Here is a 55,803-nt window from a genome sequence, read left to right as displayed (position 1 = left end):
CGACGGTGTTTTGCCCGGCGGCTCGGGCAGAACCTTTACCTTTTGCGGATTGAATTCGATCTGGGTGTCGCTTTTTTTGACGTTACTACGCTGGGCAACCGCCGCGACCGCTTTTGCCAAAGACAATGGCTTCGCATCTTCCCAGTAGTTTGACTGATCGGCGCGTGGATGGTTCTTCCACTGGTTCGTATAAGAAATCCAGATCCGCATGCCCTCCTTCATCTTCACCAACGACTCGAGCCAGACGTTCGATGAAGTGTCGAGCGCGCGCTTCGTCGTCGTGACCGGCAGTTTGTCCGCGCGCTTGGAGCGGAACTCGATGATGCCGGTGATGATGGCGAACTGCGGGTGGTACAGCGGAATGCCGTCGCCCCAGCCGGTGAGGCGGCTCTTGTCGCCGACGATTACCGCGCGATCGTTGCAGAGGACCGTCCAGCCGGCGGTCGCGGACGAGCGATCACGCTCAAAACCCGAGTCGTCCTCATCGTCATTGCCGAGACTACGCCCGCTGTTCAAACCGACCGTGATTGAGACCAGAACGTCGTCAATGGTTTTCTGAAAAACGAACGGCGCCGGCCCGTCGTCACGCTCCGAAACGAGCACTTCGACGAAAACCGGCTGCACTGGTTTGCCATTAAGATCGACTTTGAGGCCCCACTGGAGGAACATCGTAAAATGTTCGGCGATGGCCGTGCGGACTTCGTTCTCGAATGCCTCGTTAGCGAAGTGCCTGGAGACACCCTCGTATAATTCGTCCACGCGGATCACGGTGCCGGGCTCGGCGAGCTTCTCTCCCGCTTCCGTCGGCTCGTTGATCGGCAATGGGTCCCATCCTTTCGCCTCGAGCCAAGCAGAGGTGATTGGCACCTCGAACGTGTCATCGCCGTAGCGGGTGCGCACCAGCGCTTCGCGGCCCATCTTGAAGATCGCGCGCTTCATACCGACGCCATACATGCCAATAGTTTCGGAGTCGGAGTCGCGGTCGTCGTCCGGCTCGCGACCCATCTTGAAGGCATAGTTCTTCGCGACATCGCGCGGGATGCCGCCGCAATTGTCTTCGATTGAGAAGTGATCGGCGGCGAGTTCGATCTTCACGAAATGCTGCGCGTAATCGACGTTGCCGCCGTCCGCGAGCCGAAGCGCGCCATCAAGGCAATTGTCGAGAAGGTCAAGGATCGCGTCGGCGAGGTTGATGTCGCGCGTCAGCATCGACACGAAGAACCGTTTGGTTGGGCTGGCCTCTGCCTGGTCGCTCGTGGGTTTCGTCATCGGCGTGGCCTCAGTATGTTATAGGTTCAGAGTGAGAGGCGCTGGCAGAAGTCTCATCTGCTCTGGCATCTTCGAAAAGCAATCCAGCGTCTAAAGATGCTCCACGTCTGCCCCTCCCGGATTTTGGGCGTTCTTTACCAGCAGCGGAAACTGGCGCCGTCGCTTCATAGAGTTGGCGATTCAGCTCAATGAGCTTGGCAAGCACGAGATCGCGCGTTTGCTCATCCAGGCCATGATGGCTGGAGCTTGCATCTCCATCAGCAGTATCGTCTTGAAAGCCATGAGCGAGGTCGAGATCGCTCCAGCCGTAGGCATCCGCTACTCCGGCGTCGATGCGTTCGAGAAGACCGCGCATCGCGAGGATTTCGGCGTCGCGCGAAGCGGATGAATGGACGGCGTTCATCGCGTCCGTCATTCCAGCCGAGTTTCGACGACTCCATGAAACGAGAGTGTCCTGAAAATCCCTGGCTGCGGCGATGGCATCCTCAGGCACATGCCCTGTTGGGAATGGGAACGTCGCAAGCGCTTCACTGACGGAGAGTGTCAGCGTGTTGTTGTCCCCTCCGAGGCTGCGAACAGAATAATTACGCAGCCAAATTTGAAACATAGAACTCAAGCATATTGGGTGGACGTTTTCGTTGGCCTCTTCCACGAGCACGATTTTATTCGTGTATATCCACTCCGTTGGTGCCTGAACGCAGATTGGATATTTTGCGGCCTTCGCAAACGCGATGAATTGATGGCGGGCGCGAAGCTGACGCATTTGCGCAGCGCGATGGTTCCAGAACTGCCACCACCGATCGACGAGGCCCTTGTAACTCTTGAGGTCTTTCGCGGTTCGTGTGGGCAATACGATTTCGATGAGAAACCGATAGGCGATCGGCCACTCGCTCTCGATCGTTTCCAGCGGCAGATCGGCGATGTCGAGAGCCCAGCGCTCAACGCGAGTGAGTGAAGTGCTCGTGATGTCGTTGCCGGTAATGTAGGGCCGTAACAGAGAGCCGCTTTCAGAGCGAAGGCGCTCGAACCATGGATGTTCCTCGGTCAGGACGAGCGCCAACCCTTTGCCGTTATGGACCCCCTCGAACGCGAACAGGGTATCGGGAAGCGCCTTCGGCTCCCATCCCCCTCCGATTTCGGGCTGGAGGCGGGGGCTGATTTTGCCACATGCAATGCCGTCGCAGTTCCGAAGCCCGGCCCATCCTGCCTTCCGAAAACACACGATGGCGATCACGGTGGAGGCCGCCCCCGGCCACGGCATACCCTTACGGGAGAAGTAGAAGTCTCCTTCGGCGGCTATCCGTTCCAACCCAACGGAAACAGCGCTGCCCTCGGCGATGTTGTTCGCCGCCAATAATCCATAGGTTCCGCCATGTCGCAGAAGCGTGGCCGCCCGACGATGGAAGACGACCGAGAGGTCGATCTTTCCGGGCGCCACCTCCAAGATCATCTGCACGACACGCTGGTAGGCAGCTCCGTAGGTTCCCTTCCACAATCTATTGCCAAGGAACGGCGGATTCCCGACGAAGGCGTCGAAACCACCATCGGCGCGGAGGAAAACCTCGGGAAATTCCAGCGGCCAGTGAAAAGGACGTCCACGCTGTTCGGCAACAAAGTCACTCATGAGGTCGGACTGAGCCTGCGCCGCAAGAGTCCGGCAGGCGTCGGCCCCACCATCTGAAGCTCGGTCGGCCGCCGTGGAGAGGGCAGCGAGACGCTTTTCCAAGTCCCCGCCATTTCCCGTCGCGGTCACGAGGCCGATGAAGGCGTCCGCGATCAGCTCCGACGTCGCAAGCGTTGCACTCGATTGAGCGTCGAGCGCTGCCATCGCCTCGACATCGCCGATGTCGCGGATGGGGATCGAGCGAAGCTGGCTGCGGAGCGCGAGCGCCTTGTCGACGGCCGATCGGATCGTCCGGCCGAAAAGGCGAAGCTGCGCCTTGCCCTTCGGCTTCATATCCAGCTCGATGAGCTGGCCGAGATCATGGATGCCGAGCAGGCTGTCGCCGCTCCGCAGGTTGTGATCGAGGAAACCGAAGGGGCGTCCCTTGGCGAGGGTGGTCAGCCACAACGACAGCTTGGCGAGTTCGACCGCGAGCGGGTTCTTGTCGACGCCGTAGAGACAGCGCTCGGCGATCAGCCGACGCGCCAGGACCGCCCGCTCTTCGGTGTCGCGCGACAGAGGCTCGAACCCGGCCGTGTCATCGGCGGCGCGGATGTGGCCTTCTTCGTCGATCCGGCCGCCCGCAGCTTCCATGTCGGACCAGGCTTCGATCAGCCGGTCGGCGAGCCAGCGGCAAGCCTGCACGAGGAAGGCGCCCGATCCCATCGCGGGATCGCAGACCTTGAGGTCGAGGAGTTCGTCGGCGCTCTTGAGCTTCCAATCCTCGCGTGCCGCGCCTTCGGCCGGGCCGCGATAGACGATCGGGATCAGCGTCTCCTCGACGATCTTCTCGGTCAGGCTCTTGGGCGTGTAGTGCGTCCCGCTCTCGCGCCGGTCGGCGCCGAGGACGACGACGAAAGCGCCGGCGTGATGGACCAGAGGGTATCCCCACGGGTCCGTCCGTAGGAGTTCGGCATAGGGCAGGATGCGGTCACGCAAGGCCACGTCACCGCGGCAGACGGTGAGCAGCCGCGCCGCCACGCGCTCGTCCGCCTCCCGACCGAGCGCGTGGCGAATGGCTGGCTCGGAACGCTCGCTGCGCTCCTTCAGGAGATCGACGATCCTGGCGGCGCCGTCGAGGCGCGCCGATTCGATCTCGCCGAGCGCCACGCGCGCACTCTTGGCCTTGGCCGATCCTTCGAGTTCGAGCGTCACGTCATCGACGCGCTGGACCGTGCGTTCGAGGAGGCCTTCATAGACGTGACCGATCTGTTCCACGTCGAGCGCGCGATAGGACAGCGTGCGCCCCTCAAAGGTCTGGATCGCCTCCAGCAGGAGCAGGACCGTCCGGTCGTCGATCGGCAGGGGCTCGGCGAGATCGCTCCGCCAGTTCGTGCCCTTCTTGCGTCCTTCGAGGAAAGGGTAACGATCCGGGTCGAAGAGCGAGCCGCCCATCGCCGGCAATCGCAGTAGCGGATGATCAATGCCGCCATAGACGCCACGGAACAGCGCTAGCAGCCGCGACCATGCCGAGCGGCGGCGTTCGAGTATCTCCTCGGTGTCGGCGCGCAACTGCGTACGCAGGCTGGAGAGCGCATAGAAGGCGTCGTATCGGGGATCGCCGAGAAGGAGCAGACCGCGTTCTTCCGCCGCCAGCAGGAAGACGAGCCGCATCATGACCGTGAGCCCGGCCTCGTAGAGTTCCTTCGGATCGACGTCGTGCAACAGATCCCGGTTGCGGTCCTGGTCGGCGCGGTCGAGGGATTGGACCAGCACTTCCACCGCGCGACGAACCTGTTCGCCGAGCGCGTCGGTCACGTCGTCCTGATGCTTCAGCGACCGCTCGAACAGCGCCGGTAGCCTTTCGGTTTCCGGGCCGAAGAAGCGACGGACTCCGAGCAGGCTGACGAAGGCGCGGAGCGTTTCGGGCTCCTGGCCCCAGAGGCGGGCATACCAACTGGCGAAGCTCGCGACAGAGCCGGCCGGCGCATGAACGAGCATCCAGCGTTCGCCATTGGTCACGAGACCGACCGGGCACCCGACGGCGCGAAGCAGCGCCACCATACGGTCGCCCACTGTCGTAGCCAGCCCGTCGTAGTTCCGGGTGGCGTCGAGATTGGTGTCGGGATCAAAGAGCTGGACGAGCAAGAGCGGGGCGTCGCCCTGGGTCGGATTGACGATCGCCAGGTCCGGAGCGATCGTGACGCCATGCTCGGGCATCGACGCCTTCAGCCGCTCCGGCAAAATCGCCGCCCGGCGCAAAACCTGCTCGTCCACCTCCAAGGCGCTCTGGAGAACCTCGGCGATCCATGCCGAATGGATCGCCGACAGATCGGCATCGTCCGCATCGACGGCATCACGCCATTCGTCATAGGCTGCGCGCAGCCGCTGCGGGCGGCCGGAGGTCAGGGCTTCCAATCCCTGGGGAAGCACCTCCCGCAACACGGGAACCGCGAGGAACGGTCCCGACACCTCAATGAGGTTGAGCCAATCGTGGTTGGTGCTCATCTAGGCTGCCCCTTCGTCAATGACTCGGGCACGAGCAGGATGACCGCGACGGGAAAGGTGTGACCCCGAACATTGGAGTATCTGTTCTCGATGGCGCGCACCTCCTGCTCCCGTTCCAGCGGAATACGGGCGAGACGCGCTTCGAGAGCCGCGTGATCGCGTCGTAGCTGGGCACGCTCGTCCTCGGAGAAGAGCGAGAGCTGCTGAGGCTCACGGTCAGCGACGAGTTCGGCCCGCAGGGCCTTGTCGAGATCGTCGAGCACCTGTCGAATGTCGTCGCTCTCACGTTCCTTACGGGCGTCGATCGAATTGGACAGGAAGCGCAGGCGGTCCTTGGAGCGCGCGTCGACCGATCCCAATATGGAGTCTCGCTGCTTCTCGAAACGGGTCCGTAGCGCTGCGAAGGTCGTATCTGGCAACACGGCGGGGGCGGAATCCTGGAGCCATCTACGCACTTCCGTCACGCGGTCTTCGCGGCGGAAGCCAGCGTCACGCAGATAACCGCCGGCCTCTGTGAGTTCCTCGTGCAGGCGGTGGTGGCTGCCGCCCGTGATCACCAATCGAGAAACCACGATGACGGCGGGGCCTTCGAGCTGGCTGTCGGGCAAAGAACGGGCGGAGACGCGGTGGATTTTCTTCACGTCGTCTCGAGCCCAGATTTCGGCCCGTAGCAGGCGCAGGCTCATCTGGACGAGGGGGTGGTTGAGATGCACCAGGACGACGTCATCGCGCCCCTTCGCCACGTCATGGTCGAAAGTGATGGGGCGGACCTTCTTCGTGTACGGGTGCTCCAGACCCTCCAGGCATCGCGTCCATGAACCGGACAGCGCAGGCATGATGAAAACGGTGCCGTCTGGAGCGCCGGGCAGAGAAGTGGCCCCGAGGTCTGGTTTGTCCGAAAGGCGCAGCGCCGCCCTCACTGCCCTCTCGATGTGATCGGGGGTGAGATTTTGCTCGCGCTTAGTCTCGGCGAGGCGTTCGTGCAGCTTCGCGACTCTTTCTCGAAGATCCCGCTCTGCTCTGACGAAGCGGCGCGATTTCTCCATACGGGCTTCGGCCAGCCGAGTATCCAGATCGCGCCGACGCCCCTCGATTAAGTCCGGGAGCTGAGGGGCGATGACTGGGTTGACGCTCCCCATGTCGGCCCGCATGGCGTCGAGCTTCCGAAGCGCACGCAGGATATCCTGTCCGTGATCGCCTTCGTCATCGACGGGATGCCAGATGACCACCTCGCTGGAGCGCTGGCCGTGGCGATCGACGCGCCCGTTTCGCTGCTCCATTACGTTGGGATTGTACGGAATCTCTAGGTGGATCATCAGGTGGCAGTGGTTCTGGAGGTCGATACCTTCGGATGCCGCGTCGGTCGCCAGTAAGATTCTGACCGGCGATTCCGAAGGGCTGGCCTGGAACGCCGCCTTCACAACCTCGCGTTCGTCGTGATCCATGCCGCCATAGATCAACGCCAGCCGGTCGCCGCCGAAACCGTGCGCCACGAGTGTCTCTTGCATCCACTGCTGCGTCGTCCGGTATTCGGTGAACAGGATGACCCGTTCATTCGTCCATTCGCCACCATCCTGGAGGTGCTTGGTGAGCCACTCCAATATCGCGCGAGCCTTGGAATCCGCCCTGCGTGACGCTTGCTGAGCCCAAGAGCGCAGGCGCTCCAGCATCCGCCATTCTTGCTCGGTGGGCGGCCGGATGTGTTTGCCGGCTTCGCTGAGCGCGTCGTATTCCGCCGCCTCGCGCAATGCGTCGTCGGCATAGTCTTCTTCGGCCCTCGAAATGGCGCGGCGAAGGATGCGATCATCCAGCTTGCGCCGGGTCTGATCGGCTGACGAACGGCCTTCGATCGTCGCTATGTGCTTTTCCAGCGTCGCCGCGAATGCCGCGGGCGACGACGCGAGGCGCTTGCGCAGCAATTGATGGACAAAGCGGTCGACGGCTCGTGCGCCGCCCTCGCCATTCTCTCGTGACGATATGTAATCGCCGAGATGATGCCGGATCTGCCTCTCGTCATCTTCATACTTGATGTGGAGACCTTCGAGACGCCGCGCCGGATAGAGCCGCTTACCGTTCGCATCCACCAGATCGCTTTTCAGCCGCCGCACCATGACCCGAGCGCGCTGTGGCTCACTCGGCAGGACGTTTCTGGCGAAGCGTTGGTCATCGAGCAGTTCGAGCAGAGCGGTGAACGACTCGGTGTAGCCGTCATGGGGCGTGGCGGTGAGAAACAGCTTGTGCTGGAAGTGCGGCGCAAGCAGTCGCACCAGCCTGGTCCGGAGGCTCTCGACAGCGTAGTGTCCGACCGCGGGCGCGATGTTGTGCGCTTCGTCGATGACGAGGAGATCGAATCTTCGAGGATGGGTGACGGTGGGCGGCAGCGCGTCCCGAAACAGGCGCAGCCCTTCGCCCTGTTTCGCCCAATCCATTGAGGTGATGAGGAGGGGAAACGAGGTCCATGGATTGGCGTGCAAGCCACGTTCACGGCGCAGGCGCTTGACGAACTCGGTATCGACGATGCGGAAGTCGAGACCGAATTTCTCCTGCATCTCCCTACGCCACTTCTCCTGAAGGGACGCTGGACACAGCACCAACGCAGTGCGCGCACGATGACGCAGGAGCATTTCCTGGATCACCAGGCCGGCTTCGATCGTTTTTCCGAGGCCGACGTCATCCGCGATGAGCAGGCTGGTGCGGGCCATGTCGATGGCTCGAACCAATGGATCGAGCTGAAAATCTTCGATGCTGACGCCACTGCGGAAAGGGGCCTGGAGATAGGCCCTATCGGCGTTTGTGGCGGCACCCCATCGGACGGCATCGAGGAACGCCTGTAGGGAGGCCGGATCATCCAGGCCGGTGATGCGCGGCAGACCAGCCCGCTCAATGACGTGAGCGCCGGGCTCCAACTCCCAAAGGACTTCGATTTCCTCTCCGAGGGCGTCTTCGTCGATCGACGTCAATCGGATGAGGTGGCGCTTGGAAAGGCCGGGCGCCGTCGATCCACCATCGACCTCCGACACGATCCATTGCCGTCGGCGCGCTTCGACCAACTGACCGGGCTCTGGAATCGTGTGATGGGCAATCTGAGCCGCCGCGCTGCTCGCTTCTCTGACGATCATTGAAGCCCGCTCCCGCTCCGAACGACATTTTCGATGCGTTCGGCTGCTTCGTCGGCGCGCTCATGCGCCCATACGCGGATGACACGCCAACCCGAGGCACTGAGGCGTCGGTCGGTATCCGCGTCTCGGGCGCGATTTGCTTCGATTTTCTCACGCCAAAATTGCGCGTTGCTTTTCGGCCAGGAGGCGTGCTCCGGGCAACCATGCCAGAAGCAACCATCGACGAAGACGGCGACTCTGGTGCGGGGAAACACGATGTCCGCGACGCGCCGTGGCTTGCTTAGCAGGGGAACGTGCAGACGATAGCGTAGCCCTCTGGCATGCAACTCCTTGCGCAGCGAGAGTTCAGCGTCGGTGCCCTTCTGCCGCACTCGAGCCATGCGAAGGCTCGCCTCATGCGACGAGGGACTTACGCGCGACATCCGCGGTGCCTCCCTTCTTCGCCTGATCCTTCTTCGCCTGATCCGTCTGCGCTCCGACGCTAAGATGCGTTACGATGCTTTGGCCGATTGCCTCGCCGAGAGCGACGGGGACCGCGTTGCCGATCATCCGGCCCAACACTTTAAAATGGGTCGGGCCATCATCCGCCACGAAGGCGTATTTCTTCGGGAAGCCTTGGAGGATCGCCCCCTCGCGCAGGGAGATCGCTCGGTCCTGCTCGGGATGGCCGAAGCGGCCGTTGCCGAAACCATAGAATTGCGTGGTGATCGTCGGAGAGGGATCTTCCCAGCTCATGCGTCCATAAACGCCCGGATAGGTGCGGCCGGTTTCTCGCCGGTGGCATTCAGCAACCAGGCGCTCGGGCCAATCACGCCAAGTCCCGCCGGGGCGGGAAGCGCGAATACGCTCCAGGTTCAAATCCGAAAGTTTAGACGACACATGGAAGGCATCGTCGTCGTGGACGCTTCCCGCCCCTATGGCGGGAAGCTTTCCGATCGCGTCCTTTACCGTGCGCGGCTTCTTATGGGTCGGCGAGATCAGCTCAATTGGGCCGATCAGGCTCGCCAGGATGACCATACGCCGTCTGGTCTGAGGCAGCCCATATTGGGTGCAATCCACGACGTTCTTCCAGACTTTATAGCCCAGCCGCTGGAGGGCGGCGACGAAGTCGTCGAAGACGGCATGTTTCTCGACCAGGGGCACGTTCTCCATGGTCACGATGTCCGGGCGGACGGATTTGACGAGGCGCGCGAACTGATACAGCAGGGGCCAGCGCGGACTGGTGAGGGTGTCGTAGCGCTGGGAATAGGTCGAGAACGGTTGGCATGGAGCGCAGCCCGCCAGAATCCGTATCTTCGCATCGCCATACAGCTTGTTCAGATCCGACGGCTTTACGTTCTTAATGTCCTTTGTGAGGAAGCGCGCGCCATTGTTGGCCTCGAATGGGTAGCGGCACGCCGTATCGACATCAATGCCCGCGACGACCGGGACACCCGCTCGAATCAGGCCGTGGGTCAAGCCGCCTGCGCCACAAAACAGGTCAATACACGCTACCTCGCTCATTTCTTCCCCCTCGCAGCGCGCTTTCCCGGTCCCCGCACGTCATTCACACCATGTTCACTGCCCTCATCGGAGGCTTTTCCAGCTCTCACCCATGAATCAACTTCGTCCGACTTAAATTTCCAAAGTCTTCCAACTTTGTGTGCAGGCATTTCTCTTTTTGTTATCCAGCCATAGATCGTGTCTTTACTCACTCCCAGATAGCTGGCGATTTCCTCAACTGACATCCAGCGATCAGACATGAACCGCACTTTCCCTGGCTGCAGTGGTTAGTCGAACTATTCCACCCAAGCGTAGCTTAGTAAAGCGGGTTTAACCTGATCTAGTCCGATTTGGGCCGATGTTTTCCAATTTCGCGGGGAAACGATGCATTCTGGGCGCATGCGGCTAGAGAGCCATGCCAAGCTGCACCCGAATCCTGAGGTAGCTTGGCAATGGCATTCACACGCTGGCCGCTATCGAGCGTCAGTGGGGACCCGGCGGCGGCGTTCTGCCCAAACGTCTAAATCAGCCACCGCATAGCGAACGTAACGGCCGAATTTGAAGAAGGTCGGCTCTGTGTCGAGGGACCGATAGCATTCGAGTGAATGTGCATCGACGGCGAGGTGGCGATCCTTCGTGTCCGCTCGGTCGCTGGTCCCTTGTGGATCGGGGCCGAAGACCCTCTCGGCCTAGGGCTGGCGGTTCCCCGCGATCTTTGTGGGAGCGGGCGGCGGCTTGGTCGATTCTGCGCACCATGTTTCATTGAATTGTTGGGCAGGACGACGGAGGATTGTCATGCTGCAGCCTTCAGCGGCTTCTTGGCCAACATGGTGCGGACAAACTTATCCCACTTCGCCATTCCAGCGCGCTTTTCGACCATGTAGTGCCAGCGGTCGTAGTGCTTAGAGCTGACGTCCTGCAAGGCGTGGTTCTGCAAGCGGTCACGAATCTCCTTCGGGACACCGGCCTTGCCTGCCAGCGTTTTGAAGGTCCGACGAAGATCGCGGTTGGTGGCATAGGGTATGACGCCGCGATCCCGCTGACGCCAAACGAAGCTGTAGAGCGTGCCGTGACTGACCGGCTTTGACGGGTCTTTTGCCGACGGGAAGAACCAGCCGTACTCGTTAGGCTTTATCGACTCGATCAATTCGGCCGCCAACAAGGGCACAGGGACGGCATGGGGCTGGCTGTTCTTCGTCTTTGACCAGTCGATGATCCGCTCCTTGGCGTCCCACTGATCGACATGGAGGCGCGCAATCTCTTCGACGCGCTGGCCGGTCAGCATGATGATCTGCACTGCGCGCGGATAGGACGGATGGACTGGTGTGTCTGGGCATTCGAGCCAGCGGTAGAGCCGCACGAACTCATCTTCATCCAGCCAGCGCGTCCCTTTGACCTTCGGTTCTGTCGGGATGCCAGTTGCGGGGTTGAAAGGAATTCGGAACCGGCGAGGGGACTGCTGCCGATAGTCGTTGTCGGATTTCATGCCCCAGCTAAACGCAGCGTGAAGATAGGACCGGACGTGATCGGCCATTGACTTGGCGCCGCGCTCATAGATCGGGCGGATTAATTCGATGATTTCCTCGGCCTCGATTTCGCGGGCGAGGCGAGTGCGCCCGAGCGTATCGGCGATCTTGTTCAGCCCTTTCTCGGTTTCCTTCCAGGAGGGCTTGCCGGCCTCCTTGAGGGCAGCAACATAACCCTCGAACAGGTCGGCGACAGTGCCGGGGCGTGTGTCGGTGGCGATCTTGATGCTGCGCCCCTTTTGGATCACGTCAGCGAAATCGCGCTTGAAGATCTCACGCGCGGCGGCGAGCGACATCGAGGGATAGGCGCCGAGCTTCTTCTTGGTGCGCTTCCCGTCGCGCCACTGTTGCGCCATCCAATCGGCGGTCACGCGCTTGGGCATCGGCTTGAGCACAAGGACCAGACGACCCGTGCCGCGCCCTTCACCATCAGCAAGGTTTTCTTGCTTTTGACTCACCTCGACACGCTTCAGCGCATGTCGGATCGCGGTGTCGGTCAGGCTTGGCATCGCATTTCTCCTGTTCCGCAACTGGGATCGGTCGAGGAGAAACGGGGATCGTTTGCTGGGAGCGGAAGGCCGTTTTCTACCCCTTTAACCGCCCCCAATTTGCCATAACCGCCCCCACTACGCAACCTTCAAAAAAGGTGAAAACGCTGATATTTCAGCGTGATCGATCGTGATCCTGCGTGATCGATTGAGGTAAGTGGGATGGTTGTGGACGAGGATCAGGGCGGATGCGGAGAGCTCAAGCGCCCTCCGGATCACCTCCCGCGGATAGACGGGCGCATGGTCGACGGTCCCATCGGTCACCAGCTCGTCGCGGAGCAGGATGTTGCGGCGATCAAGATAAAGCGCCCGGAACTGCTCGCGCGGCAGATGGGCGAGCGTGGTCCGCGAATAGGCCAGCAAGGCCGTCCAGGACGACAGGACCGGCCGGGCGCTGGCGGCGCTGCGCGCCAGCCGGACGGCGATCTCGCGCAGGAGCTTCAGGTCCAGCAGTCCGCTGGCCCCCAGACCGTCCATCCGACCCAACTCGGAAACATCGGCGGCGAGGATGTCGCCCAGCCCGCCGAACCGTTCGAGCAGGTCGGCGGCGAGCCGGTCGCCGTCCGCGCCGCGCCCGCAGCGGCCGAGCAGGAGGGCAAGCAGGGATCGGTCGTCCAGATCGCCCAGGCCGGCCGGTTCCGGACAGGCTGCCGCCCCCGCCGTCATCGGGGGAGAGGGTGATCGCGCGGGGTTGGGGAGGGGTCGCATGTCGACCTCCATCGTCTGCACTCCCAATCGGAGCGCCCTTCCCCGCCCTCGCCTTTTCCCCTCCGCCGCATCGCGGCTTGGCGTGGCGGCGCTCGGGCCGCACTCTCCCGCAATGAAATGGATTCTCCTCGCGGCCGCCCTCCTGCTCACGCCTTCGATCGCCCGCGCCGATCCGTGCGAGGGCCGGTTGCCGAGCCGCGCCGGCGAGACCTTCTCCGGCCTGGTCCGCTATATCGGCGACGGCGACAGCCTGTGTCTCGGTCCGACGGGAGATCCCTCGACCTGGATCGAGGTGCGGCTGTCGGATTTCGACGCGCCCGAGCTGAACAGCCCGACCGGCCGGGCCGCCCGGGCCCGACTGACCGACCTCGTGCGCGGCCGCGTGCTCGCCTGCGCGGCGGTGCGCGGCCGCAACGGCCGCGTCATCGTCTACGACCGGGTCATCGCCGCCTGCCGGCTGAACGGCCGCCGCGTCGGCGATCTGCTGAGAGCAGCCGGCGGGCGCGAAGGGGGACGGTGAAAGGCGCGTCCGGCGTCGAAGCCAGCAGACCAGGAGTCTGCCTGAGGAATAGGCAAAAACCAGCGGCGATCCGGCATCGTCCGCCGCGCCGGGGCTTCTACCCTGCGATCGCACCCGATGGAGCCTCCTCATGCGATCGACACCAGCCCCCCGGAACCCGGCCGGCCTCTCCTTCCCGGTCCGCGATCTCTCGCGTCGGACGATGCTGGCGTTCGGCGCCGCCGGCGTCACGGCCGGGCTGGTCGCCGGCTGTTCCGCCGGCGCCGGGCGGGGCGCGTCGGGACCGGACGAGACGACGATCCCCGACTGGACCACGGCCGACATCCCGGCCCAGAGGGGCCGCCGCGTGCTGATCACCGGCGGCAACGGCTATCCGCAGGACGATCGCAGCGGCCTCGGCTATCAGGACGCCCTCGCCCTGGCCCGGGCGGGCGCGGCCGTGACCATCGCCTCACGCAACGCGAGCCGCGGGGAGGAAGCGGTGCGCCGCATCCGCGCCGAGGCGCCGGGCGCGACCGTGCGCTTCGAAAGGCTCGATCTCGCCGACCTCGCGTCCGTGCGGGCCTTCTCGGCCCGCATGGCGGCGGCGGACGACGGTCTGGATCTTCTGATCAACAACGCCGGGGTAATGGGACGGCGCGACCGGGAGGCCAGCGTCGACGGCTTCGAGCGGGTCCTGGCCACCAACACCATCGGTCATTTTGCGCTCACGGCCCAACTCATCCCCGCGCTGCGTCGCGGTCGCGATCCCAAGATCGTCTGGGTCGGCAGCATGCGCACGGCCGACGCGCTTCCCTTCGACGACCTGCAGCTCGAGCGGGACTACGACTATGCCGCCGCCTATGACAATTCCAAGCTCGCCAACCTGCTGCTGGCCTTCGAGATCGATCGACGCAGCCGGGCCGGCGGCTGGGGCGTCGCCTGCCTCGCCGCCCATCCGGGCGTGGCCCGCACGAACCTGATCCCGGACGGGCCGGGCCTCGACAGTCCGGAAGGGTTCCGGTTCCGGATGATGCCCCTGATGTTCCAGCCGGCCGCCCAGGGAGCCTTGCCGACCCTTTACGCGGCGACCTCGCCCCAAGCCGCAGCCGGACGCTATTACGGCCCCCGGGACTTCCGGGGGCTTCGAGGCCTCCCGGGGTTCGCCCAGCCGCCCGAGGCGGCCGGCGACCGGCGCGCCGCGGCGACGCTCTGGACCGCGCTCGAAGGCCTGACCCGGGTCGGCTTCGCTCCGGCCTGAGGGCCAAGGCCCGGCTCCGACTTCCGCGCCCCCGCACATCCCTTCACATCAGACAAGGCCTGCACCATGAGTGAGAGCAAGGACGCCGTCCTGCGTTTCTACGAGGCGGCCGCCTCAGGGGACCCCGACGCCCTGGCCGCGACGGTCCATGAGGACTTTCGCGCCGAGGCGCCGCCGATGCTGCCCTGGGGCGGCGTCACCGAAGGCCGCGACGCCGTGATCGCCAGGATCCTGCCCCAGCTGGCCGCGAACCTGAACCTCGAGACCCTGAAGATCGCCTCCATCTATGGCGAGGGAGAAAAGGTCTTCGTGACCCTCACCGCCGAGACCCTGCGAGGCGAGCCCGTGATGCTGGGCGAGGACTGGACCCTGAGAGACGGCAAGCCCGCTGCGGTCCGGGTCTACTGGTTCGATCCCCGGCCGATCACCGACGCGCTCGCCGACTAGGGCCGCCGGTCTCACCGCCGGCGCGATCCGCAGCCCGCCGACGCCGCCGTCGGGTCAGAGGCCGGGCTCGTCGCCGAGCGCCGCGGCCGTCGGCTTCGCCGTAGTCGTCACCCGACCGTCGGCGACCGTGACCACGTCCTGCGCGATCAGGTCGAGATCGCGCGGATCGTGCGAGACCAAGATCATCGGCAGACGGACCTCGTCGCGCAGCCGCAGCAGATAGGGGGCGAGCCGCTCGCGGCGCGCCACGTCCAGCCCCGTGAAGGGCTCGTCCAGAAGCAGCAGACTGGGCCGGGCGGCCAGGGCCCGGGCCAGGGCCACGCGGCGCGCCTCTCCGCCGGACAGGCCCGCAGGCCGGCGGCGCTCGAAGCCGCGCAGATCCATGAGGTCGAGCGCCTGGCCCACCTTCATCTCGTCTCCGCCGTAGCGTCGCGAAAAGCCGATGTTCTGTTCGACCGTCAGGTGCGGGAACAGGCGGATGTCCTGGAACACATAGCCGACCGCGCGCCGATAAGCGGGCCGGCGCGCCACGGCGTCGTCGAGCACCGTCGCGTCATCGATCCGGATCCGCGCCGTGCTCCCGCCGAGAAGGCCGGCCAGCCCGTGCAGGAAGGTGGTCTTGCCGCAGCCGGACGGTCCGATGACCGCCACCGAGCGGGCCACGCTCTCGAACCCGATGTCGAAGCGAAAGTCCCCGCGACGGCCGGCGGCATGGCAGGCCAGGCTCATGCGCCGCGCGCCCGCAGGAGTCGCCGATTGCAGATTTCAGAACCGACGACGGCGAGCACCGACACGATGACAGCGATCACGGCCAGCCGCATCGCCGCTCCGTCGCCCTCCGCGCGCTGCAGGGCCGAATAGATCGCCACCGGCAGGGTCTGGGTCTCTCCAGGAATGGCGCCGGCGAAGGTGACCGTGGCGCCGAACTCTCCGAACGCCCGAGCGAAGCCCAGGAGGGCCGCCGCGACCAGGCCCGGCGCCGCCAGCGGCAAGGTAATGCGGGCGAACACGGCCAGGCGGGACGCGCCCAGCACCGAGGCGGCGTCCTCCAGCCCCCGGTCGACCCCCTCGATCGCCAGCCGCAGCGGGCGCACCACCAGCGGCAGGGCCATCAGGGTCGCGGCCAGCGCCGCTCCGGTCCAGTGAAAGGCAAGCGTGACCCCGAAGAGGTCATGGAGGACGCGTCCGACCGGCCCCCGGACCCCGAACAGGCTGAGCAGGATCAGGCCGGTCACCACGGGCGGCAGGACCAGCGGCAGGTTGACCGCGGCCTCGAGGATCCAGCGCCCCGGGAAGCGTCCGCGAGCGAGCAGCATCGCCAGGCCGAGGCCCAGCGGGAGACAGATGACCAGGGCGGCGGTCGCCACCTTGATGGACAGGCCCAGGGCTTGAAGCTCGAAGTCGGACAGGGGCTCGAACATTCAGGTCGCGGGCTCGAAGCCGTGGCGTCGGAACACCGCCGCCGCGGCGGGCGTGGCCAGATAGTCGAGGAAGGCCTGCGCCTCGCGCCCGCCGCCGATCACTTCGGCCGCCGGATAGACGATGGCGGGTTGTTCGGCCGCGGACAGCTCCAGCACGATCCGGATGTCTGAACGGCCGACGACGTCGCTGCGGTAGACCACGCCGAGCGCCGCCTCGCCCCGCGCCACGAAGGCGCGGACGGCGCGGACATCCGCCCCGAACACGAGACGATCCCTGACGGCGTCCCATCGACCGGATGTCTGCAGCCAGGTCCGGGCGTAGGACCCCGCCGGCACGCTCTCGGGATCGCCGATCGCGACGCGGTCGCCTTCGCCGAGCGCCGCGAAGGGATCTCCCTGATCGGCGCTTCCGCTCGCCGCGATCACCACCAGATCATTGCGCAACAGGTCTCGGCGCCGGTCGGTCAGCCGTCCCGCCGCTCCCAGCCGATCCATCCATTCGGAATCCGCCAGGATGACGATATCGGCCGGGGCGCCCGCCTGAACCTGGCGCGCCACCGCCCCGCTGGCGCCGAAGGACAGGCGCACCGTGCCCCCCTCGTCCCGCTCATAGTCCGCGGCGATCTCGGTCAGGGCGTCGGTCAGGGAGGCCGCGGCGAAGACCGTCACGGTCCGGTCCTGCGGCGGCCGGGCCGGGGTGCAGGCGGCGACGGCGATCAGGGCCAGTCCCACGAGCACGGCCATCACAGAGTTGCGGTTCATGAGAAAAAATGCGCGCCCATCGGCCAAGACCCGTTATAGTCCTCCGAACATGACGGTCATCTACCAATCTGACAAGACGACGCCGCTCGGCATCGGGGCGCAGCCGCCGCTGATCGATCCGTTCGGCCGCACGATCAACTATGTCCGGATCTCGGTGACCGATCGCTGCGACCTTCGCTGCCTCTACTGCATGGCCGAGAACCCGGTCTTCCTTCCCAAGGCCGATCTCCTCAGCCTGGAGGAGCTCGAGCGGATGTGCGGCGCCTTCATCGACCTCGGCTGCCGCCGGATCCGGCTCACCGGCGGCGAGCCCCTGGTCCGCAAGGGGATGATGGATCTGGTGGCCGCCCTCTCCCGCCGCCTCCGGGCCGGGGATCTGGAAGAGATCACCCTGACCACCAACGGCACCCAGCTGGCGCGTCACGCCGGGACCCTCGCCGGTCACGGCGTGCGTCGCATCAACGTCTCCCTGGACACGCTCGACCCCGACAAGTTCCGGCGCATCACCCGGGGCGGCGATCTGGCGGCGGTGATGGCCGGACTGGAGGCCGCGCGGACGGCGGGCCTCAGCGTCAAGATCAACACCGTCGCCCTGAAGGGCGACAACGCCGACGAGCTCCCCGACCTGATCCGCTGGGCGCACGGCCTGGGCATGGACATCACCCTGATCGAGACCATGCCGCTCGGCGAGATCGGGGCGGACCGAACGGACCAGTACCTGTCGCTCGCCACGGTTCGGGAAGACCTCAGCCGCATCTGGACCCTCACGCCCTCGACGCGGCGCACCAGCGGCCCCGCCCGCTACATGAGGGTGGAGGAGACGGGCGGAACGCTCGGCTTCATCACCCCGCTCAGCCATGTGTTCTGCGAGGCCTGCAACCGGGTGCGGGTGACCTGCACCGGTCAGCTCTTCCTCTGCCTGGGCCAGGACGATCAGGCGGACCTGCGCCAGGTGCTGCGCGACCACCCGGGAGACGACGCGCCGCTGCGCGAGGCGATCCGCACGGCCATCGCCTTCAAGCCCAAGGGGCACGATTTCAGGATAGACCGCCCGGGCGCCGCGCCGGCGGTGATGCGCACCATGTCGACGACGGGAGGATGAGATGGCGGTCGTGAAACTCTTCGGGACCATCGGGGACATCGCCGGCTGGTCCGAGGCGACGATCGAGGGCGCGACCCTGGGCGAGATCAAGGCCGCGGCGGCGGGCGACAATGCGCGCCTCGCCGACCATCTCGATCACCGCAGCACCCTGGTGATCCTCAACACCACCCTCACCCCCTTCAGCCTGCGCAGCGACGACCTCGCGATCGGCCCGGAAGACGAGGTGGCGTTCGGCTCTCCGGTCGGCGGCGGCTGAGCATGATCCGCATCACCCAGGATCCGCTTGACGCGGCCGAACTGCTGCGAGGCTTCTCCCGCGATCGCCAGGATACCGGGGCGGTGGTCTCCTTCACCGGCCTGACCCGTAGCCGAACCGGCGACCGGATCGTCGACACCCTGACGCTGGAGGCCTACCCGGGCTTCACCGAACGGGTGATGGAGGCGATCGAGGCCGACGCCCGCGCGCGCTTCGAGGTCCAGGACGTTCTCGCCGTGCACCGCTGGGGCGCGATCGCGGTCGGGGAGCCGGTGATCTTCGTCGCCGTGGCCGCCGCGCACCGACGCCCCGCCTTCGAGGCCGCCGACTTCCTGATGGACCATTTCAAGACCCGGGCGCCGTTCTGGAAGCGAGAGGACGGTCCGGACGGCCGCCGCTGGATCGAGCCCCGGGACCAGGACCACGCCGATCTGGCCCGCTGGGCCGAGGAGACCCCATGACCGACACGCTCGCCGACATTGACCTGCCCGCCCCCGGCGGCCGCCTCGTCGATCTGCCCTTCGTCCCCGTGCGGATCGCCGTCCTCACCATCTCCGACACCCGGGACGAGGAGAGCGACACCTCCGGCAAGATCCTCGCCGACCGGATCGCCGAGGCCGGTCATCTCCCGGTCCTGCGCGACATCGTGCCCGACGACGTCGAGGCCATCCGGGCCCGGGTTCGCGGCTGGATCGCCGACGGCGCCGTGGACGCGATCATCACCACCGGCGGCACCGGCCTGACGGGCCGGGACGTCACGCCCGAGGCTCTGGAGCCCCTGTTCGACAAGCGGATCGACGGCTTTTCCGTGATCTTCCATCAGGTCAGCTATCAGACCATCGGCCTGTCGACCCTGCAGTCCAGAGCCACGGCGGGCCTGATCGACGGCGTCTTCGTCTTCTGCCTGCCGGGCTCCAACGGGGCTGTGCGCGACGGCTGGGACAAGGTGATCCGCTGGCAGCTCGACAGCCGTCACAAGCCCTGCAACATGGTCGAACTCATGCCCCGGCTGCTGGAGCGATGATGTCGGATCCGAATGCGCCCGCCGCGACAGGGCTGACCCACATCGACGCCGACGGCCGCGCCCGCATGGTCGACGTCTCGAACAAGCCGACGACGACGCGCGAGGCGACGGCGCGCGGCCGGATCGTCATGCGACCCGAGACCCTGGCGCTGGCCCTGTCGGGCGGCGGCAAGAAGGGCGATGTCCGCGCCGTGGCCGAGATCGCCGGCGTCATGGCGGCCAAGCGAACCTCCGACCTGATCCCCATGTGCCACCCCCTGATGCTGACCTCGGTCAAGGTCGCTGTCCGGCCCAGCGAGGACGGATCAGGCCTCGAGGCCACGGCGACGGCCCGGACCCAGGGGCAGACCGGCGTCGAGATGGAGGCGCTGACGGCGGCGTCCGTCGCCCTTCTGACCCTCTACGACATGCTCAAGGCCGTCGACCGCGAGATGGTCGTGACCGACATCGCCCTCCTGGCCAAGTCCGGCGGCGCCTCCGGCGACTGGAGCCGGCCGTGAGCCTCCCTACGGTCGAGACCGCCCGCGCGACCATGCTCTCGGCGATCGTCCCGTTGGCGGCGGAAGCCGTGCCTCTGGCGGAGGCCGACGAAGGCTGGTTGGCGGAGCCGGTCACGGCCGAACGCGATCAGCCGCCGTTCAACGCCTCGGCCATGGACGGCTGGGCCGTTCGCGGCGTGGACGTCCGCTCCGGTGCGCGGCTTCAGATCGTCGGCGAAAGCGCGGCAGGCCACGACGCCGGCGTGACCGTCGATCCGGGTCAGGCCGCTCGAATCTTCACCGGGGCCGCCCTGCCCCCCGGGGCCGATCAGGTGGTGATCCAGGAAGAGGCCGCCCGCGAGGGGGAGACGGTCGTCCTGTCCGCCGCCCCGGACGCCCCGTCCTGGGTCCGGCCGCAGGGCTGCGACTTCCGCGCCGGCGCCGTCCTGCTCGAGGCCGGGACGAAACTGAATCCGTGGCGTCTGGCGCTCGCCGCCTCGGCGGGGCGCGCGACCTTGACCTGCCGTCGCCGGCCGGTGGTTGCGATCCTGTCGACCGGCGACGAACTCGTCGCCCCCGGAACCCCCGCCGGTCCGCACCAGATCTATGACGCCTGCGCCCCGGCACTGGCGGCCTTCGTGCGTCGCTGCGGCGGTACGGTCGTCCACCTCGGCCCGGCCAAGGACGACGACGCCTCCATTCTGGCCGCCATTGACGCCGGCGCCTTCGATCTTCTGGTGACCGTCGGCGGCGCCTCCGTCGGCGACCATGACCGGGTCAAGCCGGCGGTCCGGTCGGTCGGCGGCGCGCTCTCGGTCGAGGGCGTCGCCGTGCGCCCCGGCAAGCCCGTCTGGTTCGCGCGCCTGACCGATGGTCGCCCCTTGCTGGGCCTCCCCGGCAATCCCGCCTCGGCCCTGGTCTGCGCCGAACTGTTTCTGGGCCCGGTGATCGCCGCCCTCCAGGGCGGAACGGTGGAGACGGCGACCGTCCGCGCGGTTCTTGAGGCTCCGCTCGCGGTCAACGGCCCGCGCGAACACTATATGCGCGCCATCCTGACGACCGGGCCTGACGGCGTCCGACGCGTGCGTCCGATGATCGACCAGGATTCCTCGCTCGTCACGGTCATGGCTGCGGCAAACGGCCTCCTGCGTCGCTTGCCCGGCGCCGAAAGGCTCCACGCCGGAGCGGAGGTGGAGGTCCTGATTCCGGCGCGCTGACCTGGGGCTGCGATCCGTTGGCGGGGCAAGCTCGGCCCCATCCCCTTCAGGAGCCCGTTCGCGGGTCGTCCCTGTCGTAGGCCCGCCGACAGGCGTCGATATGCGGCCAGTTGTCCCGGATCCAGCCTGTGAACCCTTCGAGCGCCGGGAGCATGCTCGCACCCATCTCGGTCAGTTCGTATTCGACGCGCGGCGGCACCTCCGGGAAATAGTGGCGCACGAGCAGGCCGTCCCGCTGGAGATTGCGAAGGGTGAGGGTCAGCATCCTCTGGGTGATCCCCTCGATTCCGGCCTTGAGCTCCGAGAATCGCAGGCGATGGCCGTCCGCGACCGCGAGATGCGACATCACCAGGATGGTCCACTTGTCGCCGAGACGGGCGAGGACGCTGTTCGGGGCGCACGGTCGAAACCGCGGGCCGTCGAGCGTCTCCTCGTACGGGCGACCGTGGATGGACTTGAGCGTAGGTGTCACCGGTGTGCCTTGGGCTGGAATTTGTGCCGTCTTCCGGCGCTTCTGCAGCAGTATATATGCGTAACCCTTGATGATGATGAGGGTTGAACGATGACGAACTCAATGGGACCGGTCCTGGTCTTCGGCGCCACGGGGCAGCAGGGCGGCTCGGTCGCCCGGGCCCTGCTCCAGGCCGGGCGCACGGTTCGCATTCTGACGCGCAATCCCGCGGCGGCCGCCGCCGGGGCGCTCCGCGCCGCCGGCGCCGAAATCTTCGAAGGCGATTTCGAGGACCCGGGCTCGATCAGGCGGGCGATGCAGGGCGCGGAGGGTGTCTTCAGCGTCCAGACCAGCTCGCCCGGCGGCGAGATCACCGACGCACAGGAGACGGGCTGGGGGATCCTCGTGGCCGACCTGGCGGTCGAGGCGGGCGTGCGCCACCTCGTCTACAGCTCCGGCGCTGCGGTCGGGGAGCAGCCGACCGGCATGGGCCATTTCGACAGCAAGATGCGGATCGAGGCGCACATCCGGACCCTGCCGATCGACGCGACCATCGTGAGACCCACGGTCTTCATGGAGATGCTGATGATGCCGGGCTTCGGTCTGGATGAAGGCCGCTTCAGCTTCTTCATGACCCCCGACCAGTCCATGCAGTTCATCGCCGTCGAGGATATCGGCAGGCTCGTCGCGGCCGTGTTCGCCGACCGTGAGCGATTCGTGGGTCGCACATTCGACATCGCCGGCGACCGCGTCACCGGCCGTGATTTCGAACGCCTCTTCAGCGCCGCCGCCGGCCGGCCCATCCCCTATGCCCGGTTCAGCGACGCGGTGCTCGCGGCCAACGTCTTTTTGCAAAAGCTGACGGCGCTGCAGGACCGGGGCGTCCTGTCCGGTTCGGCGGACCTGGACGCGATGCGCGCGCTCGTCCCCGATCTTCTGTCCTTCGAGGCATGGCTGGCAGGTCCGGGACAACACCGGTTCGTCGCAGCGCTCGATGCCTCGGGCGCCTGGGCCTACAGCCGTTGAGGCTTTCAGCCCATGAAGCCTATAGGCCGCCGGTCACGCGACATGAACACAGACCGACGTCCGGCGCGGGCGCCATTGCGCCCGGAACCGATCAGCTGCGGCCCGTCAGGCGCTCCCAGTTTTCATGGGCGAACTTCGCCTTCCCCGACGCATCGAGCGGGACCTGATCCAGATAGGTTCGGGCGGTTCGACCCGGCCGATACTGGTAGGGATAGTCGGTCGAGAACAGGATGCGATCGACGCCCACGATCTCGACGCATCGCTTCAGATAGGCGTCGCTGAACATGCCGCTGGCCGTCACATGCAGATTCTCCCGCGCGCAGACGGCGAACGACCGGTCGAGCCGCGCGACGCGGTCAAGCGCCGTCATCCGCTCGAGGTAGAACAGCACCACCTCGCCCCAGTGTCCGAGGATGACCTGCAGGCCCGGGAACCGGTCGAAGACGCCCGCCAGGACGAGCCGCACGAACTGCAGCCCGGCCTCGTAATGCCAGCCCAGCCCGGGCCCGGCCAGGGCAAGGTCCAGTCCTTCGCCGATCCCCGAGTAGGACGCCTCGCGCACGGCCTCGGACGGGATCTGCGGATGGATGAAGAGAGGGACGCCAAGGGCTGCGGCGCACTCGAACAGCGGCCAGAAATCGGGATGGTCGAGAGGCTTCTCGCGCGTCCGACCGCACAGCATCGCCCCCTTCAGCCCCAGCTGGCGCACCGCCCGTTCCAGCTCCCGCGGCGCCTCGGCGGGCGACGGGGTCGGCAGGGCGGCGAAGCCCTGGAAGCGGTCAGGCCGGCGCGCGACCGCCTGGGCGACAAGGTCGTTCGTCCGGCGCGCCAGAGCCGCACTGGCCCCCGCCTCAAGATTATGAAGTCCGGGCGTGGTGAGCGACAGGACCTGAACATCGACCCCCGTCTCGTCCATGAGGTCTAGCCGCATGTCGCCCAGATCCTCCAGCCGGGCGGCCAGTTCGCCGGCGTGATAGGCGCAGGTCGGATCGGCAGGTCCCGGAGCCGCCGCCCAGGCGTCGCTCACCTCTCGCGTCAGGAAATGCTCCTCGATGGCGATCAATTTCATCTGCGTTCCTCTTGCATGGTGAAGAGGGGTTAGCGCGTCGAACGCTCGTGCGGTACGCTCAGCAGCCGCACTCGATCATTGCGCAAAATGCAATTGTCAGGTCATGGGTGCGGCCGCAGGAGCCTTCCCATGGCCGTTCCCGATCTCAGCCTTCTTCCGGCGCTTAACGCCCTGCTGACCGAAGTCAGCGTCGTCCGCGCCGCCCGCAAGATGGGTCTCAGTCCATCGGCGATGAGCCGCACCCTCGACCGACTGCGCGCCGCGACCGCGGACCCGCTCCTGGTCCGCGCCGGTCGTGGGCTGGTGCTGACGCCCCGGGCCGAAGCGTTGCGTGTTCAAGTCCGCCAGGTCACCCAGGAGGCCCTTTCGGTCTTTCAGCCCGGCGACGACGTTTTCGATCCCGCCGCGATCGAGAGGTCGTTCACGATCCGCGCCAACGACGGCTTCGTCGAAACGATGGGAGCCAGACTCCTCGCCGGCCTGAGGGCCGAGGCGCCCGGCGTGCGGCTTCGGTTCGCGCCCAAGCCCGACAAGGACGTTCGCGCCCTGCGTGAAGGCGACGTGGACCTGGAGATCGGCGTCCTCGGCGAAAGCGGGCCGGAGATCCGGATCCAGACGCTGTTCCGCGACAGATTCGTCGGCGTGGCGCGCAAGGGCCATCCCCTGCTGGCCGAGCCGATCACGCCCCAGCGATACGCCGCGTGCGAACACGTGGCCGCGTCGCGGCGCGGCGTGGCCGTCGGCCCGGTCGATCGTGCGCTCGCGGACCTGGGCTTGTCGCGAACCGTCATCGCCGTCGTCCCCGGCTTCGCCGCGGCCGTGGCCATCGCCGCCGCTTCAGACCTCGTCGCCCTGCTGCCCGCCTCCTACATGGCCGCTCGTCTCGGCGTCGGCGAATCCACGGGCTTGGTCGAGAGCTTTGATCTGCCGCTGGAGGTCGAAGGGATCACGGTTTCGCAGATGTGGCACCCGCGCCTCGACGCCGACGCGGGGCACCGTTGGCTTCGCGGCCATGTGCTGGATGCGATCGCGAGCTGATGAAGATCGACCGTTGATCGCCGCCGGCGACCCTCGCCAGGAGGCGAACCCGATTTGTGAAAGCGCGTCGGCGAGCCCGGCCGATCTTTCGCGGGTTTCGGTGCGTTCGTCCCAAACGCTTGTCCAATCCTCTTCCCGCCGCCCCGATGAGGCGTATAGGACGATCAGGCAAATGGGAGAGCCCGAGATGCTGGCGCAGGTCGGACCGGTCAAATTGCGACTTCAGGTGATGAGCGCCGGGACCGGCGCCATGGGCCCCGGCAAGGCGGCGGTTCTGGAAGCCATCCAGACCCACGGCTCGATCACGGCTGCGGGGCGGGCGCTCGGCATGAGCTACAAGCGCTGCTGGGCTCTGGTGGACGAAATGAACCGCTGCTGGCGGACGCCTCTCGTCACCGCCGTGCGCGGCGGTCCGACCCAGGGGGCCCTCCTCACCGACGAGGGGACCCTCGTTCTGGAGGCCTTTCGCGCTCTCGAGCAGCGCCTGACGGCGGCGACCCGCGAGGACCCGGCCTATGCGGCCCTCGTCGACAACCTGCGCGAAACCCCGCTTTCCCCGCCCGGCTCCTGACCGCTCTTCGTTTGGTCTCCCGGTCAGACCGATATATATGAGGCGCTATATCGGACCTCCGAGCGGTTCGGCCGTCGGCCGGCGCGCGCCGGCCGCGTCCGACAGGTCCAGCTGCGGGATGAGGGATGAGCGACTGGTATACCGCGGGCCTTGAGGACGACATGCGACCGCGCATGTTCGCGGCCGCCGATCGCGGCGAGCCCTTCGCGCTAATCACCATCACGTCGGCCGAGGGCGGCGGACCCCGCGGCGTCGGCGCCCAGATGGTGGTCACCCGGGACGACATGGGGGGATTTCTGTCCGGCGGCTGCATCGAGGCCGACGTCGCCCTGCACGGCCGCGAGGTGATAGCGGCCGGCCGACCGAGACGGGTCGTCTACGGGCGCGGCAGCCCCTATGTCGACACCCGCCTGCCCTGCGGCGGACGGCTGGACCTGCTGGTGGAGCCCGTCCTCCCCGACGACCCGGTGATCGCGGCGCTCAGAGGGGCCCGCGACCAGCGTCGTCTCGTCACCCTGATCTCCGACGGCGAACGACGCAGCGTCGTGGGCGGCCCGGCCGACCCTCCCGACCGCCTGCGCGACTACGCGCCGGTCCAGCGGCTGGTGGTCGTCGGCGCGGACGCCTTCGCCCTGGCCATGGCCTCGGCGGGTCTGGCCCAGGGCTGGCAGGTGACCCTGGTCCGTCCCAAGGGCCCAGAGACCCCGCCGCCGCTGGCCGTCGACTACCGGCGCGACGATCCCGCCGCGGCCCTTGCCGCCCTCGCGCCCGACCGATGGACGGCCGTCGCCATCGCCACCCATGACGCCGATCTCGACCACGAGGCCCTTGTGACCGCGCTCGGGCGGGACACCGGCTATGTCGGCGTGCTCGGCGCGCGCCGACGCCTGCCCGAACGCCTGGCCCGGCTGGAGGCGGACGGCGTCCCCACCGACGCCCTGAAACGGCTGCACGCTCCCATCGGCCTGAAGATCGCCGCCCGTGCGCCGCACGAGGTCGCCGCGGCCGTCGTCGGCGAGATCATCGGCACGCGGGCGTGACCCGGCACGCCTTGGTCTTGGCCGGCGGCGCGGGCCGACGGTTCGGCGGCGGCAAGCTCCTCGCCGACTGGCGCGGCCGGCCGCTGGTCCTCTGGTCCGTCGAGACCGCCCTCGCGGCGCCGGTCGACGACGTGGTCGTGGTGGTGGGGTGCCGGTCCGACGACGTCCGGGCCGCGCTCAACGCCCTGACCGATCCGAGACTGCGGATCGTGGAGGCGCCCGATTGGGACGACGGGCTGTCGGCCTCCCTCAGGGCCGGGGTCGAGGCCCTGCCCCCGGAGGCCGAAAGCCTGGCCGTCTTCCTCGGCGACATGCCCCTGGTCGACCCGTCCTCGGTCGCCCCCCTGATCGACGCCGTCGAGGCCGGAGCCGTCGCCGCGCGCCTCGACCATGCCGACGGGCCGGCCCATCCCATCGTCTTCGGACGCGCGTTCTTTCAGGACCTGCTGCGGACCCGCGGCGACCGGGGGGCGCGGTCCCTGCTCGCTGGGCGCGACGACGTCGCCGTCTTCACGACCGCGGACGACAGGGCGGTGTTCGACGTTGATCGTCCCGAAGATCTCGGCCGTCACCCCTGAGGCGACCGCCCCGCAAGCCTCTCCCCACTGAACGTACGGGCCGAGCCGTCTGGGTTCGGCCCCGCTTCGGCTTAAAGCCAACGGCGGTTTCAGCGTGTCGAGCCGCCGCTGAAGTCCGTCTCCGGCGGCGGCGGGGCGGCGGCGCGATCGCGATAGTCGGGAAGGTCTGGCGCGCCTTTCGGCGGGGGCGACGCCTCAAGCCGGGCGATCAGACGGTCCATCTCCGCGATCTCGCGCACCTGGGCGTCGATGATCCGGTCGGCAAGCAGTCTCACTTCCGGATCGCGGATGTGGGCCCGCTCGCTGGTCATGATGGCGATGGAATGGTGCGGGATCATCGCCTTCATGTAGGCCACGTCGCCGACCGTCTCCTGGCCGCGAACCAGCCACAAGGAACCCAAGGCGACCACGGCCGCCCCGGCTAGGATGCCGATCTTGAGCCGGCGGCCGTCGTACATCTTCCACATGAAGCCCAGCATGACGACGGCCATCACCGCCCCCATCAGCAGGGCCATCCACATCCGCGTCTGGCTGAACCGCACCTCTTCGACAGCATAGGTGTTCAAATACATCAGGCCGAACATCACCACCGTCGAGGTGGCGATCATCGCGCCGAAGCGTCGATAGGACATGGTTTTCCTCCGCACTGCGCCCGTGGGAGTCAGTGTGCGACGACTTGAACTGTTCCGACCGGATCAGGAGATGCGCTCGTGAAGCTCGATCGCTGTCAGACCGTAAACCAGGCCAAGGCTTCGCGCCGCACAGTCGTCGCCGCCATCGATTCGAGCCCGCCACTCTGCGCGCCCACGGCTGGCACATCGCCGGCGGCGGAGCCTTTTAGGTTTGCGGCAGCACCGCGCCAGTTGCGGACTCTGACTTCCTTACCGGAACGGGACATTCAAGTGGATCGCAAGCTAGTCGCCGGTGAAGGCTGCGAGTTCTTCCGGCGCGCCTGTTGGAAATGCAGTTCTGAGGTGTTCAAGGAAGGCCACCACCCTCGCACTGAGCAGCCGGCGCGACGGATAGAGGGCCCACAGCGCGATCTCAGGTCCCTCGACGTTACCCCACAGCACAAGCTTGCCGGACGCAAGGTCGCGGCTCACGAGCGAGATTGGTAGACGGGCCGCCCCTGCCCCGGCGCGCGCCGCGTCCCGAACCATGATCATGGATGACAAATTGAGGACCGGATTGATCTCGAAGGTCTCCCGCTTGCCAGAAGACTCTGTCGTCCAGCCTGGTCGCAGTCCGACAGACCCCCGAACCACCGCGCGAACTGGCGCATCGTCGATCGGACGCGCGAAGCCAGGCGCAGCGACGACCACGAGCCGGTCCCGCAGGAAGGCCCGCCCAACCAAGGTCTCATCCGCGTCCGGATTGACGCGGATAGCGAGGTCATAGCCCTCCTCTATCATGTCCACGGGTCGGTCTTCGGTCGTGACTTCCAGACTGACATCAGGGAAGCGCGCGGCGAAGTCCGCGGCGAGACGGCCCATGGCGACCTGCGAGAAGAGGAGCGGCGCGCTGATCCGCATCCGACCCCGTGGGGCATCTCCGGCCGAGGCGACGGTGGCGGCGGCTTCCTCAAGCTCAGTCAGAAGCGCGGCTGTCCGTCGGTGGAGAATCTGACCCTCCTGGGTGAGCTTGAGGGACCGTCCGCCGCGTTCGAACAGCCTCAGCCCAAGGGCCGCCTCTAGTTCCGCGACGCGACGCGACAGCGTCGCCTTGGGCCGGGATGACGCCCGGGCGGCGCGACCGAACCCTTCATGTCGTGCGACGAGGTTGAAGTCAGCGAGGGCCAGCAGGTCCATCTGTTCCACCTGTGAGACGGTTTGTCCCAAACTAGCGGCTATCGGATCAAATGTGGATCACTGATTTTGCGGGTGTTCCCATACCCCAACCCGGAGACCTTCAATGACCATCCTCGTTACCGGCGCCACCGGCCGTGTCGGCCGCCATGTCGTGCAGAATCTGATCGAGCGCGGCGCGGACGTCCGCGTTCTTGTGCGCGACGCCGCCAGGGCCGAGTTCCCCGCACAGGTCGAGGTCGCCCAAGGCGACATGCTCGACCTGGACGCCCTGCGCGCCGCCTTCACCGGCGTCCGCACCTTATTCCTGCTCAACGCAGTGGCCGCCGATGAATTCACTCAGGCGCTCATCACCCTGAACGTCGCCCGCGAAGCCGGGGTCGAGCGGGTCGTCTATCTGTCGGTCATTCACAGCGAGCGCTTCGTCAACGTCCCCCACTTCGCGGTGAAATCCGGGGCGGAACGGATGATCGAGCAGATGGGCTTCAGCGCCACCATCCTGCGCCCGGCCTACTTCATCGACAACGAAACGATGATCAAGGACGTCATCCTCGGCTATGGCGTCTATCCGATGCCCATCGGCGACAAGGGCGTGGCCATGGTCGACGCCCGCGACATTGCCGAAGTCGCAGCCATCGAACTGATCCGGCGCGATGCGGCCGACGATCGCCTGCCAATCACCACCCTCAACCTGGTCGGGCCCGACACCCTGACGGGAGAGAGCATCGCCGCCGTGTGGTCCGAAGTCCTCGGCCGGCCCATCGCCTATGGCGGGGATGACCCCACGGGCTTCGAGCAGAACCTGGCCACTCTGATGCCGAAGTGGATGGCCTACGAGATGCGCCTTATGGCCGAGCGCTACGTCAGCGACGGCATGGTCCCGGAGCCTGGCGACGTCGAGCGCCTGACCACCCTACTCGGCCGCCAGCTCCACACCTACCGCGACTTCGCCGCCCGTATCGCCGCCGACGCGGCCTGAACGCATCGACAACAAGGAGACATGACATGATCTACTCAACCGCCACCGTACCGGTGAACGCCGCCGGCGAGACCATACTGACCCGCGCACAAATCTGGGCCGGTCTGGAGCTCAAGGCGCGAGACGCCCGCCTCTTCCTTCCGGAAGGTCTGTGCACCCGCTGCGACGTAATCGAGGAAAGCCCGACCCACTTCGTGCGCGAGGCGACAATCGCTGGCGCCGACCTGCGCGAGATCATCACCCTCGAGCCGGAGCACAAGGTGACATTCTTCCAAGCGGCCGGGCCGCGCGAGGGCGCCATCGTCAACGAACTGTTCGAAGACGAGAACGGTGCCCTGCAACTGCGCTTCTATTGCTACCTCGGCCTGCGCGACCGGGCGGCCGGCGGTCCTGAGGAACAGGCCGAGCAAGCCCAGTTCGACAGCGAAAGCGGCTACAGGGCCGCACTTCTGTCAACACTCACGAGAACCCGCGAGCTGCTCACGCAAGGAAAGCTCTGATCTCCGTTGATGGAGCCTCGAAAGCCGAGGCTCCATCAACGGCAGGCCCGGGACGCGCCAGGAGGAGACTAGCCGCCCATTTCGCCAACGCGGAATGGTTCTCCCTCGGGTCCACGGCGGCGCCCCGCGTCGGTCAGAGGAGATCCTCGATCCTCATCGGCATCTTGCGCACGCGAACGCCCGTGGCGTGGAAGACCGCATTGGCGACTGCGCCTGCGACCCCGACCATGGCCACCTCGCCCAGTCCCTTGGCGCCGATCGCGTTGATCACCGGGTCGGGCTCATCGATCATGGCGACCTGGATGTCGCCGATGTCGGCGTTCACCGCGAGGACATAGTCGGCGAGGTCGTTGTTGAGCCAGCCGCCGTAGCGCGGATCGACCTCGGTCTCCTCGCGAAGCGCCGCGCTGATGCCCCAGATGACGCCGCCCCGGACCTGGCTCTCCGCGGTCCTCGGCGACACGACCCGGCCGCAGTCGACTACGCTGACGACGCGGGGCACGCGGATGCGGCGCGTCCGGGGCTCGACCCGGACCTCGACGAAGTGGGCGATGTAGCTGAAGCTGGTGAAGTCCGGATAGACCGGGCCGGAGAGGGCCATGCCCCCGGCCCGCAGGGTGGCGAGGTCCCTGGGTCCCTGTCCCGGCCCGACCCGGGAGATCTCCACCTCCACGAACGGGCGCCGGACGGCGGCCAGCTGCTGGTGCAGATTGCCGGAGACCGCCCGGCCCTGCAGGAGCTCGGCCATCCGCGCCTTGAGGGCGGCGGCGGCCTCCCCGGCGGCGGTCGCGCCGCTGGCCGTGCCCCAGGATCCCGCGGTCACGTGCTGGGCGGCCACCGAGGTGTCGCCGATGCGGATCTCGAGCTTGCGCGGATCGATGTCGAGCTCGCGGATCAGCACCTGTTCGAGGGTCGAGCGGATGCCCTGCCCCATCTCATGTGCCGTGGCCGAAAAGCGCGTCGTCCCGTCCGCGCTGACTCTGAGGGTCGCCTCGGCGGGGTGGGTCAGCACCGGATAGGCGCCGCTGGCCATGCCCCACCCGACCTGGACGCCGTCCTCGAGCACCATGGAGGCCGGCGCGAGCGGCCGACCCTGCCAGCCGAACCGTCGCGCGCCCTCGCGGATGCATTCGTTCAGATGGCGCGAGGACAGGGGCTTGTTGTGAATCGGATCGGTCGTCGCGTCATGGCGGAGCCGGAACTCGACCGGATCGACCCCGAGCTTGAGCGCCAGCTCGTCGACGGCGCTCTCCAGGGCGAAGGCCTGGGGGTGGGGATGGGGCGCCCGCATATAGCCCGGCGACTGGGTGTCGATACGGATGTTGGCGGCCGTGCCGAGATAGTTCTCCACCCCGTACATCTGGGTCGAGGATTCATGGTACTCGGGCGCGAACTGACCGTGCCGGGACTGCTGGTGATCCGCGTCGTAGCGGATGGCGACCAGCTTTCCGGCGGCGTCCGCCCCCAGCTCGATCCGGTGCCGGCTGCGCGGCCGGTAGGTGGCGTTGTGGAAGATCTGGGACCGGGGCACCACGATCTTGACCGGCCGTCCGATCAGAACCGCCGCCAGGGCCGCCAGGCTCGTCTGGCGCTGGGCGAAGCCCTTCTGTCCGAAGCCGCCGCCGACCGACGGACTGCTCACCACCACCTTGGCCGGGTCCAGCCGCAGATTGCCGACGATGGCGCCCTTGACCATGTTGCTGCCCTGGGTGCCCTCGTAGACCTGCAGCCGGCCGTCGGCCCAGACGGCCGTGGTGGACAGCATCTCGATCGGGTTGTGATGCTGGTTCGGGCTGAAATACTCGCCGCTCAGCCGCGTGACGGCGCCGGCCAGGGCGCCGTCCGCATTACCGGCCGTCACATCCTCCACGGGCTCACGCACCCCGCCTTCGCTGTCGATCAGCGGCGAGAATTCCGCCGCCTCATAGCGGACCCGCACGGCCTCCATGCCCTCGACCGCGGCCTCGTGGCTTTCGGCCACGACCAGGGCCACCGGCTCGCCCCGGTAGGAGATCCGGTCGACGATCATGGGCGGGGGCGGCGGGCCGCCGGGGCCGGGCGGAGGCGGCGGCGGACAGTCGGCCGCGGTCAGCACCCGCACGACGCCGGGCACGGCCAGGGCGGCTTCGGTCGAGACTGCGACCACGCGGCCCCGAGCAATCGTCGACGGCACCATCATGCCGTAGAGCAGGCCTTCGACCGCCACGTCGGCGGCGTACTTCAGACGGCCGGTGACCTTTTCCCGGGCGTCGACCCGGGGGCGGTTCGGAAAGGGGGCGGTGGTCATCTCAGGTCCTCCTCGCCGCGATCATCAGGGCGTCGGCGACGGTGCGCGCGCCCAGTTCGATCTTGAAGCCGTTGTGGTGTCCCGCGACGGCCCCGGCCAGGGCCGCATGGCCCGCCTCCATCGCCGTCTCCGGCGTCAGTCGGCGGCCGATCAGGCCCGCCTCGGCCGCCGACGCCCGCCATGGACGCGTCGCCACGCCGCCGAGCGCGATGCGCGCGGCCGTCACCCGGTCGCCGTCCATCTCCAGCGCGACGGCGGCGGAGGCCAGGGCGAAGGCGTAGCTCTCGCGGTCCCGGATCTTGTGATAGGTCGAGCGCCGTCCGGCCCGCGTCTTGGGCACGACGATGGCGGTGATCATCTCGCCCGGCTGGAGATTGAACTCCAGATGGGGCGTATCGCCCGGCAGGCGATAGAGCTGGTCGATCAGTACGGTTCGCCGTCCCGTCGGCCCCAGGACCTCGACTTGGGCGTCCAGCGCCGTCAGGGCCACCGGCCAGTCGCCCGGCGACACCGCATTGCAGTGGGCGCTCTGACCCAGAACAGCCTGACCACGATCGAGACCCTCGATAGCGGCGCAGCCGGAGCCCGGCTCACGCTTGTTGCACGGATAGGCGCCCGCCGGCCCGTTGCGGAAATACAGACAGCGCGTGCGCTGAAGTAGGTTGCCGCCCACGGTCGCCATATTGCGCAGCTGCTGCGAGGCTGCCTTGCTCAGACTCTCGGCCAGCACCGGATAGTCGCGCAGCACCACAGGGTGTGTGGCGATGGCGCTCATCGGCGCCATGGCCTCGAACCGGAGACGCCGCCCTCCGGTCTCGATCGCGTCAAGGCTGCGGATCGCGGTGACGTCGACGAGGTGTGCCGGCTGTTCGATGTTCAGCTTCATCAGGTCGAACAGGGTGGTGCCGCCGGCGATGTAGCGGGCTCCGGCGCCGGCCGCCGAGAAGGCCGCGACCGCCGCGTCGGGCGTTTCGGGCCGGGCGTAGGTGAAGCGGTGCATCAGCCCCTCCCCGTCTGGCGCGCGACATCCTGAATGGCGGCGACGATGCCGACATAGGCGCCGCAGCGGCAGATGTTGCCGCTCATATATTCGCGGATGCTCTCGGGGCTGGTGGCGTTGCCCTCGCCGACGCAGGCGATCGCGGCCATGATCTGGCCGGGCGTGCAGTAGCCGCACTGCAGGGCGTCATGGTCGATGAAGGCCTGCTGCATGGCGTGCAGACGCTCGCCGTCGGCGATCCCCTCGATGGTGGTCACCGCCCGGCCGTCGACCTTGGCGGCCAGAGTGAGGCAGGACGCCACCCGACGGCCGTCGACGTGAACCGTGCAGGCGCCGCACTGGCCGTGATCGCAACCCTTCTTCGCGCCGGTGAGGTGCAGGGTCTCGCGCAGCATGTCGAGCAGGGAGGTGCGGACGTCGATGCCCACCTCCACGGCCTCGCCGTTGATGATCGGCCGGATGGCGAGGTCGGCGCCGAAGGCCGGGGCCTGGACCGGCGCGGTCGGAAGCACGGTCTCCGCCCGCGCCGCGGGCGCCGCCAGCACGGCGGCGGCCACGCCGCCGACACCCAGGGCGCCCCGCCGGGTCAGTTCGAGATCGGGATCATCGGGTCGGTCGGTCGGGCGCATCGCGTCTTTCCTTGGTCGTGAGGGCGGTCGTAAGGCCGAAACCTAACCCGAAGCCGCCCGCCCCGTCCGACAGCGATCGTCTCAAAGGGCCGTGCGATCGTCCCGTCCGGTCTGCGAAAGGCGACGCCGGTAGTCCGTCGGGGCGTGGCCCGACCAGCGCCGGAACGCCTTGCTGAAGGCGGCCTCGGACTCATAGCCGGCCCCCGCCGCCAGCTCGGCGAGCGGAATCCGGCGCGTCGCCAGGTCGCCGGCGGCGCGGAACATCCGGTGCCGGGTCAGATAGTCCAGCGGCGCCTGGCCGGTGACGGCGCGGAACCGGGCGGCGAAGCGGGAGCGGGACATGCCGGCCTCCCGCGCGAGCAGCTCCACCGACCAGCGCCGCTCGGGCGCCCGGTGAATGGCCGACAGGGCCCCGGAGATCTCGGGATCGGCCAGTCCCTTCAGCCAGCCCAGCGGCGCGTCGCTCGAGGCCAGCTGCCGACGGACCACCTGGGCGAGGAGCAGGTCCGCGAGCTTGCCGCCGACGCCTTCCGCCCCGGGGGCGCGGGTGCGGATTTCCCTGTCCAGCAGTCCGGCCAGGGCCTGGAGATCGGCGTCCGAGGTCGCCACCATCAAGGCGGGCAGAGCCTCGAGCAGCAGGTTCGGACGAGGATCGTGAAAGGCGAAGACGCCCGAGATCAGCACGGTTTCCCGAGCGCCTTCACCCAGAACGAGATCGCAGGTCTTGAACCGGACGCCCGGGCTCCAGTGGCCGAGACCCTCGCGGGCGATCACCTCGCTCCACGGCCGCGTCCGCGCTCCCGGCGCGGACAGAAGCAGATGGGGATCGCCGTGGGACAGGACGGCGATGTCGCCTTCTCCCAGACGTCTGGGCTCGGCCTGCGGACCGGCGAGAACCCAAGCCTCTCCGCTCACCACCAGATGAAAAGGAGCGCCCTGAAGCTGCGACTTGGCGTATCCCCAGTCGCCTCTCAACGTCATGCGCGAGAAGACCACGCCCTGCAGGCGCAGATCCGAGAAGACGTCGTCAATCAGCGCCAATCCGCGCCTCCTTCACTCTGCGAGCGGCCGCACCGGACCGATCCTGTTCGCGGAACGCGCGCAACGCCAGAGGCGTGCCCGGGACCGCGTCCATCGGCCCCAATCGTCGGGCGGGGCGCAACAGCGCTCACAGTTCACACCCCAGAAGACGATCGACCGACCAGCGGCCGCCGCCCTGCAGGGCGATCCACAGGGCGATGAAGCCGAGGATCAGCGGATATTCGATGCCGCGATCGATCCACGGATAGGTCGGTCCCAGGGCCAGGCAGATGACCGCCATCTGCACCGCCAGCATGGGCGCGAAGAGGCGGGCGCCGAACCCGACCGCGACCGCAAGGCCGCCGAAGGTCTCCAGCAGGGCGACGAACAGCGCGAGCTGCGGCGCGAACGGCAGATCAAGGACCCGTCCGATCAGGGCGGTGGAGCCCGCCATCGGATCCGCCATCGAGCCGTGGGCGGTCCCGAGCAGCTTCGGCACGCCGTGGGTGACGATGGTCAGGCCGAAGGCCACCCGCAGCAGCGCGGACGAGATCGGGGCCATGGCGGCGTAGAAAGGCCCAAGAGAGGGGATGAGAAGACGGGCGTCTCGCGCGGCGAAGCCGGGCTGATCGGGGATGGACAAGGGGGCTCCTGAACGCCTGGGACGGGAGCTCAGGGTAACGGGTTCGCGCCACCCGACTAGTGAGCCATTTTCGACATCACTATTCCAATGAGCCCAACAATCTTCTATCGGCGCACATGGACCGGATCGACGTCATGCGCCTCTTCGTCCGCATCGTAGAGCGCGGCAGTTTTACGTCGGCGGCGGTCGATCTCGGTCTCCCGCGCGCCACCGCGACCACCGCGATCCAGCGGCTCGAGCGGGATCTCGGGGTCCGTCTGCTCGAGCGGACGACCCGGCGGGTCAGACCCACGCTCGACGGCGCCCTCTATCAGGAGCGCTGCGTCCAGCTTCTCGCCGACCTGGACGAGGCGGAGACCATTTTCCGCAATACTGAACCGCGCGGTCCCCTGCGCGTCGATCTCCAGGGGACCCTGGCCCGTTTCTTCGTGCTTCCGGCCCTGCCGGACTTCATCGCCCGGTATCCCGACATCATCCTGAACCTCAGCGAGGGCGACCGGATGGTCGATCTGGTCGCGGAAGGCGTGGACTGCGTCCTGCGCGCCGGCGACCTGCCGGATTCCGGCCTGGTCGGCCGCAAGGTGGCGAACTTCGAGCAGGTCACCCTGGCGAGCCCGGCCTATCTCGCCCGGCACGGCGAACCGTCGACGCCGGACGACCTCGAAGGGCATCTGATGGTCGCCTACACGGCGTCGGCCACCGGCAAGCCCTATCCGCTGGAGTTCGGGGACGGTCCGCACCTGCGCGAGATCCCCCTGCCCTACAAGATCGTGGTGCGCGGCGCCGAGACCTATACGGCCGCCGGTCGGGCGGGACTGGGCCTGATCCAGATCCCGCGCTACCGGGTCGTCCGCGAGATCGCGGCGGGCGCCTTCGTCCCGGTGCTCGTCGCGTCGCCGCCCCCGCCGATGCCGGTCTACGTCCTCTATCCGCAGAACCGGCATCTCTCGTCGCGCCTGCGCGTCTTCGTCGACTGGATCGCCGAGGTCTTCAGGCTCGCGGCCCCGGCCAGGCCCGGGCCGGACGACTGACGGGACCGACCGAGGCTGCCCGGATCAGGCGATCGCCGGCAGCCGGTCCAGATACTTGTCGAGCGTCAGCGGATAGTCGCGGATCCGAACGCCCGTCGCGTTGTAGACGGCGTTGGCGATGGCCGCCCCGACGCCGCACAGCCCCAGTTCGCCGACCCCCTTGGCCTTCATCGGCGAGGACTTGTCGTCGACCTCGTCCAGGAAGATCACCTCCTGATGCGGGATGTCGGCGTGGACCGGGACCTCGTAGCCGGCCAGGTCGTGATTGACGAAGAAGCCGTGCCGCGTGTCGACGGCCAGCTCCTCCATCAGGGCGGCGCCGACGCCCATGGTCATGGCGCCGATGACCTGGCTGCGCGCCGTCTTCGGGTTCAGGATCCGGCCCGCTGCGCAGACCGCCAGCATCCGCCGGATGCGGGTCTCGCCCGTGTAGCTGTCGACCCCCACCTCCACGAAATGGCCCGCGAAGGTGGATTGCTGGAACTTCTCGCCCAGATCGCCGAACTCGATGAAGTCCTCCGCCACGAGCGGGCCGTCGGACGCGACCGAGGCCAGGGTCGCGTTGCGGCGGCCCGCGCGGACGCGTCCGCCGGTGAAGGCCGCGTCCGCGGGATAGCCGAGACGCGCGATGATCTGTTCGCGCAGCTTCATGCAGGCCGCATAGACGCCGGCCGTCGAACTGTTGGCGCCCCACTGGCCGCCGGAGCCCGCGGCGGCGGGGAAGTCCGAGTCGCCCAGCCTGACCACGACCCGGTCGACATCGATCCCGAGGGTCTCGGCCGCCGTCTGGGCGACGATGGTGTAGGTGCCCGTCCCGATGTCGGTCATGTCGGTCTCGACGGTGACCATGCCTCGAGCGTCCAGATGGACCCGTGCGCCCGACTTCATGACGATGTTGTTGCGGAAGCCCGCCGCCATGCCGAGACCGATCAGCCAGCGCCCGTCACGAACACTCGCCGGCGTCGGGTTGCGGCGCGACCAGCCGAACCGCTCTGCGCCGGTCCGCAGACAGGCGACGAACTGACGGGTCGAGAAGGGCCGCTCCGGCTTTTCGGGATCCACCTGGGTGTCGTTGAGGATGCGGAACTCGACCGGGTCCATGTTCAGCTTCTCGGCCATCTCGTCCATGGCGATCTCGAGCGCCATCAGACCCGGCGCCTCGCCCGGCGCCCGCATGGCGTTGCCTTCCGGCAGATCGAGCACCGCCAGCTTCTGCGAGGTCATCCGATTGGCGCCGGCGTAGAGAAGCTTGGTCTGCTGGGTCGCGACCTCAGTACCGCCGCCCGGCAGGTCGCCGTTCCAGCTCTCGTGGCCGATGGCGGTGATCCGCCCGTCCCGTTCCGTCCCGATGCGGATCCGCTGGATCGTCGCGGGACGGTGGGTGGCGTTGTTGATCATCAGAGGACGCTGCATGGCCACCTTGACCGGTCGACCCGTCGCCTTCGACGCCAAAGCGGCCATGACGGCGTCGGACCGCACGAACAGCTTTCCGCCGAAGCCGCCGCCGATGTAGGGCGAGTCCAGCCGCACGTTCTCGGGCGGAATGCCGAAGATCTTGGCGACCTCGCCCTTGCCCCAGGCGATCATCTGGTTGGAGGTCCACAGGGTCAGCCTGTCGCCTTCCCAGGACGCCATGGTGGCCATGGGCTCCATCATGGCGTGGCTGTGATCCGGCGTGGTGTAGGTCTCGTCCAGGGTGACAGGCGCCGCGGCGAAGGCCCCCGCGAAATCGCCGGCCGAGGACTGTTCGGGTCCGCCCTTGGGGTCTCCCGCCCCGGCCTTGGCCTCGGCCAGGTCGAAGGCGCCCCGAGCCTTGACGTAGTCCGCCTCGACGAGCGCGGCCGCCGAGCGGGCCTGTTCGAAGCTCTCCGCCACGACCACGGCGATGGCCTGGTGATAGTGCTGGATGTCGGGCCCGCCGAGGAGTTTGGCGGTGTTGTAGTCGCCCTTGCCGACCGTCCCCGCATTCTCCGCCGTCACCACGGCCAGAACGCCGGGCGCCGACCGGGCCCGATCGGTGCGCAGACGCCGGATCCGCCCCTTGGCGATGGTCGCCCCGACAATATAGCCGTAGGCGGGCCGCGCCTCGACGTCGTGGCGTTCGTAGGCGTAGAGGGCCCGCCCGGTGGTCTTCAGGGGGCCGTCGATCCGGTTGATCGGCTTGCCCACCACCTTCAGCTGGTCGATCGCGTTCTGGCCCGCCGGCTGGTCGAACTTCATCGCCCTATCCTCTTGCGTCGCTGATGACGGCGGCGAGCGTCCGCTCCGCCAGGGTCACCTTGAAGGCGTTCTCATGCGTCGGTTGGGCGTCCGCCAGGGCGATCGCGGCCACGGCTCTCGCGCCCTGTGGCATCGCGGCCTCGGCCGCCTCCACCCGCCAGGGCTTGTGCGCCAGACCGCCGAAGGCGACCCGACCGCTTCCGTCCCGCTGAAGCACGGCGGCGACCGAGACCACGGCGAAGGCGTAGGAGGCGCGGTCGCGGACCTTGCGGTAGACATGGGTCCCGCCGATCGGCGCCGGCAGGGTCACGCCGGTGATCAGGTCGCCCGGCGGCAGAACGGTGTCGATATGCGGCCGGTCTTCCGGCAGGCGGTGGAACTCGGCCATCGGAATGGTCCGGGTCTCGCCCGCCGCATTCACCGTCTCCACCCGGGCGTCCAGCACCCGCATGGCCACGGCCATGTCGCTGGGATGGGTGGCGATGCAGTGGTCGCTGACGCCGATCACCGCCAGCTGGCGACTGAAGCCGCCGATCGCGGCGCATCCCGAACCGGGCTCGCGCTTGTTGCAGGCCTGGGCGGTGTCATAGAAATAGGGACAGCGGGTCCGCTGGAGCAGGTTTCCGGCGGTGGTCGCCTTGTTCCTCAGCTGCCCGGACGCCCCGGCCAGAAGCGCGCGGCTGAGGACGCCGTAGTCACGCCGGACGCGGGCGTCGCCGGCCAGGTCGGTGTTGGTGACGAGGGCGCCGATGTGCAGACCGCCCTCCGGCGTCGCCTCGATCCTGTCCAGACCCGCCGGACCGACGTCGATCAGATGCTGGGGCGTCTCGATCTGCAGCTTCATCAGATCGAGGAGATTGGTGCCGCCCGCGATGAATTTGGCGCCGGGCCTGGCCCGCGCCGCCAGGGCGGCCGCCGCCGGCGTAGTTGCGCGCTCGTAGGAGAAGGGCCTCATGCGCGCGCTCCTGCGACTTCCGCCATGGCCTCGGCGATGTTGGAATAGGCCCCGCAGCGACAGATATTGCCGCTCATCCGCTCGCGCATCTCCTCGTTCGTCGCCCGGGGTCGATCGGTCAGGCTGGCGGAGACATGGCTCGGCAGACCTTGGCGGATCTCCTCCAGCACGGCGACGGCGGAACAGATCTGTCCGGGCGTGCAGTAGCCGCACTGATAGCCGTCGTGCTTGACGAAGGCGGCCTGCATCGGATGCAGATCGTCCGGCGCCCCGAGGCCCTCGATGGTCGTCACCTTCGACCCCTCGTGCATCACCGCCAGGCTCAGGCACGAGTTGATGCGTTGGCCGTCGACGAGGACGGTGCAGCCGCCGCACTGACCATGGTCGCAACCCTTCTTGGTTCCCGTCAGATGCAGGTGCTCGCGCAACGCATCCAGCAGGGTCGTCCGAGTGTCCAGCTCCAGCGTCCGGTCCGTGCCGTTCACCTCGAGGGCCACCGTCATCCGGGTCGGCGGCGTATCCGGCGACGGCGTCTGGGCGTCGGCCGGCGATACAGTGGCGAGAGCCGCGCTCGCGCCTCCGACCATCAGCACGCCTCGACGGGAGAGTTCGAGTTCGCCGGCCATGGAGACCTCCATTCTGTGCGAGGGTTGGATTCAGCCGCTCCGGTCACCCGGCGGATAGTCGATCAGACTAGGGCAATCCCAAGGGAGTGCATACGTTCCGGCGATGAGCTGACTTCGATGACGCGGTGACTTCCACTCATCTGTATAGCCCCCGATATAGCCCGCAAACTACATCGGAACCCCACCTCGATACTGATCGCGAATGATTATCAATGGCTCGAATTTACGGGCTGCCGAGGCGTTGAGCGGCCACCGCACAGGAGGATCAGGCAAAGAACTCCTTTGATCCGATATATTGTCCCTGACCATCCCGGCCGATGCTGTACGGATTGGCGCAAGACGCGTCGAAGGGCCTTTCCCTGTGACCCGAACCCCGAAGTCCAAATCCATCGGCCCTGTCGCCACGGACAAACCCCGACGGCGGCTCTTCACGCGTCGCCGCGTCCTCACCACAGGCGGGGTGGTCGTGGGCGGCGCCCTGGTGCTCGGCACGGTGGGGGCGAACATCACCCGCATCCTCGGCGCCGGCGCGGTTCGGCCCGAGGACAGCCCGTTCGGCCCCTATCTTCGCATCGAGCCGGACGGCTCCGTCATCGTCGCCAACGCCTTCCAGGAAATGGGTCAGGGCATCCATGCCGGCCTCGCCGCCCTCGTGGCGGAGGAGCTCGACGCCGACTGGGACCGGGTCCGCGTGGAGGCCGCTCCGGCCAATGCGGCGGTGTACGGCCCCCAGATGACCGCAGGCTCAAGAACGATCGCCCAGTCCTGGGATCGCATGCGCAAGGTCGGCGCCGCGGCCCGGGCGATGCTGGTTCAGGCGGCCGCTGCCCAGTGGCGCGTTCCGACCAACAGCCTGACGGTCGCGGACGGCGTCGTGCGTCATGCGTCCTCCGGACGATCGGCGGGGTTCGGCGAACTCGCCGGGCCCGCCGCGGCCTTTGAGCCGCCGCAGGAGCCGACCCTCAAGACGCCGGACCAATTCACCCTGATCGGCACCCGGCGGGTCCGCCGTCTCGACAGCCGAGACAAGAGCACCGGCGCCACGATCTACACCCAGGACGTCCGTCTGCCGGGCATGCTGACCGCCATGGTGGCCCACTCGCCGCGCATCGGCGGTCGGCTGTCCCGGTTCGATGATCGCGACGCGCGACGCGTCCCCGGCGTCGTGGACGTTTTCGCCATCCCGACGGGCGTCGCCGTCGTCGCGGAGAACGCCTGGGCCGCCCGGAAGGGACGCGAGGCGCTCCGCATCCGGTGGGACGACCGCCGCGCCGAGCGCCGCTCGGACCCTGAAGTCGCGGCCTGGTACCGCGACATCGCCGATGGTCGCGTCGAGCACGGCTCCACCGCCTACGGGAACAAGGGGGACGCCGAGACGGCCTTCACCGGCGAGTTGTTCGAGACCTCCGTGGACCTTCCCTATCTGGCCCATGCGCCCATGGAGCCGATGAACTGTGTCGCCCAGGTCGACGGACCGAACGTGGTGATCCACTCCTCCACCCAGCTGCAGACGCCCGACCAGGTCTTCGTGGCCACGGCTCTGGGCACCGCGCCTGGTCTGGTGAACATCAACGTCCTGCCGGCCGGAGGATCCTTCGGACGTCGGGGCGTCATGGGCGCGGACTATTCCGTCGAGGCGGCGCGGATCGCGCGCCGGATGGAGGGGCGCCCCGTCAAGCTGCTCTGGAGTCGCGAGGACGACATGTCCGGCGGCTTCTACCGGCCGATGGCCCATCACAAGATGACGGTGGCGGTGGACGCGGAAGGATATCCGAAGGCCTGGCGTCACCGGACCGTCTGCCAGGCGTTGATCCCGGTGGGGCCGAACCATCAAGCGATCGAAGGCGTCGAACCCTCGCCCTATCTGGAGTTCGCAGAGACGGTCGATTGTCGCGTCTACAGTCCCAGGCTTCCCGTCTCCGTGGGGTTCTGGCGGTCGGTGGGCCACTCCCACACCTTCACGGCCATCGAACACGCCATCGACCAACTCGCGCGCCGGGCCGGGGTGGACCCCGCCGAGTATCGCCGACGCATCTACGCCAAGGTCAACGCCCGGCCGTATCTGGACGTGCTCAATCTGGCCTGCGAACGCGCGGGATGGGGACAGCCGATCGAGGCGGGATGGGCGCGGGGCCTGGCCGTCGGCCAGTGTTTCGGCACCACGGTGGCCCAGGTCGCCGAGGTGTCGCTGACGCCGAGCGGCCCGCGTGTCCGCCGCGTCGTCGCGGCTGTGCATTGCGGCATCGCCGTCGCCCCGGACCTGATCGCCGCCCAGATCGAAGGCGGGATCATCTATGGCCTAAGCGCCGGCCTCTACGGCCAGGTGCGTTTCCGCGACGGCGTCGTCCAGAACGACAACTTCAAGGACTACCGCACGGTGCGCATGCACGAAGCGCCCGAGATCGAGACCCATATCGTGCCCTCGGCGGAGCCGCCGACCGGCGTCGGCGAGCCCGGCACGCCGCTGATCACCCCCGCCGTCGCCAACGCCCTGCTCGTCCTGACGGGCCGGCCGACGCATCGACTGCCGTTCGTGGAGGCCTGAGGCATGCGCTACACCCTGAACATCAACGGCGCGTCCCATGGGGTGGACGCCGAGCCGGACATGCCCCTGCTCTGGGTCCTGCGCGATATCCTCGGCCTCACCGGCACGAAATACGGATGCGGCGTGGCCCAGTGCGGCGCCTGCACCGTCCATGTCGACGGCGAGCCCCGCCGGTCCTGCTCCCTGCCCATTTCTGCGCTCGACGGCGCCGTCACCACGATCGAGGGCGCCTCGGGTCCGGTCGCCGAAGCGCTCCAGGCGGCGTGGGTCGCGCGCGACGTGCCCCAGTGCGGCTTCTGCCAGTCCGGCCAGCTGATGAGCGCCATCGCCCTGATCAACGCCGTGCCCCGTCCGGACGACGACGACATCAACGCCGCGATGAACGGCAACATCTGCCGCTGCGGGACCTATATGCGCATCCGCGCCGCCATCAAGGACGCCGCCGCCGCGGCGGGAGGCTGATATGGCGCGCGAACCCGGTCGTCGAAACGTCCTGCGCCGCCACCCGATCCTGAGCGGCCTGGCCGTCCTCATCGTCGGCTTCGTCGCCTGGTCGTCGGTGAACAGCTACCTCCACCGTCCCGAACGCGAGAACATCGCTCCGGTCGAGGCCACGCCCGCGATCGCTCACCTGCAGCCCGTCGCCGCCTTCGCCAGCCTGCCCGACGACGCCAGCCGATCCGTCGCCCTCTTCAACGAGGCCGGCCGGGTGATCCAGCATCCTCGCTGCATGAACTGTCACCCGGTCGGCGACCGGCCGACGCAGGGCGACCGGATGACGCCTCATGAGCCGTGGGTGACGCGCGGCTCCGACGGTAACGGCGCGCCGGGTCTGGAGTGCAAGACCTGCCACGGCTTCAGCAATTTCGAGCCGTCCGGCGTGCCCGGCGATCCGCACTGGGCCCTGGCCCCTGCGTCCATGGCCTGGCAGGGCAAGACGCTTGGCGAGATCTGCCGGCAGATCAAGGATCGCACCCGCAACGGAGACCGCAACCTGAACGACCTCGTCCACCACATGGCCGAAGACGGACTTGTCGGATGGGCCTGGAATTCCGGCGGCGACCGGACGCCGGCGCCCGGCACCCAGGAGGAGTTTGGCGCTCTCATCCGCGCCTGGGTCGAAACCGGAGCCGAATGCCCTGCGGACGCGTCCGCCGCCCTCCGGCGCTAGTCCGTCGCCGGGCCTGCCAGATACTGCGCGTCCGTGACCTTCTCCATCCAGGTCACGGGCGAGCCGTCGAGGCTTTCCTGGATGGCGATGTGGGTCATGGCTTCATGCGGGGTCGCCCCGTGCCAGTGTCTGCGATCGGCCGGGCACCACAGGATGTCTCCAGCCCGGAACTCGTGGATCGGCCCGCCCTCGACTTGGGTCCAGCCGACGCCCTCGGTGACGATGAGGGTCTGACCCAGGGGGTGGGTGTGCCAAGCCGTGCGTGCGCCGGGTTCGAAGCGCACGACGGCGCCGCCGACGCGGGAGGGCGCCTCCCTCTGGAACTGTCCGGAAATGGTCACCGCGCCGGTGAACCAGGCGTCCGGCCCGGGCTGTACCGTCTGATCGTGCCGCCTGACGATCTGCATGTCCTGCCTTTCGATCTGAGGCTCGCCTGCGAGAGGCGCGAGGGTGAGAGTCGCCATGAGGGCTCCGACGGTTTGCATCTTCAATCTCCCGAATGACGGCCAGCCTAGGGCGTCGAGGCGTCGTCGGGCGCCCACGGGCGCGGCAACGGGTCGATGAAGTCCGCTCAGTGATCCAAAGCCCCGCGGCCGAGGTCGCTGTCCCGATCCCGGCGTCGAGAGGCCGACGGGACGACGCAGAGATGCTAGAAGACGGCATGCAACTTCGCCGTTCCGACTTCGCCGACCTGACCTATTTCCTGGAGATTGCGCGGCAGCGCAGCTTCAGACGGGCCGGCGTCGAGCTCGGCGTGGGCGCCTCCGCCCTGAGCCATTCGATGCGGGCGCTTGAGGAACGCCTCGGCGTTCGCCTGCTCAACCGCACAAGCCGCAGCGTGACCCTGACCGCCGCCGGCGAAGCCCTGCAGGCCGCGATCGGGGAACCCTATGACGCCATCGGACGGGCGGTGGACGTCCTCAACCGCTATCGGGACGACCCGATGGGCCGCGTCCGCCTCAGCGTGCCGACCGACGCGGCCGAGCATCTCGTGGCGCCGATCATCGGGACCTTCCTGGAGCGCTATCCGGACGTCGAAATCGAGATCTCCGTCAACAACCGCCTGATCGACGTCGTGGAGTCCGGCTTCGACGCCGGCATCCGCTACGGCGGCACTGTGCCCGAGGACATGATCGCGCAGCGGCTGTCCGCCGACATCCGCTGGGTGGTCGTGGCCGCCCCCGCCTACCTGGAACGCTGCGGAACGCCTGTCACGCCGCACGACCTGGCGCGTCACGCCTGCGTTCGCATCCGCATCGGCGACGATCGCATCTATCGCTGGGAGTTCGAACGCGGCGACGAGCGGATCGAGGTCGATGCGCCGGGCGCCCTGCTGATCGACAACGGCGTGATCGGTCTGGCGGCGGCCAGGCAGGGCGCCGGCCTGATCTATGTGGCGGAGCCGATGGTAAGGGCGGACCTCGCCTCCGGCGCCCTGATCACCGTTCTGGACGACTGGAGCTCGACCAGTCCGGGCTATCAGATCTACTACTCCAGCCGCCGCCAGGTGCCCAACGCCCTGCGCCTGTTCATCGACCTGGTGCGGGAACTGCGACCGCTGGGGCTCTGATCCCAAGGATGAGCTCCGCGCATCGTCCCGTTCACCGCCGGCGGGCTGATCACGCGAGGCTGTGACCGCTACACCGACGCCGGCGCCGCTCCAGGCGCGGCGAGCGAACCATGACGGCCTACACCTTCCCGACCGATGACAGGCCCGCCCGCTGGGGCGCGGTCTTCGCCCTGACCCTCTGCGTCTCGACGCTGATCGCCTCCGAGTTCATGCCCGTCAGCCTGCTGACGCCCGTGGCCGCCGATCTTCAGGTCACCGAAGGGCAGGCCGGACAGGCGATCGCGGTTTCGGGCCTGTTCGCCGTCCTGACCAGTTTGCTGATCGCCACGGTTTCCCGCGGCGTTGATCGGCGGCGCCTGCTCCTGGGGCTTACCGGCCTTATGCTGGCGTCGGGCCTGATCGTGGCGCTTGCGCCCTCTTATGCGGTCCTGATGGTCGGTCGGGCGATGCTGGGCGTCGTGATCGGCGGCTTCTGGTCCCTGTCGACCGCCGTGGTCATGCAGCTGGTTCCAGCCAAAGACCTGCCCAAAGGGCTCGCGCTGCTCAACGGCGGCAACGCGCTGGCCACGACCATCGCCGCTCCGCTCGGCAGCTTCCTCGGCCAGTTCATCGGTTGGCGCGGCGCCTTTTTCATCGTCGTCCCCCTCGCCGCCATCGTGCTGGTCTGGCAGTTCCTCAGCCTGCCTTCGATGCCTTCTGACCGCCGCGCGACCAGAGCCAACGCCCTGGCGCTTCTGCGCCGTCGCGAGGCGGCCATCGGTATCGCCGGCGTGACCCTCCTGTTCATGGGTCAGTTCGCCCTCTTCACCTATCTCCGGCCCTTCCTGGAGACGACCACGGGGGTCAGCGTGTCGGTTCTGTCGCTGATCCTGCTGATCATGGGGCTGGCGGGCGCCGTCGGCAGCGCGCTCATTCCGAAGCTCATCGCGCGAAGCCTCAGGACGGCGCTCGTCGCGGCCCCGACCGGGCTCGCCGTGATCGGCCTGGCCCTCATCGGCCTCGGCCGTGACGGCCTGGCGACCGGAATACTCCTCGCGCTGTGGGGGCTGGTGGGCACGGCCGCGCCCGTGGCCTGGTGGACCTGGCTCAGCCGAACGCTTCCGGACGACGCCGAGGCCGGTGGCGGCCTGATGGTCGCTGCGATCCAGCTCGCCATCACCCTCGGCGCCGCGGCGGGCGGTCTCCTGTTCGACGCCGGCGGTTACCGGGCGACCTTCGGGGCATCGGCCCTGATCCTGTTGGCCGCAGCCGCCGTCTCGTCCATTGCACCGCTTAGCGATCGAAGCGCCGACGCCGCGGCACGCACGACGGCGTGAGACATCCGCCTAGGCGCCGCGACGGGCCGCAGGGATCAGCCCGACGTCCAGCAGCCGGTGCAGCGCGTCCACATGACCGTCGCGCGCCGCGACCGGCTCCGGACTGGAGGTCATGACCACGGTCAGGTCGAGATCAGGGGTCACGAAGATCATCTGGCCGCCGTAGCCCCAGGCGAAGAAGACGTCGTGCGCGCCGCTGCGCCTGATCCACCAGCCGTATCCATAGGGGTTGCCGCTCCAGCGGGAGGTTCCGCGCCCGCGCCATGAGGTTTCCACCCAGCCCTCGGGAAGAGCCCGCGCGCCGCCGTGCAGACCGTCGTTGCGATAGAGCTCGCCGAACGCCAACAGGGCGCGCGGCGACAGCCGCATGTCGTTGCCCCCGAAATAAATCCCCTGCGGATCGGCGGGCCAGGACGGAATCTCGATGTCGAGGGCCTCGCCCAGCGTCTCGCGCGCCAGGGCCAGGGTCGACCGGCCGGCGGCCCGCGTGAGCACGGCCGACAGCAGATGCGAGGTTCCGGTCGAATAGATCATCCGGCCGCCCGGGTCGGCCTCGAAGGGCTGGGCCAGGGCGTAGCGCACCCAGTGCGAGCTGGAGACCCAGGCCCCGTAGTCGGCCCCCGAGGTCGATCCCAACCCGGCCTGCATCGACAGGAGGTGGCCGACCGTCAACGTCGCCAGCCTCGGATCCGGATCGGCGGGAAACCGGTCGCCGAGGAAGGGCGCGATCAACTGGTCGGGGCCGGCCAGAACTCCGCGTCCGATCGCCATCCCGGCGATCCCCGCCAGGACCGACTTGGATGCGGACTTGATGTTGACCGGCGTCTCGAGAGCCGGTCCGCGGAACACCTGCTCCGCCTGGACGACGCCATCGCGCGCCACGATGATCGCGTGGAGCTTCGGCACGGTCGCCGCCGCTTCCAGCGTCTGCGCCAGGAGCGCGGGATCCATCCCCGTCGTGGCCCGAGACGAGGGCACGGCCGGCAAGGCGTCGCCGCAGGCGGCTAGACCGGTCGCGCCCAGGCCTGCGGCCAAAAGCTCGCGGCGGATCACGGCGCGCGTCTGCCGTGTCGGAACCGATCCATCTGGTCTCCTGCAGCCAGGCACGCATGATCGTCGCGCCGGTAGACCAAGCCGCGCAACCGCATTTCGGTTCACGGCCGGAGCCCTTCCGGGACGCCGTGACGCAGCCTGGAGCCGACGTTCAGTTCCGCGGGCTGGCGGTCATCGTGACCGAGACCTCGGCCGGATAGCTCCACATCGCGCCCGAGATGCCGTCGACGGCGTAGCCGATCGGCGACTGGATCCGGGACCGCGACGAGAAGGCGGACGACACCTGCGCCACGCCGGGCTCGAAGCCGGAGCGCTCGCAACGGACCTCCAGCGCGCTCCGCGCTCGGGAGATCTGTACGCTCCCCGGCGTGGTGACCCGGCCGACGACGCGGCCGCTCTCGTTGGTGATGACGCACTGCGCTCCGTCAGCGTTCGGAGTCGCGACGGCGAGGGTCTGGCTCGTCCCCTGGGTGACGGTGGTGCAGGCCCCCGTGAGGGCGACCAGCGAGAGACACAGCAAGGGCCTGAGCATGAGGGCGTCTCCAGAAGCGGCCGTCTGTTCCGGCCCCGAGTTGACCGCCGATCCGCATCGACCGGCTTGTGAACTCCGGTTCTACGAGGGCGGTCCGGCGGCGGACATGCCGGAACTTCCGCATAAGATGCCTCATCCTCCGCTCAGCTTCGCGCCCCCGGAAAGGGAGCGGCGTCTCCTGTTCCTTCCATCGCCGGTGAGCCAATCCGCCGGTGCTTCAGGCCGCCGCCCGCCCCGACGCCTCGCGACGGCGCGCCTTCGGGTCCTTCAGCGACGGCGGCACATAGTTGGCGTCGTTGGGCCCGATGTCGCCGCCCGGCGGGGCGATCCGGTCGATCTCGTCCAGCAGGCCGTCGTCGAGGGCGACACCGGCTCCGGCCAGATAGTCCTCCAGCTGCTCCATGGTGCGCGGTCCGATGATCGCCGAGGTGACCCCCGGGTGGGCCATGACAAAGGCCACCGCCATGTGCGCCAGGCTCAGACCGGCCTGTTCGGCCAGCGGGATCAACCGCTCGACGGCGTCGAGCTGGCCCGCATCTCGCATCTGGTTGGGGAAGTAGCGGGCGCGCAGGGTGTCGGGCGTCTCCTCGCCTTTTCGATACTTGCCGGTGAGCATGCCCTTGGCGAGCGGGCTCCAGACCAGGGCGCCCATGCCGTAGCGTTCGCACACCGGCAGCACCTCGCGTTCGATGCCCCGGTTCAGGATCGAGTACGGCGGCTGTTCGGTGCGAAAGCGCGCCAGCCCACGCCGTTCGGCGACCCACTGGGCCTCGACGATGTCGGAGGCCGGGAAGGTCGAGGAGCCGATCGCCCGGATCTTGCCCGCGCGCATCAGGTCCGTCAGGACGGACAGGGTCTCCTCGATGTCCGTCTCCGGCGACGGACGGTGGATCTGATAGAGGTCGATGTGATCGGTCTGCAGCCGCTGGAGGGAGGCCTCGACGGCGCGCGTGATCCAGCGACGGGAGTTACCCTGCATGTTCGGATCGTCGCCCATGGGCAGATGCACCTTGGTGGCGAGCACCACGTCGTCGCGCCGGCCTTTCAGCGCCTTGCCGACCACGGTTTCCGACTCCCCCCGGCTATAGCCATCCGCGGTGTCGATGAAGTTGATCCCGGCGCCGAGGGCCCGGTGGATCATGCGGATCCCGTCGTCATGGTCGGGGGATCCGGGCGAGCCGAACATCATCGCGCCGAGGCAATACGGGCTGACCTTGATGCCGGTGCGTCCGAGAGGGCGATACTGCATGACGGGAATCCTTCCTGAGGGCTGGCCGCATTCGCGTTCGCGCGGTAGAACACGAAACGGAACGGCATTCCGGATATAACCGGAACCATGTTCCGTTTGCAAGAAGGTTAGACGTGGACGAGACGGAATCCCTCGCAGGAGAATCAAACGCCGGCCGGCGGGTCCGTGCGGACGCCCAACGCAATCTCGACACCGTGCTTGCGGCGGCCAAGGCCGTATTTGCGACGGGCGGCGTCGATGCGCCGGTGCGTGAGATCGCGGACCGTGCGGGGGTCGGGGTCGGCACCCTCTACCGCCACTTCCCGAAACGCGCCGACCTGATCGCGGCCGTCTTCCGTCACGAGATGGACGCCTGCGCCGACGCGGCGCCCGTCCTGGCCGCCGAACACCCGCCCGTGGAGGCCCTGGCGAACTGGCTGCAGCTCTACGCCGGCTTCGTGGGCACCAAACGGGGACTGGCCAAGGCCCTGCATTCGGGCGATCCGACCTACGACGCCCTCCCCGCCTATTTCGATCAGAGGCTCCGGCCGGCTTTTCGAACGCTCTTCGAAGCCGCACTGGCCGACGGCGCCATCCGCACCGACATGGAGCCCGACGAGATCCTCAACGCCGTCGCCCACCTCGGAATGTCGGCGAGCCCGGACAGACCCGGACAATCAGAAAGGCTCGTCGCCCTGCTCGTGGACGGACTACGGCGGAAACCCGCTGACTGAAGACCCCGGGGCGCCCGCCCGGCTCGGGCCGCGGACCGCAAACCGGCGACCTCCCAGGCCGCGACGGGCTGCAGTCAGGCCGCGCACGGGCTCCGGGATCGCCGGTCAGGCGACCTGACGGCGATAGTCGGCGGCCAGACTCGTCAGAGGCTCCCCGGAGCCGCCTTCCAGGCCGTAGAAGGCGTAAGGGTTGAGAAACTGGCGCCCCCAGAAAAGGGTCCGATCGACCTCGCCGAGCTCTGCCTCCTCGCAGACCGACGCCCAGTGGTCGCCGATGGTGCGCACCTGATGTTCGACAATGCGGACCGCGGAGGGTGCATCCAGTTGGAAATGAGGGGCCGCCGCCAGACAGGTCGCGATCTGGCTCGCCCGGTTCTGGTCGACGATCAGCATGGCCTGACTGGCCTCCTCCCCGGCCCGTCCCTGCGGGCAGATGTCGTAAGCGGGTGTCAGGGTCAGGTGCTCGCCGTCCCAGAAGGCGGCGTGGTTTCGGGCGTGGTCGTCCAGATTTCCGACCAGGATGTTGAAGGCGATGCGGGCGAACAGTTCGCGCAAGGTCTCTTGTGGACGGGTGAAGCGGAAGCGGACGATCTCGGCGAGATCCTGGTAGCTGGCGTAGCGGGCCTGCATCTCGTCCAGGCCGAGCATCGTCAGGGCCGAGACCATCGCCTTGCGTCGCCACCCCGCTCCTTCCGCCTCCCTGTCGAAGCGTTGGACCAACAGGACGTCCTTGCCCGAGGCCTGGGCCAGCCGGACGGGCGCGACGTCCAGCCCCGCCAGGGCCGCCAGCCGCATGGCGATGTATTCGGCCTTCACGACACTGTAGGTGTCTGCGGCGCTCGAGAATTTGGCGACATATTTTACCGGCCCGTCCGTGATCAGGGCCTTGGGCCGGGCGCCGCCGATGGAGCTGCCGTGGTGCAGGGCCTGGTCGAGCTCCGGGCTCAGAGGCAGATTGCGCTCGACCCTTTCCGCCGAGGCGATGAGCTCGTCCAGGGTGGCGTGCGCCCCGCCGCGTGCGACATAGTCCGTGGCGGACGTCTGGAAATCCAGCGCGCCGATCCGATCAGACCCCGACTGCAGCAGGAAGGTCAGTTCGTCGAGATCGACCCCGTCGAGCGCCGCCCCCTTCAACCCGAAGGTCCGGTTGAGAATGACGCGGCGCCCCCAGGCGTCCGGGGCCGCGTCGCGGATGGCGCTGGCGATGGGCAGGCCGTTCAGGGGCCGGATGACGCCGGCTTCGAGCGGCAATTCGGGCAGATAAAGGGGAATGGCGTCCGGCAAGGCGCGATACGAGCGGCCGTAGACGAAGGCGACCTCTGCGCCGTCGGCCACGAGGCGGCCGGCGACGACAGGGTCGACGCGGCCGGGCAGCCAGACCCAAACGAACGCCTCGCGCGGAGAAGAGAACGGCTCAGAAGTCATCGTCGACAACCGTGGACAGTGGCCGGGCGTATTTGGGCAGGAGGGCAAGACGCTTGCCCGCTTCGTCCAGGCGGGCCGTCAGGCCTGCGGCGTCCTCGTCGAACAGCCGGACGCCCATCAGGGCGCAGGCCTCCAAGGCTAGGCCGAGCTCGACCTTGGGATTGCCCTCCTCAAGCCGTTGCACCGTGCCTCGCGACACGCCGAGGCGCTCGGCGAGATCCTGAGCCGTCATGCGCCGCGACTTGCGCTCAAGCTCGATCATGCGACCGAGAAGGCTGGCGGCCGACAAGGTGTATCGCGCGTAGCTCTGCTTCTTCGAGGCTGGCATTGACCTACCCATCGCTCATATAGCGGCAATATGCTCTATGCATCGAGCATAGCAGCATACAGCGATCCCGTCAATGCTATGCGCTATGCATCGAACATATCGAGCCTATATGACCGATGCATAGAGCATTCCGATCCACCAGCGACATCGAGCGCCACCAGGGGGTCGCGGCGGGGCCGGAATTTCCAAAAGAAATCCGCTGAGGACTCAGACCTCGGAACGATTGCCAGCTTCGAGATGCTTCGCCGTCCAAATCATCGCTCGCGCCAATTACGAGACTCCCGCTCTCGCCTTTGCCCTCGCGAGACGGGTTTCAGAGGCGCGAATCAATTTTGACCGGCCCTGCACAGCCTTAGACAGCCCTGCACCAGGTCCGGCCGCTGACAGGCGCGGGCGTGTGCCCCGGAATCGGCCTGCTCCCCATATGCTCCCCAAGGCCCAATTGCTAAGGGGCCGCCCGAGAGCGACCCCTTAAAATCCGCCATAAAACCATAAGGTTAGATGGTCGGAGCGACAGGATTCGAACCTGCGACCCCTTGACCCCCAGTCAAGTGCGCTACCAGGCTGCGCCACGCTCCGAAGGCGCTCCCTATAGACGCGGGTTTCGCGCGCCGCAAACGCTAAAACAGGTTTTCCACCTACCTTGTCAGAACGGCGTCCAATCGGGACTTCGCACGCTCCAGATCGGCCAGGACGGCCTGCAGGCGCGCGGGCTCGCCGACAGCCGCCGAACGCGGCGAGGCCGCCGGTACGCTGACGCCGTTCTCGATCAGATCGGCCGTCTCCGCGCCGACCAGCTTCTTGAGCCCCTGCTCCTTGTGCAGGCGCTGGACGCCGCGGATCGTCAGCCCCTCATCGTGCAGCAGACGACGAATCGCCTTCAGCACCGCTACGTCCTGCGGGCGGTAGAAACGTCGTCCGCCGGCGCGCTTCACCGGCGTCACGAAGTCGAACTTGGTTTCCCAGAAGCGCAACACATGCTGCGGAGCCCCGACCTCCTCGGCCGCCTCGGAAATCGTGCGGAAGGCGTCGGCGCTCTTGGCCACGGGAATCAGGCCTCGACGACGGCGTCGTGCACCCGGCTCTTCATGATCTGAGAGGCGCGGAAGCTGATGACCCGGCGCGGATTGATCGCCGCCGGTTCGCCGGTCTTGGGGTTGCGCCCCATCCGGGCGCGCTTCTCGCGAACCTGGAAGACGCCGAACCCCGAAAGCTTCACCGTGTCGCCCTGCTCCAGGGATTCCACGATCAGTTCCAGGGTCCGTTCGACCAGGGCCGAACATTCCTGCCGGGACAGACCGACCTCTTCGTGCACGGCCTCGCAAAGATCGGCGCGCGTTACGGTCTGTTGGCCTGACATCATATCCCCGGCTTGTTGCGATCCGTTCAGCCTATAGGGACGCAAAGTCTCCTAGAAATCAATGCCTATGGCCTGACTTAGAGTCTCAGGGCGCAGGCGCCCCAGGTCAGGCCGCCGCCCATGGCCTCCAGCAGGACCATGTCGCCCTTCTTGATGCGCCCGTCCTGGATCGCGGCGTCCAGCGCCAGAGGGATCGAGGCGGCCGAAGTATTGGCGTGCATGGCCACGGTCGAGATGACCTTGTCCTCGTCCAGACCCAGGCGGTCGCCGACCCCCTTGATGATCCGCTGATTGGCCTGATGGGGCACGAACCAGTCGACGTCGGCGATCTCGATATTCGCCGCGGCGCAGGCGGCGGTGATGCCTTCGGCGATATTGACCACGGCGTGGCGGAAGACCTGATTGCCGGCCATTCGCAGATGACCGACGGTCCCGGTCGAGGCCGGTCCGCCGTCCACATAGAGCAGATCGGTCTTGGACCCGTCGGCGCGCAGGGCGAAGCCCAGCATGCCCTGGTCGGCGGACGTGCCCTGCCCTTCACGCGGCTCCAGCACCACGGCCCCGGCCCCGTCGCCGAACAGGACGCAGGTGGTCCGGTCGGTCCAGTCCATCAGCCGCGTCATCTCCTCCGCCCCGATCACCAGGGCGCATTTGGACAGGCCGCGCGCGACAAAGCCGTCGGCGACGCTCAGCGCATAGACGAAGCCCGAGCAGACGGCCTGGACGTCGAAGGCGACGCCGACCGGCGCCCCCAGCTTACGCTGAACGATCGAGGCGACCGCAGGGAAGGTCATGTCGGGCGTGGTCGTGGCCACGATGATCATGTCGACGTCCGCCGCGGTCCTGCCCGCGTCGGCCAGGGCCTTCTTGGCGGCCTCCAGCGCAAGGTCGCTGGTGGGCTGGTCGTCGCGCGCCTTGTGGCGCTGCTTGATGCCGGTGCGTTCCTGGATCCATTCGTCCGAGGTGTCGACGATCTTGGCCAGATCGGCGTTGGTGACGATCTGTTCCGGCAGGAAGGAACCGACACCGGTCACGGCGCTGCGGGTGACGCTCACTGAAGGGATTCTCCAACGGGGGCGGCGGGCGTGCTGGAATGGTCGAACACGGCGTCCAGCTTGCCCAGATTGGCGCCGACCTTGGTCATATAGTCGCTGCGGGCCAGTTCCACGGCGATGCGGACCGCGTTGCCGAAGCCGGTGGCGTCGGCGCCGCCGTGGCTCTTGACCACGATGCCGTTCAGCCCCAGCAACGGGCCGCCGTTGATCGTGCTGGGATCGATCTTCTGCCGCATCTTCTTCAGCGCGGGCATGGCGATGGCGGCGCCCAGCTTGGATTGCAGGTTCGAGGTCAAAGCCTCGCGCAGCAGGGCGGAAATATAGCGCGCCGTGCCCTCGGCGGTCTTCAGCGCGATATTGCCGGTGAAGCCGTCGGTCACGACCACGTCCACCGTCCCCTTGGCGATGTCGTCGCCCTCGACGAAGCCGTGATAGTTCAGGTCGAACGGGCCGTCGCGCAGGATGGCGTGCGCCTCCTTGACCTGTTCATTGCCCTTCATGTCCTCGGACCCGACGTTCAGCAGGCCGATGGTCGGGCGGGCGATGCCGCGCACCGCCGACTGGAAGGCCTCGCCCATGATGGCGAACTCCACCAGCTGCTCGGCGTCGCTGCCGATATTGGCGCCGACGTCCAGAACCGCCGTATGGCCCTTGAAGGTCGGCCAGCTGGCGACGATGGCCGGCCGTTCCAGCCCCGGCGCGGACATGCGCAGGATCAGTTTGGAGATCGCCATCAGGGCGCCGGTGTTGCCGGCCGAGACGACGCCGCCGGCCTCGCCCGTCTTCA

The 55,803-nt window shown here is 67.7% G+C and carries 56 protein-coding genes and 1 tRNA gene (2 of these 57 running past the window's edge); 23 read left to right on the top strand and 34 right to left on the bottom strand.

What is annotated here, in order from left to right:
- From H2037_RS02400 to radC, 8 genes are all read right to left on the bottom strand, one after another.
- Positions 1-1,269: the 5' portion of an ATP-binding protein gene (locus H2037_RS02400; RefSeq protein WP_292117267.1), read on the bottom strand. The gene continues 147 nt to the left of window position 1, outside the view; 1,269 of the gene's 1,416 nt are visible here — the first part of the coding sequence; its start codon is at positions 1,267-1,269; the stop codon falls past the left edge of the window.
- 10 nt (positions 1,270-1,279) lie between these two features.
- Positions 1,280-5,380: a type IIL restriction-modification enzyme MmeI gene (locus H2037_RS02395; RefSeq protein WP_292117265.1), complete on the bottom strand. Its 4,101-nt coding sequence runs from the start codon at positions 5,378-5,380 to the stop codon at positions 1,280-1,282.
- Entirely contained in the window at positions 5,377-8,499 is a 3,123-nt protein-coding gene (drmD, locus tag H2037_RS02390; RefSeq protein ID WP_292117262.1) for a DISARM system SNF2-like helicase DrmD, read from the bottom strand. Before drmD ends, H2037_RS02395 begins: the two co-directional genes overlap by 4 nt.
- Positions 8,496-8,921: a very short patch repair endonuclease gene (locus tag H2037_RS02385; RefSeq protein WP_292117259.1), complete on the bottom strand. Its 426-nt coding sequence runs from the start codon at positions 8,919-8,921 to the stop codon at positions 8,496-8,498. Before H2037_RS02385 ends, drmD begins: the two co-directional genes overlap by 4 nt.
- A complete protein-coding gene (locus tag H2037_RS02380; protein WP_292117256.1) occupies positions 8,893-10,002 on the bottom strand; it encodes a DNA cytosine methyltransferase in 1,110 nt (369 codons plus the stop codon). Before H2037_RS02380 ends, H2037_RS02385 begins: the two co-directional genes overlap by 29 nt.
- The gene (locus H2037_RS02375; RefSeq protein ID WP_292117254.1) at positions 9,999-10,241 is read right to left on the bottom strand and encodes a helix-turn-helix domain-containing protein; all 243 of its coding nucleotides are present in this window, start codon (positions 10,239-10,241) and stop codon (positions 9,999-10,001) included. Before H2037_RS02375 ends, H2037_RS02380 begins: the two co-directional genes overlap by 4 nt.
- Positions 10,242-10,774: 533 nt before the next feature.
- Positions 10,775-12,016: a site-specific integrase gene (locus tag H2037_RS02370; protein ID WP_292117252.1), complete on the bottom strand. Its 1,242-nt coding sequence runs from the start codon at positions 12,014-12,016 to the stop codon at positions 10,775-10,777.
- A gap of 117 nt (positions 12,017-12,133) precedes the next feature.
- Positions 12,134-12,775 (bottom strand): DNA repair protein RadC, encoded by a 642-nt coding sequence (gene radC, locus H2037_RS02365; RefSeq protein ID WP_292117249.1) that lies wholly within the window; start codon positions 12,773-12,775, stop codon positions 12,134-12,136.
- A 100-nt stretch (positions 12,776-12,875) separates the two neighbouring features.
- On the opposite strand from radC, the gene H2037_RS02360 reads away from it, so the two are divergent.
- From H2037_RS02360 to H2037_RS02350, 3 genes are all read left to right on the top strand, one after another.
- Positions 12,876-13,283, top strand: a complete 408-nt coding sequence (locus H2037_RS02360; RefSeq protein WP_292117247.1) for a nuclease — start codon at positions 12,876-12,878, stop codon at positions 13,281-13,283.
- Positions 13,284-13,413: 130 nt separating this feature from the next.
- Positions 13,414-14,523 (top strand): oxidoreductase, encoded by a 1,110-nt coding sequence (locus H2037_RS02355; protein WP_292117246.1) that lies wholly within the window; start codon positions 13,414-13,416, stop codon positions 14,521-14,523.
- Positions 14,524-14,589: 66 nt separating this feature from the next.
- A complete protein-coding gene (locus tag H2037_RS02350) occupies positions 14,590-14,970 on the top strand; it encodes a nuclear transport factor 2 family protein (protein ID WP_292117245.1) in 381 nt (126 codons plus the stop codon).
- Positions 14,971-15,024: 54 nt separating this feature from the next.
- Here H2037_RS02350 and H2037_RS02345 read toward each other — a convergent pair whose 3' ends face one another.
- Genes H2037_RS02345 through modA form a run of 3 tightly spaced genes read right to left on the bottom strand, consistent with a single transcriptional unit; the run spans position 15,025 to position 17,153 of the window.
- Entirely contained in the window at positions 15,025-15,699 is a 675-nt protein-coding gene (locus H2037_RS02345) for an ATP-binding cassette domain-containing protein (protein ID WP_292117243.1), read from the bottom strand.
- Entirely contained in the window at positions 15,696-16,391 is a 696-nt protein-coding gene (gene modB, locus H2037_RS02340; protein WP_292117241.1) for a molybdate ABC transporter permease subunit, read from the bottom strand. Before modB ends, H2037_RS02345 begins: the two co-directional genes overlap by 4 nt.
- Positions 16,392-17,153, bottom strand: coding sequence for a molybdate ABC transporter substrate-binding protein (gene modA / locus H2037_RS02335; protein WP_292117239.1), 762 nt, complete (start codon positions 17,151-17,153; stop codon positions 16,392-16,394).
- 49 nt (positions 17,154-17,202) lie between these two features.
- Between modA and moaA the strand changes: the two genes are divergently transcribed.
- From moaA to glp, 6 genes are read left to right on the top strand one after another with little or no spacing between them, the layout of a single operon-like run.
- A complete protein-coding gene (gene moaA / locus H2037_RS02330; protein WP_292117236.1) occupies positions 17,203-18,255 on the top strand; it encodes a GTP 3',8-cyclase MoaA in 1,053 nt (350 codons plus the stop codon).
- A 1-nt stretch (position 18,256) separates the two neighbouring features.
- Positions 18,257-18,511 carry a MoaD/ThiS family protein gene (locus tag H2037_RS02325; RefSeq protein WP_292117234.1) on the top strand — a complete coding sequence of 85 codons (255 nt, stop codon included), beginning with the start codon at positions 18,257-18,259 and terminating at the stop codon, positions 18,509-18,511.
- 2 nt (positions 18,512-18,513) lie between these two features.
- Positions 18,514-18,972: a molybdenum cofactor biosynthesis protein MoaE gene (locus H2037_RS02320; RefSeq protein WP_292117231.1), complete on the top strand. Its 459-nt coding sequence runs from the start codon at positions 18,514-18,516 to the stop codon at positions 18,970-18,972.
- Positions 18,969-19,535, top strand: a complete 567-nt coding sequence (gene moaB, locus H2037_RS02315; protein ID WP_292117228.1) for a molybdenum cofactor biosynthesis protein B — start codon at positions 18,969-18,971, stop codon at positions 19,533-19,535. The genes H2037_RS02320 and moaB overlap by 4 nt, the downstream gene beginning before the upstream one ends.
- Entirely contained in the window at positions 19,535-20,035 is a 501-nt protein-coding gene (gene moaC / locus H2037_RS02310; protein WP_292117227.1) for a cyclic pyranopterin monophosphate synthase MoaC, read from the top strand. Before moaB ends, moaC begins: the two co-directional genes overlap by 1 nt.
- Complete coding sequence (glp, locus tag H2037_RS02305) at positions 20,032-21,231, top strand: gephyrin-like molybdotransferase Glp (protein ID WP_292117226.1); 1,200 nt, start codon at positions 20,032-20,034, stop codon at positions 21,229-21,231. The genes moaC and glp overlap by 4 nt, the downstream gene beginning before the upstream one ends.
- A gap of 46 nt (positions 21,232-21,277) precedes the next feature.
- On the opposite strand, the gene H2037_RS02300 is transcribed toward glp, so the two are convergent.
- Positions 21,278-21,703, bottom strand: a complete 426-nt coding sequence (locus H2037_RS02300; RefSeq protein ID WP_292117225.1) for a helix-turn-helix domain-containing protein — start codon at positions 21,701-21,703, stop codon at positions 21,278-21,280.
- Between the two features lie 90 nt (positions 21,704-21,793).
- Here H2037_RS02300 and H2037_RS02295 point away from each other — a divergent pair, with 90 nt between their 5' ends.
- The gene (locus tag H2037_RS02295) at positions 21,794-22,708 is read left to right on the top strand and encodes an NmrA/HSCARG family protein (RefSeq protein WP_292117223.1); all 915 of its coding nucleotides are present in this window, start codon (positions 21,794-21,796) and stop codon (positions 22,706-22,708) included.
- A gap of 91 nt (positions 22,709-22,799) precedes the next feature.
- Here H2037_RS02295 and H2037_RS02290 read toward each other — a convergent pair whose 3' ends face one another.
- Entirely contained in the window at positions 22,800-23,777 is a 978-nt protein-coding gene (locus tag H2037_RS02290) for an amidohydrolase family protein (protein ID WP_292117221.1), read from the bottom strand.
- 129 nt (positions 23,778-23,906) lie between these two features.
- On the opposite strand from H2037_RS02290, the gene H2037_RS02285 reads away from it, so the two are divergent.
- From H2037_RS02285 to H2037_RS02270, 4 genes are all read left to right on the top strand, one after another.
- A complete protein-coding gene (locus H2037_RS02285; RefSeq protein ID WP_292117217.1) occupies positions 23,907-24,815 on the top strand; it encodes a LysR family transcriptional regulator in 909 nt (302 codons plus the stop codon).
- A gap of 172 nt (positions 24,816-24,987) precedes the next feature.
- Positions 24,988-25,386: a LysR family transcriptional regulator gene (locus H2037_RS02280; protein WP_292117214.1), complete on the top strand. Its 399-nt coding sequence runs from the start codon at positions 24,988-24,990 to the stop codon at positions 25,384-25,386.
- Positions 25,387-25,511: 125 nt separating this feature from the next.
- Positions 25,512-26,426, top strand: a complete 915-nt coding sequence (locus H2037_RS02275) for an XdhC family protein (RefSeq protein WP_292117211.1) — start codon at positions 25,512-25,514, stop codon at positions 26,424-26,426.
- On the top strand, positions 26,423-27,004 hold the full coding sequence (locus tag H2037_RS02270) for a nucleotidyltransferase family protein (protein ID WP_292117207.1): 582 nt from the start codon (positions 26,423-26,425) through the stop codon (positions 27,002-27,004). Before H2037_RS02275 ends, H2037_RS02270 begins: the two co-directional genes overlap by 4 nt.
- Before the next feature lie 89 nt (positions 27,005-27,093).
- On the opposite strand, the gene H2037_RS02265 is transcribed toward H2037_RS02270, so the two are convergent.
- Both H2037_RS02265 and H2037_RS02260 read right to left on the bottom strand, forming a co-directional pair.
- Complete coding sequence (locus H2037_RS02265; RefSeq protein WP_292117204.1) at positions 27,094-27,636, bottom strand: DUF305 domain-containing protein; 543 nt, start codon at positions 27,634-27,636, stop codon at positions 27,094-27,096.
- A 282-nt stretch (positions 27,637-27,918) separates the two neighbouring features.
- Positions 27,919-28,812 (bottom strand): LysR family transcriptional regulator, encoded by an 894-nt coding sequence (locus tag H2037_RS02260; RefSeq protein WP_292117202.1) that lies wholly within the window; start codon positions 28,810-28,812, stop codon positions 27,919-27,921.
- A 103-nt stretch (positions 28,813-28,915) separates the two neighbouring features.
- On the opposite strand from H2037_RS02260, the gene H2037_RS02255 reads away from it, so the two are divergent.
- Both H2037_RS02255 and H2037_RS02250 read left to right on the top strand, forming a co-directional pair.
- Entirely contained in the window at positions 28,916-29,788 is an 873-nt protein-coding gene (locus H2037_RS02255; protein WP_292117200.1) for an NmrA family NAD(P)-binding protein, read from the top strand.
- A gap of 26 nt (positions 29,789-29,814) precedes the next feature.
- Entirely contained in the window at positions 29,815-30,288 is a 474-nt protein-coding gene (locus tag H2037_RS02250) for an AtaL-like protein (RefSeq protein ID WP_292117197.1), read from the top strand.
- A gap of 133 nt (positions 30,289-30,421) precedes the next feature.
- Here H2037_RS02250 and H2037_RS02245 read toward each other — a convergent pair whose 3' ends face one another.
- The 5 genes from H2037_RS02245 to H2037_RS02225 form a co-directional block, all read right to left on the bottom strand.
- Complete coding sequence (locus H2037_RS02245) at positions 30,422-32,575, bottom strand: xanthine dehydrogenase family protein molybdopterin-binding subunit (RefSeq protein ID WP_292117194.1); 2,154 nt, start codon at positions 32,573-32,575, stop codon at positions 30,422-30,424.
- A gap of 1 nt (position 32,576) precedes the next feature.
- Positions 32,577-33,575 (bottom strand): xanthine dehydrogenase family protein subunit M, encoded by a 999-nt coding sequence (locus H2037_RS02240; RefSeq protein ID WP_292117193.1) that lies wholly within the window; start codon positions 33,573-33,575, stop codon positions 32,577-32,579.
- A complete protein-coding gene (locus tag H2037_RS02235) occupies positions 33,575-34,204 on the bottom strand; it encodes a (2Fe-2S)-binding protein (RefSeq protein ID WP_292117191.1) in 630 nt (209 codons plus the stop codon). Before H2037_RS02235 ends, H2037_RS02240 begins: the two co-directional genes overlap by 1 nt.
- Before the next feature lie 81 nt (positions 34,205-34,285).
- A complete protein-coding gene (locus H2037_RS02230) occupies positions 34,286-35,245 on the bottom strand; it encodes an AraC family transcriptional regulator (protein ID WP_292117188.1) in 960 nt (319 codons plus the stop codon).
- Positions 35,246-35,372: 127 nt separating this feature from the next.
- Positions 35,373-35,867 carry a DoxX family protein gene (locus tag H2037_RS02225; RefSeq protein WP_292117185.1) on the bottom strand — a complete coding sequence of 165 codons (495 nt, stop codon included), beginning with the start codon at positions 35,865-35,867 and terminating at the stop codon, positions 35,373-35,375.
- A gap of 134 nt (positions 35,868-36,001) precedes the next feature.
- On the opposite strand from H2037_RS02225, the gene H2037_RS02220 reads away from it, so the two are divergent.
- Complete coding sequence (locus H2037_RS02220) at positions 36,002-36,898, top strand: LysR family transcriptional regulator (protein ID WP_292117182.1); 897 nt, start codon at positions 36,002-36,004, stop codon at positions 36,896-36,898.
- A gap of 24 nt (positions 36,899-36,922) precedes the next feature.
- Here the strand turns inward: H2037_RS02220 and paoC are convergent, their stop codons facing one another.
- From paoC to paoA, 3 genes are read right to left on the bottom strand one after another with little or no spacing between them, the layout of a single operon-like run.
- Positions 36,923-39,118, bottom strand: coding sequence for an aldehyde oxidoreductase molybdenum-binding subunit PaoC (paoC, locus tag H2037_RS02215; protein ID WP_292117179.1), 2,196 nt, complete (start codon positions 39,116-39,118; stop codon positions 36,923-36,925).
- 4 nt (positions 39,119-39,122) lie between these two features.
- Positions 39,123-40,073 (bottom strand): xanthine dehydrogenase family protein subunit M, encoded by a 951-nt coding sequence (locus tag H2037_RS02210; RefSeq protein WP_292117176.1) that lies wholly within the window; start codon positions 40,071-40,073, stop codon positions 39,123-39,125.
- Entirely contained in the window at positions 40,070-40,699 is a 630-nt protein-coding gene (gene paoA, locus H2037_RS02205; protein ID WP_292117171.1) for an aldehyde dehydrogenase iron-sulfur subunit PaoA, read from the bottom strand. The genes H2037_RS02210 and paoA overlap by 4 nt, the downstream gene beginning before the upstream one ends.
- Positions 40,700-41,060: 361 nt before the next feature.
- Between paoA and H2037_RS02200 the strand changes: the two genes are divergently transcribed.
- Genes H2037_RS02200 through H2037_RS02190 form a run of 3 tightly spaced genes read left to right on the top strand, consistent with a single transcriptional unit; the run spans position 41,061 to position 44,415 of the window.
- Positions 41,061-43,244: a xanthine dehydrogenase family protein molybdopterin-binding subunit gene (locus tag H2037_RS02200; RefSeq protein WP_292117168.1), complete on the top strand. Its 2,184-nt coding sequence runs from the start codon at positions 41,061-41,063 to the stop codon at positions 43,242-43,244.
- A 3-nt stretch (positions 43,245-43,247) separates the two neighbouring features.
- Positions 43,248-43,706: a (2Fe-2S)-binding protein gene (locus H2037_RS02195; RefSeq protein ID WP_292117165.1), complete on the top strand. Its 459-nt coding sequence runs from the start codon at positions 43,248-43,250 to the stop codon at positions 43,704-43,706.
- Between the two features lies 1 nt (position 43,707).
- Entirely contained in the window at positions 43,708-44,415 is a 708-nt protein-coding gene (locus H2037_RS02190; protein WP_292117162.1) for an Isoquinoline 1-oxidoreductase subunit, read from the top strand.
- Here H2037_RS02190 and H2037_RS02185 read toward each other — a convergent pair.
- On the bottom strand, positions 44,412-44,879 hold the full coding sequence (locus tag H2037_RS02185) for a cupin domain-containing protein (RefSeq protein ID WP_292117159.1): 468 nt from the start codon (positions 44,877-44,879) through the stop codon (positions 44,412-44,414). The two genes, H2037_RS02190 and H2037_RS02185, sit on opposite strands and share 4 nt — an antisense overlap.
- A gap of 197 nt (positions 44,880-45,076) precedes the next feature.
- Here H2037_RS02185 and H2037_RS02180 point away from each other — a divergent pair, with 197 nt between their 5' ends.
- Together H2037_RS02180 and H2037_RS02175 are read left to right on the top strand one after the other, a co-directional pair.
- Complete coding sequence (locus H2037_RS02180) at positions 45,077-45,985, top strand: LysR family transcriptional regulator (RefSeq protein ID WP_292117156.1); 909 nt, start codon at positions 45,077-45,079, stop codon at positions 45,983-45,985.
- Between the two features lie 110 nt (positions 45,986-46,095).
- A complete protein-coding gene (locus H2037_RS02175; RefSeq protein WP_292117152.1) occupies positions 46,096-47,301 on the top strand; it encodes an MFS transporter in 1,206 nt (401 codons plus the stop codon).
- 9 nt (positions 47,302-47,310) lie between these two features.
- Here the strand turns inward: H2037_RS02175 and H2037_RS02170 are convergent, their stop codons facing one another.
- The 3 genes from H2037_RS02170 to H2037_RS02160 all read right to left on the bottom strand — a co-directional run bounded on the left by H2037_RS02170 (position 47,311) and on the right by H2037_RS02160 (position 50,135).
- Positions 47,311-48,354, bottom strand: coding sequence for a serine hydrolase (locus H2037_RS02170; RefSeq protein WP_292117149.1), 1,044 nt, complete (start codon positions 48,352-48,354; stop codon positions 47,311-47,313).
- Positions 48,355-48,505: 151 nt separating this feature from the next.
- Positions 48,506-48,886 (bottom strand): hypothetical protein, encoded by a 381-nt coding sequence (locus tag H2037_RS02165; protein ID WP_292117146.1) that lies wholly within the window; start codon positions 48,884-48,886, stop codon positions 48,506-48,508.
- Between the two features lie 217 nt (positions 48,887-49,103).
- Positions 49,104-50,135, bottom strand: coding sequence for an aldo/keto reductase (locus H2037_RS02160; protein WP_292117143.1), 1,032 nt, complete (start codon positions 50,133-50,135; stop codon positions 49,104-49,106).
- Between the two features lie 113 nt (positions 50,136-50,248).
- Here H2037_RS02160 and H2037_RS02155 point away from each other — a divergent pair, with 113 nt between their 5' ends.
- A complete protein-coding gene (locus tag H2037_RS02155) occupies positions 50,249-50,848 on the top strand; it encodes a TetR/AcrR family transcriptional regulator (protein ID WP_292117140.1) in 600 nt (199 codons plus the stop codon).
- 105 nt (positions 50,849-50,953) lie between these two features.
- Here the strand turns inward: H2037_RS02155 and H2037_RS02150 are convergent, their stop codons facing one another.
- The 7 genes from H2037_RS02150 to plsX all read right to left on the bottom strand — a co-directional run.
- Positions 50,954-52,273 (bottom strand): HipA domain-containing protein, encoded by a 1,320-nt coding sequence (locus H2037_RS02150; RefSeq protein ID WP_292117138.1) that lies wholly within the window; start codon positions 52,271-52,273, stop codon positions 50,954-50,956.
- Positions 52,263-52,601, bottom strand: a complete 339-nt coding sequence (locus H2037_RS02145; RefSeq protein ID WP_292117135.1) for a helix-turn-helix transcriptional regulator — start codon at positions 52,599-52,601, stop codon at positions 52,263-52,265. The genes H2037_RS02150 and H2037_RS02145 overlap by 11 nt, the downstream gene beginning before the upstream one ends.
- A gap of 502 nt (positions 52,602-53,103) precedes the next feature.
- Positions 53,104-53,180: transfer RNA gene (locus H2037_RS02140), tRNA-Pro, on the bottom strand.
- A gap of 59 nt (positions 53,181-53,239) precedes the next feature.
- Positions 53,240-53,647, bottom strand: coding sequence for a MerR family transcriptional regulator (locus tag H2037_RS02135; RefSeq protein ID WP_292117132.1), 408 nt, complete (start codon positions 53,645-53,647; stop codon positions 53,240-53,242).
- Between the two features lie 5 nt (positions 53,648-53,652).
- A complete protein-coding gene (locus H2037_RS02130) occupies positions 53,653-53,961 on the bottom strand; it encodes an integration host factor subunit alpha (protein ID WP_292117651.1) in 309 nt (102 codons plus the stop codon).
- 77 nt (positions 53,962-54,038) lie between these two features.
- Complete coding sequence (locus H2037_RS02125; RefSeq protein ID WP_292117129.1) at positions 54,039-55,016, bottom strand: beta-ketoacyl-ACP synthase III; 978 nt, start codon at positions 55,014-55,016, stop codon at positions 54,039-54,041.
- Positions 55,013-55,803, bottom strand: the 3' portion of a protein-coding gene (gene plsX, locus H2037_RS02120) for a phosphate acyltransferase PlsX (RefSeq protein ID WP_292117126.1). Its footprint extends 286 nt past the window's final position; only the last 791 of its 1,077 coding nucleotides appear in the window; its start codon lies beyond the right edge, outside the window — the gene reads right to left on this strand; the stop codon is at positions 55,013-55,015. Before plsX ends, H2037_RS02125 begins: the two co-directional genes overlap by 4 nt.

This window comes from Brevundimonas sp. (assembly GCF_013912065.1).
GTDB lineage: Bacteria > Pseudomonadota > Alphaproteobacteria > Caulobacterales > Caulobacteraceae > Brevundimonas.
This window is presented reverse-complemented; position numbering and strand designations above follow the sequence as displayed.

Bases quoted from the DNA above. Each gene is read 5' to 3' on its own strand.
- H2037_RS02395 (WP_292117265.1), bottom strand. From the start codon at position 5,380: ATGAGCACCAACCACGATTGGCTCAACCTCATTGAGGTGTCGGGACCG.
- drmD (WP_292117262.1), bottom strand. From the start codon at position 8,499: ATGATCGTCAGAGAAGCGAGCAGCGCGGCGGCTCAGATTGCCCATCAC.
- H2037_RS02385 (WP_292117259.1), bottom strand. From the start codon at position 8,921: ATGTCGCGCGTAAGTCCCTCGTCGCATGAGGCGAGCCTTCGCATGGCT.
- H2037_RS02380 (WP_292117256.1), bottom strand. From the start codon at position 10,002: ATGAGCGAGGTAGCGTGTATTGACCTGTTTTGTGGCGCAGGCGGCTTG.
- H2037_RS02375 (WP_292117254.1), bottom strand. From the start codon at position 10,241: ATGTCTGATCGCTGGATGTCAGTTGAGGAAATCGCCAGCTATCTGGGA.
- H2037_RS02370 (WP_292117252.1), bottom strand. From the start codon at position 12,016: ATGCCAAGCCTGACCGACACCGCGATCCGACATGCGCTGAAGCGTGTC.
- radC (WP_292117249.1), bottom strand. From the start codon at position 12,775: ATGGAGGTCGACATGCGACCCCTCCCCAACCCCGCGCGATCACCCTCT.
- H2037_RS02360 (WP_292117247.1), top strand. From the start codon at position 12,876: ATGAAATGGATTCTCCTCGCGGCCGCCCTCCTGCTCACGCCTTCGATC.
- H2037_RS02355 (WP_292117246.1), top strand. From the start codon at position 13,414: ATGCGATCGACACCAGCCCCCCGGAACCCGGCCGGCCTCTCCTTCCCG.
- H2037_RS02350 (WP_292117245.1), top strand. From the start codon at position 14,590: ATGAGTGAGAGCAAGGACGCCGTCCTGCGTTTCTACGAGGCGGCCGCC.
- H2037_RS02345 (WP_292117243.1), bottom strand. From the start codon at position 15,699: ATGAGCCTGGCCTGCCATGCCGCCGGCCGTCGCGGGGACTTTCGCTTC.
- modB (WP_292117241.1), bottom strand. From the start codon at position 16,391: ATGTTCGAGCCCCTGTCCGACTTCGAGCTTCAAGCCCTGGGCCTGTCC.
- modA (WP_292117239.1), bottom strand. From the start codon at position 17,153: ATGAACCGCAACTCTGTGATGGCCGTGCTCGTGGGACTGGCCCTGATC.
- moaA (WP_292117236.1), top strand. From the start codon at position 17,203: ATGACGGTCATCTACCAATCTGACAAGACGACGCCGCTCGGCATCGGG.
- H2037_RS02325 (WP_292117234.1), top strand. From the start codon at position 18,257: ATGGCGGTCGTGAAACTCTTCGGGACCATCGGGGACATCGCCGGCTGG.
- H2037_RS02320 (WP_292117231.1), top strand. From the start codon at position 18,514: ATGATCCGCATCACCCAGGATCCGCTTGACGCGGCCGAACTGCTGCGA.
- moaB (WP_292117228.1), top strand. From the start codon at position 18,969: ATGACCGACACGCTCGCCGACATTGACCTGCCCGCCCCCGGCGGCCGC.
- moaC (WP_292117227.1), top strand. From the start codon at position 19,535: ATGTCGGATCCGAATGCGCCCGCCGCGACAGGGCTGACCCACATCGAC.
- H2037_RS02295 (WP_292117223.1), top strand. From the start codon at position 21,794: ATGACGAACTCAATGGGACCGGTCCTGGTCTTCGGCGCCACGGGGCAG.
- H2037_RS02290 (WP_292117221.1), bottom strand. From the start codon at position 23,777: ATGAAATTGATCGCCATCGAGGAGCATTTCCTGACGCGAGAGGTGAGC.
- H2037_RS02285 (WP_292117217.1), top strand. From the start codon at position 23,907: ATGGCCGTTCCCGATCTCAGCCTTCTTCCGGCGCTTAACGCCCTGCTG.
- H2037_RS02280 (WP_292117214.1), top strand. From the start codon at position 24,988: ATGGGAGAGCCCGAGATGCTGGCGCAGGTCGGACCGGTCAAATTGCGA.
- H2037_RS02275 (WP_292117211.1), top strand. From the start codon at position 25,512: ATGAGCGACTGGTATACCGCGGGCCTTGAGGACGACATGCGACCGCGC.
- H2037_RS02265 (WP_292117204.1), bottom strand. From the start codon at position 27,636: ATGTCCTATCGACGCTTCGGCGCGATGATCGCCACCTCGACGGTGGTG.
- H2037_RS02260 (WP_292117202.1), bottom strand. From the start codon at position 28,812: ATGGACCTGCTGGCCCTCGCTGACTTCAACCTCGTCGCACGACATGAA.
- H2037_RS02255 (WP_292117200.1), top strand. From the start codon at position 28,916: ATGACCATCCTCGTTACCGGCGCCACCGGCCGTGTCGGCCGCCATGTC.
- H2037_RS02250 (WP_292117197.1), top strand. From the start codon at position 29,815: ATGATCTACTCAACCGCCACCGTACCGGTGAACGCCGCCGGCGAGACC.
- H2037_RS02245 (WP_292117194.1), bottom strand. From the start codon at position 32,575: ATGACCACCGCCCCCTTTCCGAACCGCCCCCGGGTCGACGCCCGGGAA.
- H2037_RS02240 (WP_292117193.1), bottom strand. From the start codon at position 33,575: ATGCACCGCTTCACCTACGCCCGGCCCGAAACGCCCGACGCGGCGGTC.
- H2037_RS02235 (WP_292117191.1), bottom strand. From the start codon at position 34,204: ATGCGCCCGACCGACCGACCCGATGATCCCGATCTCGAACTGACCCGG.
- H2037_RS02220 (WP_292117182.1), top strand. From the start codon at position 36,002: ATGCGCCTCTTCGTCCGCATCGTAGAGCGCGGCAGTTTTACGTCGGCG.
- paoC (WP_292117179.1), bottom strand. From the start codon at position 39,118: ATGAAGTTCGACCAGCCGGCGGGCCAGAACGCGATCGACCAGCTGAAG.
- H2037_RS02210 (WP_292117176.1), bottom strand. From the start codon at position 40,073: ATGAGGCCCTTCTCCTACGAGCGCGCAACTACGCCGGCGGCGGCCGCC.
- paoA (WP_292117171.1), bottom strand. From the start codon at position 40,699: ATGGCCGGCGAACTCGAACTCTCCCGTCGAGGCGTGCTGATGGTCGGA.
- H2037_RS02195 (WP_292117165.1), top strand. From the start codon at position 43,248: ATGCGCTACACCCTGAACATCAACGGCGCGTCCCATGGGGTGGACGCC.
- H2037_RS02190 (WP_292117162.1), top strand. From the start codon at position 43,708: ATGGCGCGCGAACCCGGTCGTCGAAACGTCCTGCGCCGCCACCCGATC.
- H2037_RS02185 (WP_292117159.1), bottom strand. From the start codon at position 44,879: ATGGCGACTCTCACCCTCGCGCCTCTCGCAGGCGAGCCTCAGATCGAA.
- H2037_RS02180 (WP_292117156.1), top strand. From the start codon at position 45,077: ATGCAACTTCGCCGTTCCGACTTCGCCGACCTGACCTATTTCCTGGAG.
- H2037_RS02175 (WP_292117152.1), top strand. From the start codon at position 46,096: ATGACGGCCTACACCTTCCCGACCGATGACAGGCCCGCCCGCTGGGGC.
- H2037_RS02165 (WP_292117146.1), bottom strand. From the start codon at position 48,886: ATGCTCAGGCCCTTGCTGTGTCTCTCGCTGGTCGCCCTCACGGGGGCC.
- H2037_RS02160 (WP_292117143.1), bottom strand. From the start codon at position 50,135: ATGCAGTATCGCCCTCTCGGACGCACCGGCATCAAGGTCAGCCCGTAT.
- H2037_RS02150 (WP_292117138.1), bottom strand. From the start codon at position 52,273: ATGACTTCTGAGCCGTTCTCTTCTCCGCGCGAGGCGTTCGTTTGGGTC.
- H2037_RS02145 (WP_292117135.1), bottom strand. From the start codon at position 52,601: ATGCCAGCCTCGAAGAAGCAGAGCTACGCGCGATACACCTTGTCGGCC.
- H2037_RS02130 (WP_292117651.1), bottom strand. From the start codon at position 53,961: ATGTCAGGCCAACAGACCGTAACGCGCGCCGATCTTTGCGAGGCCGTG.